This window comes from Kangiella sediminilitoris (genome assembly GCF_001708405.1).
Taxonomy (GTDB): Bacteria; Pseudomonadota; Gammaproteobacteria; order Enterobacterales; family Kangiellaceae; genus Kangiella; species Kangiella sediminilitoris.
In genome coordinates this window covers 2026549-2084028 of the sequence record NZ_CP012418.1, presented here as the reverse complement: position 1 = coordinate 2084028, position 57480 = coordinate 2026549, and the positions used below count along the sequence as shown (strand labels likewise).

Here is a 57480-nt window from a genome sequence, read left to right as displayed (position 1 = left end):
CTAGTGCCTACTGTTGTAGCTAATTTCTTTTTAGGGTTTATCCCCCCATAAGCTTAATTTCATTATTCTTATTGGCAAATAAAAAAGAGTTAGAGAGTTAAGTCAGGCAGCGTGGTTGTAACACCTTTGTTAACTAAACTGCTGATCATAATGCTGGATCAGGTGATGATAATTTTTCATGCGTGACTCAGCAATTTCCCCTTTTTCAGCGGCAGCAAGAACGGCACAGCCGGGTTCTTTTATATGTTTACAGTTGCGGAACTTGCAGTTTTCGGCGAGTTTATAAATCTCAACGAAGCCCTGCTGGATATCACTGTCTTCAAGGTGCCACAGACCGAACTCTCTCACTCCCGGTGAGTCGACCAGGAAGGTTTCTTCGTCAAGTTTATACAAACGGGAAGCTGTGGTGGTATGGGTACCAAGCCCTGAGGTTTCTGAGATATCTGCCGTGGAAACTTCTAAGCCAGGGAACAGGTATTTGATGAGCGTTGACTTTCCGACACCGGATTGACCTGCTAATAATAACTGTTTGCCACGCAGGTCTTCGACCAGCTGATCGACTTGGTCACCATGTTTGGCGCTGATGAAATAGATCGGGTAACCAATCTCTTTGTATGTCTGCAGTCTATTTTCAATTTCAGACTTTTCCTGTTCATCCAGTAAATCCCACTTATTAAATATAAGCCAGACCGGAATACCGCTTGATTCGGCTGCAACTAGATAGCGGTCCAGTAGCATTTCGGAAAAGCCAAGCTCGGGTGCCAGCAACAGTGCAATCAGATCGATATTGGCAGCAACCGGTTTTATACCATGGTGTGGCGTGGGACGTTTTAGTAGTGACTTACGTTCTTCCAGTTCGACTAAAACGCCTGTTTTCAATTTATCCTGACGTTTGAATTTGGCTCTATCACCGACTACCGGAACTTCGTTCGAGCGCCGCAAAAAGCAGCGAATGGTTTCGAAATTCTGGTCAGCAATATCGACTTGCTGACCAAATCGGCTTATGACAATACCTTCTTCCGCAGGACCCAGGTCCTGCATTTCGGGCACTTCAGAATTAAGCTCCTGAGAAGTCTGCTGGTTATCACCAGAAAGGTTACTTTGACGTTTCTTTCTAGTCGGAGCTTTTCTTTTATGTTTTTTGCCCAAGGTCTGGCCCTTTGTTAAGTCTTAATCAGTCTTGAAAGTTTGGTCCGAAATTACCGTTATCTTCCAGTGTATCAATGTGTGCTGCACAAATCAGGTCATTCAGGCATAAACTGTTACCCGCATCGTGCGTGGTATAGCGAACAAGACAATGTCCGTAGCTGACTTCCAGATCAGGGTGGTGAGCCTGCTTATTTGCTATCCAGGCCACGGCATTAACAAATGCCATCGTATGGTAATAGTTTTTGAATTTGAATTTACGAGATACTTCGCCCTTATCAGCATCGTAGTTCCACTCAGGCAGCTGCTCTTTAAGCAACGAGTCGCGGGTTTCATCCTCGAGTGGCTTTTTTGAGTCGTCGTTATGTACACATTGCTGTGATGCTAACTGTTCCATAAATACTCCAAAATTTTTTGCTTTGATCTGCATGTGTTTAAAATTGTGTCTATAATAACCGAAACGAATTGTTTTTTTTAGCAAAACTCAACAAAGAGGAGTGCTTTGTGACGCAACAAGCGGACAATTTAATTTGGGTTGATCTTGAAATGACGGGGTTGGATCCAGAAATAGATAAGGTCATTGAGATAGCCACCATCGTCACCGATAAGGATCTCAATATTTTAGCAGAAGGCCCCGTGTTAGCTATTCATCAGGATGATGACACACTAAACAATATGAATGAGTGGTGTGTAGAGCAACATGGTAAGTCAGGCCTTACACAGCGTGTGAAAGACAGCGACATTGACGAGCAGGAAGCGAGTAGACTCACCATCGAGTTTTTAAAGCAGTGGGTTCCTGAAGGGAAATCTCCCATGTGTGGTAATACTATCTGTCAGGACCGACGGTTTATGGTCAAGCACATGCCACAGCTGGAAGCCTACTTTCATTATCGACATATCGACGTCAGCACCATAAAAGAATTAGCTCGTCGCTGGAAGCCAAAAATACTTCCTGGTTTCACCAAGAGTGCCACTCACCTTGCCCTTGACGATATTCGTGAGTCGATAGCTGAATGTGCCTATTACCGAGAACATTTTATTGATTTAAATGAAGAGTAAAACATGACTGCACAGCCGCTATTTTTTGTTGACAGTATAAAAGCTATAGAAACTGCTTTTGTTAAGCAAAAGCAGATTGATCTCTATGAGCTTATGCTGCGCGCAGGCTCAGGTGCTTTTGCTCAGATTCAAAAACAGGTGGGAGAAGCACGTCAGTGGTTGATTGCTACCGGTGCGGGAAATAATGCTGGTGACGGTCTGGTGGTAGCTCGGCTGGCTTTAGAAGCAGGCTTTGATGTGACTCTATTGGCATTGAAACCCTATGAGAAGCTCTCCGGCGACCCTGCACAGGCCTGGCAGGCGCTACAGTCTGCGGTAAATACAAAAGCTGAGCACCAGCGGTTTGAAGTATTGGAGTGGGATAGCTTTAATCAACGTAATGATCAATACGAGGTTGTCATCGATGCTTTATTGGGTACGGGTGTCAATGGTGAGCTATATGAGCCCTATCGAAAAGCAATTGAGGCAATAAATGCTATTCGTGCGATTAAGGTTTCTCTGGATATCCCCACGGGGGTTTATGCGGACTCAGGTTGCGTAGCAGAGTATGATGGTAAACCTACCGTGTTTCAGGCTGATATAACGATTAGTTTTGTTGCATTGAAAGCTGGACAGGTAATGAACTCTGCACTGCAGTATCAGGGAAGATTGATATTAGAAAATCTGGGCGTGCAGGAGCCACTATCGTATGCCGAAAGACCAGCGGCATGGAGGCCGAAACTGACTGAACTAAAACATTTGCTGCCACAGCGCTCTGCGGTTGGTTCAAAGTTTGATGCCGGACATGTACTGGTTATTGGTGGTGGCAAAAATCTCGGTGGTGCTGCTATCTTGAGCGCCAACAGTGCAATCAGTACTGGGGCCGGGCTTGTTTCCTGTTGGCTGGATAGCGACAATCAGTCAGCTGCTTTAGCTTACTGCCCAGAGGTGATGTGGTATGGCTTGAGTGAATCGGAAAATATTGAGTCTAGGTTTGAGCAGCAGCTTGGGCGCTTTCAGGCTGTAGCAATAGGTCCTGGACTCGGACGTGATGCAATAGCACGAAGCCGATTCGAACAGGCTATGATAGCGCTTAAAGACTCTGAGACTCCAGTGGTGATTGATGCAGACGGGCTTTATTGGTTGTCCAAGGGTTCTTATACCTTACCTAAAAACTGTATTATCACACCCCACGCAGGAGAAGCAGTTAGATTATTAAATGCAAAGGAGCAGGATGTGTTAGCTTCTGGCCGCATTGAGCCACAGTTAAGCGTCGATACAGCTTACGTAGAGCAAAATAGAATCAAAGTGGCGGAAAACCTTGCTCGAAAGTACGGAGCAACTTGTGTGCTTAAGGGCGCGGCAACTATTGTCAGTAATGGAACCGAGTCATATGTCACTGCGGGTGCCGATGCTGCCTTTTTGACTGCAGGCCTGGGCGATGTGTTAACTGGTTTGATTTGTAGCCTATTGGCTCAGGGTGTTAACCCCCTGGAGACAGCGATGTTGGCATCTGAGCTTCACTTTGCAGCAGGAAAAAGCGCTGCAGCTGGACGTCATCGTGGAATGCTGGCATCAGAGGTTATTAGTGCATTGAATCGTTTAATTAACCAGTTGGAACAAGAGTAAATGATAAAACTGTTTGATGAGCAAAATAATGAGGGGGGGCGATTGACCTTTGCTCTCGCTGGAGAAAAAGACACGGTGGCTCTAGGGCGGGAGTTAGCAAAGGACTTTTCAGCGCCACTGGTCGTATATTTATATGGTGAGCTGGGAGCTGGTAAAACGACCTTGGTTCGGGGCATATTGCAGGGTTTTGGCCATGAGGGTGCTGTTAAAAGCCCGACCTATACCTTGGTTGAGCCTTATGACTTGGATCGGATGAAAGTATTTCATTTTGACTTATATCGTTTAGCTGATCCCGAAGAGTTGGAATATATCGGCATTCGGGAGTATCAGGACCAAGACTCTATACTGATTTTTGAGTGGCCTGATAAAGGTGCTGGGATGATCCCAGAAGCGGATCTGGTTATAAAAATGAATTATGACGGTGAGTCGAGAGTTGCTGAATTAACTCTGAAGCAAGAAGGTAATGGTTTTTTTAATATTCAAAAAATCCGTCAAAGACTAGCCAACAGGCTTTAATTTATGCAAAAATCGTTAGGGAGCCTAGCAGTAGCGTAACAATGATAACAAAACAACTGACTAAATTATTACTGGCTTCAACCTTGTTGCTTGGTTTTGCCGCTCAGGCAGCGGTAATTAAGAGCATGAGGTTTTGGCAATCTCCAGAGTCAACGCGAGTGGTTTTCGACCTGACCTCGCCTGTTGAGCATGAACTGTCTGTCCTTAAAAATCCTGATCGAATTGTTGTCGATATCCCTGATTCCAGAGTTACGGTTGATCTAAGCCAGCTCGAAATAAAAAGTGATCTTGTGAAGCGTGTTCGGCAAAGTAAGCCGCCTAAAGAAGGCGTGTTGAGGCTTGTCCTGGATTTAACCAAAAGCGCTGAACCTAATAGTTTTTCTCTGAAGCCATATCAGGAATATAGTGATCGCCTGGTGATCGATCTGGTTGATAAAAAGCGCAAAGTGATAAAACCACCTGTTGTGGATGGGAGTAGCAATCGGGATATTATAGTTGCAATTGATGCCGGACACGGTGGAGAGGATCCCGGAGCTCGTGGACCTACCGGTCAGAAAGAAAAGCATATTACCTTAGAGTTAGCTAAAGAGCTGGCACGCCAAATTAACTCGGTCAATGGCTTGAAAGCCGTATTAACCCGAGAAACTGATTTCTATTTATCTTTGAGAAAAAGGACAGCTATTGCGCGACAGCATCGAGCTGATCTTTTTGTATCCATCCATGCAGATAGTTTCAAAAACAGCCGTGCCCGAGGTGCTTCAGTTTGGATTCTATCCACCCGGGGCGCTCGTTCTGAACTGGCTCGCTGGTTAAGAAAGCAGGAAACCGAGTCAGAGCTACTGGGCGGGGTGGACACTAATTTAGATCTTTCTGTGTATGAAAAACCTGTTGCTCAGGTCATTTTGGATTTGCAGATGGAGCACTCAATTCAAGCAAGTTTAACCTTGGGTGAAAAAGTGCACAATGAAATGGCCCGAGTAGCACCCAAAATGCATAAAAAGCATGTTGAAGAAGCAGGTTTTGTGGTTTTGAAAAATCCGGATATTCCATCTATTCTGGTTGAGTCCGGGTTCATTTCTAACCCACAGGAAGAGCGTCTATTAAAAACATCTGATTACCGCCGCAAGCTGGCATCTGCCGTGAAGGAAGGCGTGATTGATTACTTTAAGAGTCATGCACCAGATGGAACAAAGTTTGCGAATTTATATCGTAAGAACGTCTATCATGTTAAACGTGGCGACAGCCTGATAAAGGTCGCTCGTAGATTTAACACCAGCGTCAGTAAATTAAAACAAGCCAATAAATTGACTTCCAATATGGTACGAATTGGCCAAAAACTGGTTATTCCAAGCAGCTAAATTTCATGCAAATTAAAAAGCTTTCTCCCTTATTAGCGAACCAGATCGCTGCTGGGGAAGTCGTTGAAAGACCGTCTTCTGTTGTGAAAGAACTCTTGGAGAACTCAATTGATGCCGGAGCAAAGCGTATCCAAATTGATGTGGATCGTGGTGGTGCCAGGCTTATTCGGGTCACCGATGACGGCAACGGTATCGAGCGCTCTCAACTGGAATTGGCTCTGGAAAGGCACGCTACCAGTAAAATTGAGGAAACTAAGGATTTAAAAGCTATCTACACCCTGGGTTTCCGTGGCGAGGCACTTGCCAGTATTAGCTCGGTAGCGAAGCTGACCCTAAGCTCTAAATCAACTGCCTCAGATGAGGGTGATAGTGGTTGGTCCGCAATTGCACAGGGACAGGATACGGCTGTTGACATTCAGCCAAGATCCATGCCCAACGGCACCATTGTCGAAGTCAGGGATTTATTCTTTAATACTCCTGCACGACAAAAATTCCTGCGTGCTGAACGCACCGAATATGTGCATATTGAGGAAACCATTAAGCGTGTCGCCCTGGCCTCGCCTGAAGTGGCATTTACCTTAAAACATAATGGAAAAGTGACTAAGCGGATCCCTGCTGCTCACTCCAAAGAACAACAGCAACAGCGTGTTGGAACCATAGTAAGTAATAACTTTCTGTCTGGATCAATATTCCTGGATAGTGATATCGAAGATCTGAGGTTGTGGGGGTGGATCTCTAGTCCTGAGCGCCATCAAAACTCCAACTTAAGTCAGTATGTATTTGTTAACGGGCGTGCCGTTCGTGACCGAACCCTAAACCACGCCATCCGGCAGGCATATGAAGACTTGCTGCCAACTGGGCGTGTCCCTGCGTATGTCCTGTATCTGGAACTCGACCCTGAGCTGGTTGATGTTAATGTTCACCCAACCAAACATGAAGTTCGTTTTTCTGATGCCCGTAGAGTCCATGACTTTATTACAAAAACTGTCAGTGAACATCTGCAATCACAGGAAGAAATTTATGATGCCAGCGAGTTACGCCAGGTAGAGGAGCTGAAAGGGCGCTATCAACCAAAAGAGAATTATTCGCAGGATGAGTATTATCATCCAAGATTGGCCGCTGGGGTTATGCAGGACTCCAGAAATCTATCTACAAAAGCCCTGAATCAAGCCCAAAAGGGCGAACGGCATTACCAATCATTTGCTAAAAAGCCCTCTGCTAAGGCAGGTGACTATCTGGTGGTAGGGCAGCGGTACCTAATCCAGTCGGCTGGTTCAGATATGTTGTTATTGGATATCAAAAATTTCATGCTCGAACACATGAAGCAATTATTGAGCAGTGAGTGGAAGCAGGGCGAAGTTAAACAGCGGCCGTTGCTTATACCCGAACGTCTATCTTTGCCTTCAGAACAGATGTCAGAAAGTATGATCGAAATGCTGGATAATCTAGGCTTCGATGTGAATCAGACAGGACCATACTCTGCTGCGCTGCGAAGAGTCCCTTCTGCAGTTCAGCAGGTAGCAACAGGTGACTGGCTTCAGCAAATCATTTCAGACGCTCATACTAACCAATGCGGGCTTACTGAACTGCAACGCAATTTATTAAGCCAAATAGAAGAGTATTGGCAGCCCGCGGGTTCTGAAAATTGGATTGAGCTTATTGAGCCACATGCTTGGCAGGACTCTGAGTATTGTTTCTTGCTTGATGTTGATGATATTAGTCGCTGGCTGATGTCGCAGGAAGGCAATAAGAAGGTTGGATGGAGTAAGACCTTAGATGAGTAATAAACCCAAAGCCATATTTCTGATGGGGCCAACGGCTTCGGGTAAGACCGATTTAGCCATGCGACTAGTTAAAGAACATCGGTGCGAGATTATCAGCGTCGACTCTGCGATGATTTACAAGGGGATGGATATTGGGTCTGCTAAACCTTCTGCTGACGAGTTGGCTCAGGCACCACACCGTTTGATTGATATATGCGATCCATCTGAATCCTATTCAGCGGCTCAGTTTCGTGAAGATGCGCTAACTGAGATGGCAGATATTACAGCACATGGAAATACACCTCTCCTTGTTGGTGGCACCATGCTTTATTACAAGGCATTGCTTGAGGGAATGAGTAACTTGCCAGACTCTAAACCAGAGGTTAGAAATCAATTACAGAATCGCCTGGAGCAGGGCGGTCTGGCTCATCTGCATGAGGAGTTAAAACAGGTTGACCCCGAGTCGGCACAAAGAATCCATGAAAATGACCCGCAGCGAACGCTACGAGCACTCGAGGTGTATTACATCACTGGCAAACCATTAAGCCAGCTACATCGGGAGCAAGAGCCAGAAGAATTTCCTTATGAGGTGACACAAATAGCATTGGCCCCCGAGGATAGACAGTTTTTGCATCATCGCATTCATAAGCGCTTTGAACTCATGATGGAGCAGGGCTTTTTGCAGGAGGTCGAATCGCTATATCAGAGAGGTGACTTGCATGCAGATTTACCTTCTATCAGATCGGTGGGGTACCGGCAATTATGGCAGTACCTTGAGGGTGAACTGGGTCTAGAGGAAGCTGTTGAAAGAGGTATCATCGCTACCAGGCAATTAGCAAAGCGTCAGTTTACCTGGCTACGAAGCTGGCCTAACCTGCACTGGATTAACTCTCAAAGGACATCATCTGAGATTTATCAGGACGTGATACACTTAATAAAACTGAATTGAGCAGGATCTATCTTATTGATATATCTCGATCTGCTTGATTAAATCATGTACACTTCAAAGTGGAATGAGTTCCGATTAAGATTTGTAGAAGTAGTAAAAGAATATTAGCTTTCGTCGTCAATGTTTTAATAATAAAAACTGATGCGGAAATGATAAATTTTATAAATAACAGGAGAGAACAATGTCAAAAGGGCAATCACTACAAGACCCTTTCTTGAACGCACTTCGTCGTGAGAAAGTTCCCGTTTCAATATATTTAGTAAATGGCATAAAACTTCAGGGGCAAATTGAATCGTTTGATCAGTTTGTAATCCTGCTGAAAAATACCGTAAGCCAGATGGTTTATAAGCATGCGATATCGACCGTTGTGCCGATTCGGAATGTCAGAGGCCATTACCAGAATAACGGTGAGAACGGTGGACAGAATGACAGCCAGGGCGGTCAAGGTGGCATGGGTGGTCCAGGAATGGGCGGTCCTATGTCTAGCGGCAGCGGAGGCGGTTACAGCGGCGGCCCAATGGGTGGTCTGTAACATCCAACGACATCACCAGTAAGAGTTTTTAGCTACTCGCTGGCTAATTCCGGCGGGTAGCATTACACTATTCTATTCTAAGCAGTATCCTATTCTGAGGTTATTGATTGTTTGACCGACACAGTGGTGGCGAGTCCGCCATTCTAGTACACATTGATTTTGATCAAGAGGCTAACCAGGAAGATTTACAGGAGTTTGTAGAGCTCGTGCGCTCCGCTGGCCTGAAGGTGATGGATATCATCACAGCTAAGCGGCATACGCCCGATCCCAAGTTCTTTATTGGTAAAGGCAAAATTGATGAAATCCTTAGCGCTAAACAAGCGACGGATGCCAATGTCGTTATTTTTAACCATAACCTATCTCCTGCTCAGGAACGAAATATTGAGCAGGTAGTTAAATGTCGTGTGATTGACCGGATTGGCTTAATTCTGGATATTTTTGCTCAGCGGGCTTTCACCTTTGAAGGTAAGTTACAGGTTGAGCTGGCGCAGCTTAGACACCTATCAACTCGGCTCGTACGGGGCTGGACTCACCTTGAAAGGCAAAAAGGTGGTATTGGTATGCGTGGTCCGGGTGAGACGCAGCTAGAAACGGATAGACGTTTAGTACGTGACCGCATTAAATACATTGAAAAACGTCTTGATAAAGTGGGCAGACAGCGAGAGCAGGGTCGACGTTCGCGCAAAAGAGCAAATATTAAGACGGTATCAATCGTTGGTTACACGAATGCGGGAAAATCCACACTGTTTAATAGATTGACAGAAGCTGAAGTACTGGCTGAGGATAAGCTTTTTGCAACACTGGATCCAACCTTGAGGCGAGTATCTCTTCCTCAGGGAAGTGATGTTATTTTAGCGGATACCGTTGGTTTTATACGTCATCTGCCCCATGAGCTTGTTGCTGCTTTCAGAGCGACGCTCGAAGAGTCAGTAGAGGCCGACGTTCTTCTTCATGTTATTGATGCTGCCAGTGAACGCAGAGACGAGAATATCGAGCAGGTAATGGAAGTACTTTCAGATATTGGTGCCGATAAAATACGTACGCTGGAAGTATATAACAAAATTGATATGATCGAAGGGGCTAAGCCCCGAATAGATAGGGACAGCGAGGGGTTACCGATAAGAGTATGGACCTCGGCGGTAGAAGATCAAGGTATTGACCTGTTGTTGCAGGCACTTGAAGAACTGGCAGAGGAGAAGCAGTTTCAGGCCAGGTTGCAACTACCACCACAGGAAGGTCGGTTGCGAGGGTTGCTGTACGAGCTGCAGGCTGTTGAAAACGAAGATAGTGGCGACAATGGTGACATGATTCTGGATGTTCGATTAGATGAATCCGACTGGATCCGTCTGGGGCGACAGCTAGGAAAAGATTTAAGCCAGTTTGTGTTGAGTTCATGATACTATAAGTGTCCTGAAACCAAGAGACTGGTTGGATTTGGGCTAAATGCCCATACTTTATTTAAGCTTGTGAATTCATAGATAAACATTGGAGAAGTCTATATGGCCTGGAATGAACCGGGTAATAACAATCAAGACCCATGGGGCAAGAAACGTCCTAATCAAAACAACGATGATCTGGAAGACCTGATCAAAAAAGTCGGTGATAAAATAGGCGGCATTTTTGGTGGTGGCAAAAATTCTGATGGCGGAGGAAAGAACTTCCTTGTTATTGGCATTGTAATATTCGCAATATTCTACATCGTTAAAGGTTTTTATACGGTCAAAGAAGCTGAGCGTGGTGTCATCCTTCATTTCGGTGAATATTCAAGAACGGTTAACCCCGGTCTTGGTTGGCTTCCTTTTGGTATCCAGAAAATCAAGAAAGTTAATATTGATAAAATCCGTGAAGAGAGAATCAGTGCAATCATGCTGACTAAAGATATCAATATTATCGAAGTTGATATTGGTATTCAGTATCAGGTCAATAAGCCAAAAGATTATTTATTCAATCTGGAAAACCCAAAGACTGCCTTGATTCAGGCCTCTGAGAGTGCCTTGAGACAGGTTGTCGGTAATTCTGATGTTGATCCGATTCTTACCGATGGCAAAGCTAAAATTCAGGCGGAGCTTCAGGCGTTGCTTCCAGAAATCTTAACCTCATACAACAGCGGTTTGTTAGTACGTACTATCACTCTTGAGAGTGCTAAGCCGCCGAAAGAAGTGAATGATGCTTTCGAAGAGGTGAATAGAGCGTCTCAGGATGCAAAAAGACTTGAGCAAGAAGCCGATGCTTACAGAAATAGAGAGCTACCTTTAGCCATTTCTAAAGCGGAAGAAATCAAGCAGTTGGCTAACGGTTACTACTCACAGGTTCTTGGTAAAGCTAAAGGTGAAGTTGCACGTTTTGAACAGTTACTACCTCAATACGAAGCAGCACCTGAAATCACGCGAACTCGTTTGTATATCGATATGATGGAGCAAGTGTTAGCCAATACTTCTAAAGTCGTTATAGACGTTGAAGGTGGCAACAACATGATGTACATCCCGCTTGATAAAATCATGAAAAATACTAAGGGAGTTAACAATGCCAAATAAAAACTTCTTTATAGCAATTATTACGGTCATTATTCTATTGATTCTTTCCGGTTCAATTTTCGTGATTGACGAAGGGGAGAGAGCGCTAAAGTTAAGATTTAGCAAAGTCGCTCGTGATGCTGACAATATGCCAACGGTTTATGCTCCAGGTATACACTTCAAGATTCCATATATTGAGAGTGTCATTAAGCTGGATGCTCGAACTCAAACAATGGATGGACAGCCAGATGTTTTCACCACTGAAAACAAAGAGTTCCTTGATGTTGATACCTACGCACAATGGCGAATTAATGACTTTTCGCAGTTTTATTTGAAAACTGGCGGTGACTTTAATGAAGCTGAAGGCCGTCTGGAGCGATTCATCGATAACGGTTTACGTAACCAGTTTGGTCAACGTACTCTGGAAGAGGCTATTTCCGAGCAGCGAGATGATCTGATGGACGATATCAAAGGTTTCGTTAACCCTAAGGTTAGTGAATATGGTATTGAACTTGTTGATCTGCGCGTGAAGAAGGTTAACTATACTTCCCGAGTGTTGGCTGATGTTTATAACCAGATTATTTCTGAGCGTAAAGCAAAAGCCATAGCGATTCGAAGTGAAGGCCAGCAAAAGGCTAATATCATCAGAGCAGAAACGGATGCGGAAGTGAAGCAGACACTAGCTGAAGCAGATGAGTATGCTAGAACACGTCGTGGTGAAGCTGATGCAGAAGTTGCTGAAATGTACGCCAAAACTTATAACAAAAACCGTGATTTCTATGCCTTCTTGAGAAGTCTCGATGCATATAAAGAGTCATTTAAAGGCAAGGATGATATTTTAGTGATTAAACCGGATAGCGAGTTCTTTAAATACTTTAAAGACGCTAAAGGCGTTAATTAACTAATAGTTCTCGAATAGGGCCAGCTTAGCTGGCCTTTTTTAATTGGGAGTTAAAAATGTCAGAAGAGTGGTTAATCGCAATGGGGTTAGTGCTGGTTCTTGAAGGATTGATACCAACGTTGGCGCCTAAAGCCTGGAAGAAAATAGTCATGGAAATGAGCATGAAGACGGATAGCCAGTTGAGGATAACGGGGCTAGTTCTAATGATGGTAGGTTTGGGCTGGATATTTGTCATCAGTTAATTAAAGTTGACTGTAGTTTTTACCGATAAATGATTGATATTCAAACCCTGATAAAGGTGGCTGAAGAGAATCGCTGAAAAAATGGCCTTTTTTATAAAAAAAGGGGGATTTTCGGTGTTTTTCTCGGTAAAATGCGCGGTTTGGTGTCCATACAGGGCAACGAACGATTCATCTACAAAAGTAGGAAAAGAGTTTAGTAATGGCACAAAGTGTTGTTGTTTTAGGCACCCAGTGGGGTGACGAAGGTAAAGGTAAAATTGTTGATTTGTTGACTGAGCATGCGAGCGCGGTAGTTCGTTATCAAGGTGGTCATAATGCGGGTCATACATTAGTCATTAATGGAGAAAAAACCGTCCTCCACTTAATTCCATCAGGCATCTTAAATGATGATGTGATGTGCTATATCGGCAACGGTGTTGTCCTGGCGCCGGATGCCCTGAAGAAAGAAATGGATATGCTGAAAGAGCGTAGCGTGCCAGTTGAGCAGCGTTTACGTATTAGCCCAGCATGCCCATTAATTCTTCCCTACCACGTAGCGTTAGACAATGCTCGTGAAGCAGCTCGTCAGGAAAAAAAGAAAATTGGCACGACTGGCCGAGGTATCGGTCCAGCCTACGAAGACAAAGTCTCTCGTCGTGGTTTGCGTGTTGAAGATTTATTCGATGATGCGCGTCTGGAAGAAAAGTTGCGGGAAGTGATGGAATTACATAACTTCGCTCTGACCCAATACTATAAAGCGGACGCGGTTGACTTCGATCATACGTTGGCGCTGTGTAAAGAATATGCGAAGTGGTTAAAACCAATGATCGCAGATGTACCAGCAATTTTGGCGGACATGCGTCGTGACGGTCAAAAGCTAATGTTTGAAGGTGCACAGGGTACCTTGTTGGACATTGACCACGGTACTTATCCCTTTGTTACCTCATCCAACACTACAGCTGGTGGTGTAGCGACAGGTGCAGGAGTAGGTCCTCGCCACATCGACTATGTTCTGGGTATTACCAAAGCATATACAACTCGTGTTGGTGGCGGTCCTTTCCCAACAGAATTATTTGACGATACGGGCATGGGACTGGCTAAACGTGGTAATGAATTTGGCGCTACTACAGGGCGTCCTCGTCGCTGCGGTTGGCTGGATGCTGTTGCCTTGAAACGTGCGGTAGACATTAATAGTGTTTCAGGTCTTTGTATGACCAAGCTTGACGTTCTTGATGGGCTAGATACTGTTAAGATTGCTGTTAAGTACCAGTGCCCGGTCAATGGTGAATTGAATAATACGCCATGTGGTGCTGAAGACTATGAAAGGCTCCAGCCTGAATACATCGAGTTACCGGGCTGGAAAGAGTCAACGTTCGGGGCTAAAACTATCGATGACTTACCTGAAGCAGCCTTAAACTTTATCGCTCAAGTTGAAGAAATAGTGGGTGTCCCTGTTGATATTATTTCAACTGGACCTGATCGTGTGGAAACGATCATTAAGCGTCATCCATTTGAAGCTTAATAAAGAGCTACTATAAAAAAAGCGACCCTCGGGTCGCTTTTTTTATGTTGGGTGAAAATGTATAGTACCGGCTTCTTATAAAAACAACAGGTAAAAACTGTGGCAACTTTAGAAGCAATGGAGATGAAAAGTCAGCGTCTAGGTAACTTAGATGTTCTGCGAGGGATTGTGATTCTGGCTATCCTGATTATTAACATTAACTATTTCTCGACCCCCAGCCTAATCCGCTATAACCCATTAGCTTATGGAGATTTTTCAGTACTCGACCAATGGGTGTGGCTGTTTGAGTATGGTTTAGTTAAGCAACGTTTTATGACGTTGTTGGCGTTATTGTATGGTGTTGGCATTATGCTGTTCGTCGGAAAATACCAAAAATTAGGAGTAAGCCCGACCAAGCCCTTCGTCTCTCGTTCTCTTTTTCTACTACTATTTGGTTTGGCTCATGCCTATTTGATTTGGGATGGTGACATATTAGTTGCCTATGCTCTTTGTGGCCTTATTGTCTTCTGGTTACGAAATTTGGGAGCTGTGTGGTTAATAGGCTTTGGCTTGACGTTGAGCTTTGGTGTGGTTGCTCCTGATATATGGAATGCAATTCAGGCCATGGTGAGTCCTCCAGCAACCCCCGATTGGTGGATTCCAGATGCCACAGCAGCACAACAGGCTGCATCACAAAAGTATAATGGTAGCTGGTGGGAATTGACGCCGGGTAGAGTCGCTGCGGCCTGGGATAGGCAGTCTTTAGATTTTATTTATTTTACCCTGTGGCGTTGTAGTGGCTTGATGATGCTTGGTATGGGGCTATGGAAAGTAGGTGCGTTAACATCACCGCAAGTTCTTAAGCACTTTTCACTATGGGGTTTGCTATTAGGACTGGTCATATCGCTTGGTGCGACCTGGTACCTAGTAGATTCAGGCTTTAGCTACTCAGTCTTTGTTGGTATTAATAGTGTCGGCTTTTATATCGGTAGCATAGTGTTAGCTCTAGGCTATTTAGGTTTTGTCATGCTGTGGGGTAAAAGCAGCTTCTTAAAGCCGTTGCAGAACCTATTGGCTAAAGCGGGGCGCATGGCGTTTACCCTGTACATTATGCAAAGCGTAATTTGCGGAATAATATTTTACGGTTACGGCTTCGACTTGTTTGGACAAGTCAGTCGCAGTGAACTGTGGATATATACCGTTGGAATCTGGGGCTTCCAGTTACTGTTTGTCATTGTATGGTTTAACTATTTCAAGCGCGGGCCATTAGAAGGCGTCTGGCGTAAAGGGTATGAGTGGGCAGCAAGATAATTGTGATAAGTTGATGGGTTACGCTTTATAAAGCTAACCCATCCTATCCAGCATAATTCATAATAAATTTTACTATTTTTTCTTTTTATTGTTGGAGTTATAAGCACCTTTTTTCACTTTAGACGTTGTGTCAGGGGCGTCACTTTGATTGTTTTGATGCTTCCTTGGTTGCTTGCTCGTCATTGTTAGTTACCTGAAATTAAAATGGTGATAAAAAGTACTATGTAACCCCAGGCAGAAAAAATCAAATCCTTGTAAGCAATCTCTAGAGAATTAGACTTGATTTCAATATCCAAATTCAGAGCTGCAATTGTGTCGTTATAACATTTGAATAGGTGTTGATAAGAAACTTCGTCATCTTGCTCTAAAAGATAGTCTGTAGTTATTTTGTCGAAGGGTAGGACAGTTACATCACCAATTCTAATTGCACTCAGGCAGTGAAACCAAGAGCTGATTAGTGAGGCTGTTGCAACAAAAAATGATAAGACAGAAATGAACTCCCAAATATTCTCTGGAAACTTTATTACGTTCGGGTTAAAGCTTAGAATAATAGGTATTAGAGCCAAAATTAAAGTTATTGACTTAAGAAACCTTGAACATTTATTTTCAAAATGGTCGAAGCGCTGTAACTCATCATTATAGCGTTCTTTCTGATACTTTATGACTTCCTTGATATCCATTTCAATATAGTAAACTAGTCAGCGCGGCTCATAAATTTCTTTTCTTCGACGTTAATCTTAACTTTTTCGCCAGTCGAAATATATTCAGGAACCTGAATGGTTAAGCCAGTAGCAAATTCGGCGGGTTTGGTTCGTGCGGTTGCTGAAGCGCCTTTTATCGACGGATCAGTTTGTTCTATAACCATTTCGACCGATTGCGGAAGCTCCAACCCTACGACTTTGTCGTCAGCGATAACGACTTTTAGATCTTGAATTTCATCGGTGATAAACAGTAATTCGTCTTCGATATCTTCGCGGTTAAAGGTGTACTGACTGTAGTCTTCGCTGTCCATGAAGATGATGTTGTCGCCTTCGTCATAAGAGTAGGTCGCTGCGCGTTTGGTTAGATCGACCAAAGTAAGCTGGTCATCGCCTTTGAATGTCTGTTCAACTTTTGTGCCTGCTTGAACATCAGTGAAACGCATCTTGTATAAAGTCGCTGCGCCACGAGCACTTGGACTGCTGACTTCAATATTCTTAACCACTAATAATTTACCGTTATGTTCAACGGCCATGTTTCTTTTAATGTCACTAGCTTTTGCCATTGGAATGGTCTCAATTGTTTAGATTGAGCTATTGTATAGTTATGGGGAAATATTGGAAAGTCATAGTAGTTTGAACGTTACTTTTCTTGCGTAGCCAAGAAAAGTAACCAAAAGAAGGCTACCCCCGTCGTCAGATCCTTCGGATTACCCTTGCCATTAAAAATCATTACGAGCCGTCAAACGAAACGTCCTGTTTCGTTTTGACTAAATTAGGCTTCCCTGCCTAATTTGCTCTATCATTTTATAACGGCTTCGGCTGACTCCAAGGGGGAGAAAAAGCGCAGCAAGTCTACAGCGATTTCTTAAAGAACTCGGCTAAATCTTTCTTCAATTTAATTAAGTCATGCTCACGAATATACATCATGTGTCCTGACTCGTAGTAAGACATATGAACATTGTCTTTAAGTTCAGCAGGCAGACCCATATGTGAGAACGTATATTCTGTGGCGAAGAAAGGTGTCGCGAAATCATAGTAGCCATTACCGACATAAACTTGCATATCAGGGTTGCGCAACATGGCATCGGTCAGCTTGTCGCTGATGTCGTTACTCTGGCGGTTGAAGTCCTCATAGTTCCAGCTTTTAACGCCGCCACCTAGAATATGATATGGCAAGTCAGACTTATAATTGAGTTCCTTAGACAGGTACGTCATTAAGGTTTCAGTGTAGGTACCGTGAATCGCCATATAGCTCGGATCACGATAGCCGCGCTTATTCATTGCATCTAGCTCTGGTGTCGTGAAACGGCTGTCTAAACGTCCTACAGTTTCGCCTTCATCACGTTTAATATTATGCAGGAAGTCATTTAGAGTGATTCTTAGATCCTTCTCCAAAACCAGATCAACTGACAAGCCGGTGAAGTCTGCAACTCGCTCCGCGATTGCAAGCTTGCGTCTTGGCTCTAGATCATCCCCTTGTAATAATGCCAGCGCATAATCATTCATGGCGAACTCCTTAGCCTGCTGGATCGAGCCTTGGAGATCATTACTTAAAGGAGCATTGAGCTTTTTATGGTACCAGGCAGCCGCCGTGTAACTAGGTAGCATGGTAATAGGAGCAAGTACGCCGTTCTTATCATTAAAATCATCAAGCCTGAAATCGAGGACGCTCGAAATCAGCATGATGCCATTAAAGTAAACACCATGATTTTGTCCCATATGGTAAGCAATACCCGCAGAGCGAGTCGTACCATAGCTTTCGCCAGCCAGGAATTTAGGCGAACTCCAGCGCTCATTACGTGTCATGTAAAGGCGAATAAACTCAGAGACTGTACGAATGTCTTCCCACACGCCATGGAAATCCTTGTCAGTACCTTTGTCGTGCGCACGACTGTAGCCTGTGCCTACCGGATCAATGAACACAATATCTGTTAGGTCGAGAAGAGAGTATTCGTTATCGATAAGATCAAAAGGTGGCTTTAGAGGAAATCCCTCTTTATCCATGACGACTCGCTTCGGGCCTAAAGCTCCCATGTGCAACCAGACTGATGCTGAGCCTGGCCCACCATTATAGGCAAAAGTTATAGGCCTATTTTCAGGATTGGTCCCTTTCTTGGTATAAGCAGTGAAGAAGATAGAGCCTATAACTTCATTGTTATCGTTATAGACAAAGGAGTTTCCCGTTGTGGCTTTATATTTTATGGTTTTGCCACCGATTTCTACTGAGTGATCAGTGACTACTGTTTTTTCTTCGGGATAAGGGTTGGGTGATGACTCTTGTTTTTCATCGGCTAGAGCCAGGTTGCTCAGAGTTAGGCTGACGGCCAGAAAAATAGAGTAGGCAAGCTGTTTCATGGTTTCTCCCCAATAAAAATGGACGGATTTCACAAGTTTACAAAGATTACCAAGTAATTGAAGGGTGGGCAAAGCTGTTAGATGTAAGAAAACATTACTGGCAAAGACTTCCGGGGAACTTCAACCTAAGTCATCAGTTCGGCTGTTACCACAAAAAAAATTTCTATCAGTGCTTTTTGATAAAAACTCTCTAGTAATCAATATCTTTGCTCAATACCTGAGTTGTTTTTGATAGAGCAGAGTCAGTGCTGGTGTGGATAAAGTGATATTTAGTGTTTACAAGCAAATCAAATCGGTGTAAATTTCTTTGCGTTGACGATAGTTTAACCAATAAACGAAGAAACGAAATGATTTTAGAGACACTAACCATAGTTGCCGATTGCAGCTCAGTACAACAACGACGTCGCAGCCGTATTATGCCGGCTGGGAATTGTTAGTGCCTGACGAAAATCACTAAAGAATTTGAAACCCAGCCATCGGCTGGGTTTTTTTATGAGCGTCTAAAAACTCCCTCCCGATGGCATGACCGAAAGGTATTTGCCATGAAGCACTTTTTAACGACAGAGCATTGGTCACACTCCTCGCTACAGGAGCTGATTGACTTTGCGGTAGAGTTAAAACAAAACAAATTTCAGCCATTACTGAAAGAAAAGTCTGTTGCACTGCTATTTTTTAATCCGTCACTTAGAACAAGAACCAGTTTTGAACTTGGTGTTCATCAGCTGGGTGGTCAAGCTGTAGTTTTGCAACCCGGGAAAGATGCCTGGCCTATCGAGTTTGAGCTAGGGTCCGTGATGGACGGTGATGCAGAAGAGCATATTAAGGAAGTTGCTCAAGTCCTATCAGAGTACTGTGACCTTATTGCGGTGAGAGCATTTCCCAAATTTAAAAACTGGCAGGAAGATCGTCAGGACAAGCTCATCAATGCTCTGGCTGAACACTCCATTGTTCCCGTGATCAACATGGAAACCATTACCCACCCATGCCAGGAGTTAGCTCATATCATGACCTTACAAGAGCAGCTGGGCGATCTGAAAGGAAAGAAATATGTATTGACTTGGACCTATCATCCTAAACCGCTGAATACTGCAGTTGCTAATTCTGCTCTGATGATTGCAACCAAGTTTGGTATGGACGTCACCCTGCTTTGTCCGACGGAAGAGTATGTCCTTGATGAACACTATATGAATCTTGGCCACACCTATAGCTCAGAGCATAGTAATCAGCTAACCGTTTCTCATGATATTGACTCAGCTTATGACAATGCTGATATCGTTTATGCCAAAAGCTGGGGTGCGCTACCTTACTTCGGACAATGGCAACAAGAAAAGGTGATTCGGGATCAGTATAAGCACTTCATTGTAGACGAACAGAAAATGGCAAAAACCAATAACGCCTTATTTAGCCACTGCCTTCCATTAAGACGAAATATCAAAGCAACAGATGCTGTTGTGGACTCAAAAAATTGTGTCGCTATTCAAGAAGCAGGAAACAGGCTTCACGTTCAGAAATCAATCATGAATACATTAATGAATCATTCTTAGGGTGAATATTGTGAGTAAAGAAAAAGTCGTTTTAGCATTTTCAGGTGGCCTGGACACCAGCTTTTGTGTTCCTTATTTAATTGATAAAGGATATGAGGTGCATACACTTTTTGTTAATACCGGTGGTGTTTCTGAGCAGGCGGTGAAAGATATTGAGTCGACCGCGATACAACTTGGTGCCAAAAAACACTGGAACATTAATGGACAGGAGCAGTTGTGGAATACGATAGTCAAGCCTTTAATCTGGGGGAGTGCGTTATACCAGGATCAGTATCCGGTACTATGCGCTGACAGGTACCTGATTGCAGAAGAGGCTGTCAAACTATGCCATCAGCTGGGTACATCATATGTCGCTCACGGCTGTACAGGTATGGGCAACGATCAGGTGAGGTTTGATCTTTCGATAAAGGCACTCAGTGATCTTACGATTCTCTCACCTATCAGGGATATTCAAAAAGAGGTGGTTAATGTCAGAGAATATGAAATTGATTATCTGAGTAAGCATGGCCATGAAGTGTCAGTGGTTCATAAAGAATACAGTGTGAATGAAAACCTGCTGGGTGTGACCATTTCAGGGGGAGCAATTGATAAATGGCAGGCACCTGAGGATAACACTTATGTTTTAACTCAGAACCCCGAAAGCAACACACTGAAACCCCAGCTAATTTCTCTAACTTTTGAGCAGGGAGTACTAAGCCAGCTTAATGGGAAAGACATTGATGGCGTTTCCGCCCTGCAGGAAATGAATTCAATACTGGGTGAATATGGAGTTGGGCGTGGTATCTATACCGGCGATACCATAATCGGTCTGAAAGGGCGCATAGTCTTTGAAGCTCCCGCGCTGATGGGTTTATTAAAAGCACACCGCGCTCTAGAAGAGGTTGTTCTTACTCAACAGCAAAACCACTTCAAGCCCTTAGTAGCTAAAAAATGGGTCGATCTGGTTTATCAGGGGTTTTACTTTGACCCTCTAACTAAAAACCTTGAAGCTCTACTAGAGTCTAGTCAGAAGAAGGTTACTGGTACTGTTGAGCTAAAATTAGCACCGAATCATATCGAAGCAGTCGCTGTGTCGAGTCCTTATTTATTGATGAGTAAGAATGTCGAGTATGCGCAAAAAGCGGACTGGGGTATCGAAGAGGCCAGTGGTTTTATTAAGTTATTTGGCCAAAGTACAGCCACGTGGGCGACGGTTAATGCGTCGCAGGATAGTGCGGTATGACAGCGCCTACTTTGAGTCAGGTAAAAAAGCATCTTCAACATCTGGTCGCGTTTGATACCACCAATCCTCCACGCAAGATCCAACAGTCTGGAATTGTTGAATATTTATCGGAAAACCTTCCTGGAGCGACTGTTACTGTGACGGATCATGGTGAGGGGTCGGTTAATATTTTAGCAACCAAAGGAAACCCCAGATACCTATTCAATTACCATATCGATACTGTTCCAGTTACTGAGGGTTGGCAATCGGAACCGTTCTCTATACTAGAACAAAACGACAAGCTTTATGGGTTGGGAGCTTGCGATATTAAGGGGGCTGCCGCCTGTATGCTTGCTTGTATAGAGGCGGGAGCTGATGATTATGCGGTCTTATTTTCCTCCGATGAAGAGCATGGTAGTAGTCTGTGTATTCGTTCTTTTCTTGAAGAAAAGCACGATTACCTGGGCGTTATTGTTGCCGAGCCAACTGAGGCAAAAGCCGTGTTGGCACACCGCGGCATTATTACAGCAAACTTGACTCTTTCTGCCGAAAGCGGGCACAGCTCCGAGCCTAGAGCATTGAAAGATAACAGCAATCACCAGGCGGCTCACTGGATATCAAGGGCCATATGTTGGGCAGAGGACAAGCTTGCAGATACTTATGATGGGTTGTCAGGAACTTGTTTCAATGTTGGTCACATAGAAGGTGGCGTTAAACCCAATGTTATATCACCAAAAACCAACATTCGGTTTGGACTGCGTCCATTACCAGAAGTGGATACTAAAAGCCTGATGTCCGAGCTTCTTTATTACACTGGTATTAAAGATGAACAGGTTTCACTGGGCTTTAATGCGCCATCCTTGCCAAAGGAAGGAGGTGCTGAAGAGAATTCAATACTGGCAGAAACTTTGGGTTTCGAGATTGGCGCCCCCGTCAATTTCTGGACTGAAGCAGCTTTGTTTTCAGCTGCAGGCTTCCCCTCAATTGTGTTTGGCCCCGGCTCCATTGAACAGGCTCATACGGCTAATGAATGGGTCAGTGTTAACCAGCTTGATCAGGTTGTGAGGCAATACTGGAGAATTTTAGGTCATGAGTAATCAGGTAAAAGACACCGTCTATAAATTATTGAGTGTCATTGACAGTGAAACTCAGATACGGAAGTACTTGAAGCGGTTTTCATCGGATGAAGGGTTGAAGTTTGCGGTTATTAAAGTTGGCGGGAAAATCCTTAAAGATGAAATGGCTCATCTGGTGGCTTCTTTATCTTTCTTAAAGCAGGTCGGCCTGACTCCTATTGTCGTTCATGGTGCGGGGCCCCAGCTGAATAAAAAACTTGAACAGCAAAATATTACTACCAAGTTTGTGGATGGTCAGCGTGTTACTACGCCGAAGGTTCTGAAGGCTGCCAGAGAGGTGTTTATTGAAGAGAACCATCATTTGACCTCGACATTAAAAGAAGCCGGAGTGGATGCAACATCGTTTTATTCTGGCATCTTTAACTGTGAATTATTGGGTGAAGAGCAGCTTGGTCTGGTGGGAGATATTGTTTCAGTTGAAGTTGAGCAGTTACTTAAAGCTGTTGCTAAAGGCCGCATTCCTGTCGTTAGTCCCTTAGGAGAAACTGAGCAGGGCCAGATTGTTAATGTGAATGCCGATGCAGCGACCTTCAGTCTGGCTAAAGCCATCGAGCCATACAAAATTATCTTTTTGACTGAAACCGGAGGCGTACTGGATCAGCACAATAAAATCATTCCCAACATCAGTATCGTAAATCACTACGATTATTTGATTCAGCAAAGCTGGGTTCATTCTGGAATGAAGCTGAAGTTGGAAATGATCAAAAGTATATTGCAGGCACTTCCCTCAGCAACCTCGGTGTCAATTACCAAGCCAGAGTTATTGGCCAAAGAATTATTCACCGATAGAGGTTCAGGCACCTTGGTCAATATGGGTGAAAGAGCATTGGTTGCTGATAGCTGGGATGAAATAGATACTAAAAGATTTGCACAGTTAATTGAGTCTTCATTTGGGAAAGAATTGTGCGCGGATTATTTTAATTCACTGCCATTGTATAAAGTATATGTGACCGAATGTTATCGAGCGGCAATTGTCCTCTCAGGCAGCAGTGATAAACCCTATCTCGATAAGTTTGTGGTTAGCCATAAAGCTAAGGGGGAAGGCATCGGTAGAGCTCTTTGGGATAAGGTCACTCGAAAACACAGGCAATTATTCTGGCGTGCCAATGTTAATAACCCTATTAACAAATTTTATGCTGCTGTCGCCGATGGATTTATTAAGTCAGGACAGTGGAGAGTTTACTGGAATGGTATTAATTCCTATCAGGATATTCAGCAATGTGTCGAAGAGGCTTCTATAAAGCCTGAGACTTTACTTCCAGCGGGAGGTCAGGATGTCCATTAAAGCGGTATTAGTTGGAGCAAGAGGGTATGTTGGGAATGAAATCATTTCTATTCTGTCCCGCCATCCTAGTATAGACCTGCTGGCCGCCAGCTCCAGAGAACTGGCTGGCAAAGATATAGCTGGTTACAGCAAAGCGACCTTGGTTTATGAGGAACTTTCTCCTCAAGACCTGGTTAAGTTAAAACCAGAGCTGGTTATTCTGGCGTTACCCAACGGCCTGGCCAGTCGATTCGTTGAAGTTATTGAGAGAGAAATAGCGGAAACGGTTGTTATCGATCTGAGTGCTGACTTCCGATTCGATGACCAGTGGCACTATGGTCTGCCAGAGGTATATCCGACGGAGACATCTAAAAGGATAAGTAACCCAGGGTGTTATGCAACAGCGATGCAGCTGAGTGTTGCTCCAGTGAAAAAGCTGGTTGGGGGGCATGTTAGCTGTTTTGGAGTTTCTGGTTATAGTGGCGCAGGTACAACGCCATCAGATAAGAATAATCCAGACTTATTACGTGACAATATTATGCCTTATAAATTAGCCGAACATATACATGAACAGGAAGTATCCCGTCACCTTGGATTTAGTCTGAAGTTTTCCCCCCATGTTGCGAACTTTTTCCGAGGGATTAGTTTAACTAGCCACATTACTTTACAGGAGAGCTTGAAGCTTAGTGATGTGGAAAGCCTTTATCAGCAGTTCTACAGTGAAGCCCCACTGGTTTCATTACAAAAATCTCCCCCTCAGGTTGCACAGGCCACATACCGTCATGGTGCCATTGTCGGAGGATGGGAGTTATCTCAAGATGGGAAACATCTGGCGGTAAATTGTGCGCTGGATAATTTACTCAAAGGTGCTGCCACACAGGCTATACAAAATATTAATTTAGCTTTCCAGTTACCACAGCTGGCAGGCATTGTTTTAGAGTAGGTGAATGATTATGTCACAACCATTATGGAGTAAAGAATCAACCAAAAGTAAATCCAGGCTAAGCGAAGATATCATGCTTTTTATGTCGGGACGAGACGTCATTCTGGATCAGCAGCTTTTGGCATTTGATATTCAGGCTAGTAAGGCTCATGCAGAGGGATTGGCACGGATCGGCGTTTTATCAGAGCAGGAAAGTATGATCATCAACCAAAGCCTTGATCAGCTATTAAAGGATTTTGAGAAGGGTCAATTTATACTAGATGAACGCTTCGAGGATGGGCACTCTGCTATTGAGTGGTATCTGACGGACAAACTGGGTGAGCTAGGCAAAAAAATTCATACGGGCAGAAGTCGAAACGATCAGGTATCGGTAGCGACTCGATTGTTTTGCTGTGAGTCATTAAAACAATTAAATCAACTGTGCCTGGATGTTTCATTCACTTGCCTCAAGCTGGCTAAGCAGCATGAAAAAGATGTGCTGCCAGGCTATACACACCTGCAGAGGGCTGTAGTGTCCAGCTGGGGGCTATGGTTCGCTTCGTTTGCAGAGGCATTTTGTGATAATGCAAAGGCCGCGCAGCAGGTACTGGAGCTTATAGGAAGTAATCCCCTGGGATCGGCTGCAGGATATGGGGTAAACCTCAAGTTGGACAGGGACTATACCACTAAGACACTTGGCTTTAACCGCCTGCAGATAAACCCTATGTATGTGCAGAACAGTCGTGGCAAGGTTGAGCTGCAGGTGCTTGGATGTTTTAAGAACGCACTACTCGATTTACGTCGAATGGCCTGGGACTTAAGTTTATTTTCTACCGGTGAGTATAACTTCATTGAAATTGGGAATGACTTCAGTACGGGATCCTCGATTATGCCAAACAAGCATAACCCCGATGCAGTAGAGTTGATGCGGGCTGAGTATGCCAAGCTAGTTGGTTGTTATGCCGAGCTAGAGTCACTGCTTTCTCTACCCAGTGGCTATCAGCGAGATCTGCAAAATACTAAGGAACCTTTATTAAAAGGAGTATCTTCATCCTTGCAGTGCTTACAGTTGGTACCTCATCTGTTGGTGGGGATGACAATTAATCATAAGCAATGTGAACAGGCAATCGAGGCATCCATGTTTGCAACGGATAAAGCTGTGGAGTTAGTTATTGAAGATGGCATGGCATTTCGTGATGCATACCGACATATCAAGGACAACTATCAGGAGCTGGAAGAGCGTCAAGCAGAGATCTCTATAGAACAGAGGACTTCGCCAGGAAGTTGCGGAAATCTACTCTTAGATAGGATTGAGAAGCGTTTAAAAGAGTTGTTAGATTAAGATTGGTGAAAAAACGTTCAACGACATGTATGATGGCCTTGAGTGGATTAGTTTTTATAAGTAAAAGCGGACTTTTGATTACTCTGACTTTTCTTATAAGTGGTTGTTTTATAGTGCAATTTTAAGTAGTTAAAAGTTTTCGCTGTTAATAGCCAGTTATTGTTAAAAAGGTTGATCTAGATCAAGTGGTAAGAGCGGAGCTTACTTAAGATGCACTGTATAAAAATACGAGTGTTTTAAGTCTCTTATCTAAGGTGAGGTCAATGAGTGAAGTAAAAGAACACAACTATAACTACAAGGTTATCAGGCAGTTTGCCATTATGTCTGTAGTTTGGGGTATTGTCGGTATGGCGCTTGGGGTATGGATTGCTGCGCAATTAATGTTCCCCGCCCTAAACTTCGATACGTCCTGGTTAAGCTTTGGTAGATTGCGTCCGCTACACACTAATGCGGTTATTTTTGCATTCGGTGGCTGTGTATTGATGGGAACCTCCTTCTACTGTGTGCAGCGAACCAGTTATGCCAGACTGTTCAGCGATAAGTTGGCTTCATTTGTTTTCTGGGGCTGGCAAGCGGTTATTGTTGCCGCAGTTATCACCTTACCCATGGGCTTAACAAGCAGTAAAGAATATGCTGAGCTTGAGTGGCCGATTGATATTTTGATTGCCATTGTCTGGGTGGCCTATGCCATCGTATTCTTTGGCACCATCATTAAGCGTAAAGTGTCTCACATTTATGTTGCAAACTGGTTCTTTGGTGCCTTTATCATCACCGTAGCAATACTCCATATTGTAAACAGTGCAGCACTACCGATTGACTGGACTTCTTTTAAATCTTACTCGGCTTATGCCGGTGCTATCGACGCCATGGTGCAGTGGTGGTACGGGCACAATGCAGTTGGTTTTTACCTGACTGCTGGTTTCCTCGGCATTATGTATTATTTCGTGCCAAAACAGGCTGAGCGCCCAGTTTATTCTTATCGTTTGTCAATTGTTCACTTCTGGGCATTAATAGCGGTATATATGTGGGCTGGACCTCACCATTTACATTACAGTTCATTACCTGACTGGGCGCAGTCAGCGGGTATGATTTTCTCTATTATCCTTTTAGCACCTTCTTGGGGTGGCATGATCAACGGTATCATGACGCTTTCTGGCGCTTGGCATAAATTGAGAACGGATCCTATTATCAAGTTCCTTATCGTATCGCTATCGTTCTACGGTATGTCTACTTTCGAAGGACCCATGATGGCGATTAAAACGGTGAACGCTCTTTCTCATAATACCGATTGGACTATTGGTCACGTTCACTCAGGCGCACTGGGCTGGGTTGCGATGGTTTCTATTGGTGCTTTATATGCAATGATCCCAAGTGTCTTCGGGAAGGCAAAAATGTATAGCACTAGCCTGATCAATTTACACTTCTGGTTATCAACCATTGGTGTTGTTCTTTACATTGCGGCCATGTGGATTGCCGGTGTGACACAGGGTTTAATGTGGCGAGCGACAAATCCCGACGGTACCTTAACTTATAGTTTTGTTCAAAGTTTAGAAGCGACTTATCCGTATTATGGTATTCGCCTGGTGGGTGGCTTAATCTTCCTGGCGGGTATGTTCGTAATGGCTTATAACGTCATTAAAACAGTCAGTAACCCAGGAAAAGCTGACACTAAAATTCCACAGCCAGCACATTAGGAGACGACACCATGAAACACGAAAAAGTAGAGAAAAATATCGGTTTAATGGGCATCTTGATTGTGGTTGCTATTAGTTTTGGTGGCCTGGCAGAAATTGTCCCATTGTTTTTTATGAAAGATACAACAGAGCCTATGGCAACGCTTGAGCCTTATTCACCCGTTGAGCTTGAAGGTCGCGATATTTACATCCGTGAAGGTTGCCACGTCTGCCATACGCAAATGGTTCGTCCTTTCCGAGCTGAGACGGAACGCTATGGTCATTACTCAGTGGCTGGCGAAGATGTATATGAGCGTCCTTTCCTTTGGGGCTCAAAACGAACAGGTCCTGACCTATCCCGCGTGGGTGGCCGTTATTCTGATGACTGGCACTATACTCATTTAATGGATCCTCGAGTTCCTGTACCTGAGTCCAATATGCCTGCTTTCCCATGGTTAGCGGAGAATGAATTGACTGGTGAGGATACAGCGAAAAAGATGAAGGCCATGCAGACTTTGGGAGTGCCATATACAGATGAAGAGATCGCAAATGCTGCGGAACAAGTAAAAGGGGTGACGGAAATTGATGCCCTGATAGCTTATTTACAATCATTGGGGCGGGAGCATACCGCGGCAAATTCGGGTACGGATAAAGAGGCAGCGGAGCAGTAGTCATGGATATTAATTTAATTCGAGGCATATTAACTGTCATTCTGTTGGTTCTATTTATCGGACTCTGCTTTTGGGTCTTCTCTAAGAAGCGTAAAAGTCAATATGAAGAGGCTTCAAAGATGGCCTTGGAAGAGAATGCTTCCATTAAGAATAATGAGGTAAAGCGAGATGAGTGATTTTTGGAGTGGCTACATCATAGTAATAACGGCAATCAATATTATTGGTTGTGCGGCACTACTGTTCTTTACTCGCAGAAAAAAGTCTGAAGCGAATGAAAATGAAACAACGGGTCATGTCTATGATGGGATTGAGGAATACGATAACCCACTGCCTCGTTGGTGGTTATGGATGTTTTATATCACCATCATTTTCTCCGTCATTTATTTAATTTTGTATCCGGGACTGGGTAAGTTTCAGGGGATCCTGGGATGGTCTCAAGTCAAACAGTATGAAGAAGAAGTGGCTGAAGCTGATGCGAAGTATCTACCTTTGTTTGAGCAATATGCATCCATGAGCATAAAGGACCTACAGGATGAACCTGAGGCTCTGGCAATGGGACAGTCTATATTTGCTAATACTTGTTTCGGCTGTCATGGCGCGGATGGACGTGGTGGTATCGGCTTCCCGAATTTAACTGATGATGAATGGATTTATGGGGGGACGCCAGAGGATATTATCTACTCTATTGAAGAGGGACGTCAGGGCATGATGCCACCATGGGGGGAGACCCTCGGAGAGGAAAAGTTATCTGCCGTTTTGCATTATATCTTAAGTGAGAATCAAGTTGAGAGAACTTTCCGTGAAGGGCTGGTAGCAGAAGGAAAAGGCGTTTACCAAACCTATTGTCAGGCCTGTCACAGCCCAGACCTCAGTGGTAACACTGCTCTCGGCGCGCCGAACCTGAAAGATGACGTATGGTTACATGGTGGCTCAATCAGCATGATTAAGAATGTTATACGAAATGGCGTGAGTGCAAACATGCCGCCGCATGATGAAATTTTAGGTGACCATAAAATTCATCTGGTAGCTGCTTACGTTTACAGCCTTTCCCATGAGGGTGAGCAGTCTAAATAGAATCAGGTAACAAAAGAATGTCTGATGAAAATGTTTATGTGGTAGGGGATGAGACAAGCCTCTACCAAAAGCGCCAAAAAATATTTCCTAAAATTGTTTCCGGGAAATTTAATAACTTTCGAGTTCTTTCTGCCTGGCTTCTATTAGGTTTATATTATTTAATGCCCTGGGTGACCTGGAATGGTCAACAGGCCATTTTATTCGACCTGCCAGCCCGAAAATTTCAAATTTTTGGCTTAACCTTCTGGCCTCAGGACTTTATCTTTTTGACCATGCTGCTAATCATAGCCGCTCTGGCTTTATTTTTCTTTACGGCGGTAGCTGGACGTTTATGGTGTGGTTATGCATGCCCTCAAACTGTGTGGACTGAAGCCTTCTTATGGATGGAGCGTTTGGTTGAGGGTGACCGAAATAAACAGATTAAATTGGACAAAGCGCCCTGGAGTTTTCGGAAGGTAAGACTACGATTTACAAAACATGTTCTTTGGATTCTATTTGCACTTTTTACCGGTTACACCTTTGTCGGCTACTTCACCCCTATTCGTGAATTAACAGAATCACTATGGACGTTATCATTCAGTGGCTGGGAGTGGTTCTGGATTCTATTTTACAGTTTTGCCACCTGGGGAAATGCCGGCATGCTGCGAGAGCAGGTCTGTATTTATATGTGTCCTTACGCACGTTTCCAGAGCTCGATGTTTGATAAAGATACCTTGATTATTGCTTACGACGAAAAGCGGGGCGAAAAACGGGGCGCACGTAAAAAATCATTGAGTAAAGAAGAGTACCAGAGTGAAGGGCTCGGTGACTGTATTGATTGCATGCAATGTGTTCATGTCTGTCCCACGGGTATTGATATCAGAGATGGTCTGCAGTATGAGTGCATTGCCTGTGCTGCCTGTATTGATGCTTGTGATGATGTAATGGAAAAAATGGGGTATGAGAAGAACTTAATTCGATATACGTCAGAAAATCATGATGCCGGAGGAGAATTGAATCCTTTCAGGCCAAAAACCATAGGTTATGGTCTTATTCTGATGCTGATGGCGGCTATATTCGTATTATCAGTCTGGATGAGAACGCCGCTTGAACTTGACATTATTAAAGACAGGAACCGACTTTACCTGACTAACTCAGAAGGGTTTATCGTCAATATTTACAAGCTCAGAGTTCTGAATAAAGATCAGAGCGAGCATACCTATAAAATTTCTGTGAGTGGTTACGACGGCATTGAGTATGAAGGTCCACAACAGGTAACATTATCGCCTGAAAGTACGAAAGAGGTTCCTGTACGGGTTGCTATCGACCCTTATCTGCTTAAATCAACCAGCATGGATATTGAATTTCAACTTGAAAGTATAGACGACAAGTCTATTGAAGTGACACAGCCAGCCAGTTTCATTGGCCCTGTGCAACGTAGAGGACGTTAGACAATGCAAGAGCAACAACAAGATATGAAACCTTGGTATAAACAATTTTGGCCATGGTTTTTAATTGCCTTGCCTTTGTCATCGGTAATCGCCGGTATTACAACGTTTATTATTGCCAGTAATACAACCGATAGCATGGTAGTGGATAACTATTATAAAGATGGGTTGGCAATCAACGAGTCATTGGCTAAACAGGAAAAAGCAAAGCAGTTGGGAGTTCAGGCCACCCTGGTTTTTTCCGATGAACTATTGACCGTTGACCTCAAGTCGAATAAGCCTATGAAAGATAGCTTGTTTGTAGATTTTCAGCACTCAACATTATCAAGTAAAGACTTCAAGGTGTCCTTAACCCGAGATGGTAAGGGGCAGTTTTATTCTCAGCTTAATCAGCAAATTGATGGTAGCTGGTATATAAAAGTATACCCCTATCAAGGAGGCTGGGAAATAAAAAAGAAAGTTACCTTACCCAGCAGTACCGATGTCAAATTAGGCTATTAAATGGATCAACAATATAGCGGCAACGATTGTTATCATTGTGGCTTACCCATCCCAGCAAATACCAAAAAGTCGCTCGAGGTTTTAGGCAAGGAGCGTCTTTTTTGCTGTGAAGGGTGTTACGCTGTTGCGGATATGATCGTCACTAGCAAGCTGGATGATTATTATAAGTTCCGGACAGAAACTGCAGATAAGCCGGAGCATGTAACGCATCTTGAATCCGAGCTTGCAGCCTATGATCAACAGCAGGTTCAGGAAGACTATTTGCTGGACTCCTCCTCAGAAACAGAAAAAAGTGTTTTGCTGTATTCAGAGCAGGTCCGTTGCAGTGCTTGTGCCTGGCTGATTGAGAGAAAGATTAATAAGCTTAATGGCGTTAACTCGGTTCAGGTAAACGTTACCTCACAAGTCATACATCTGAAGTGGCGACCTGAGGACGTGGCTCTAAGCACTATACTAAAGCAGCTTCATCATTTGGGGTATACCGCTACTCCCTATAAACCGGAAGACACCCTAAATCAGCAAAAAATTACTCAGAAATCATGGTTGAAACGTTTAGGAATGGCGGGTCTGGGGATGATGCAGGTGATGATGTTTGCCGTAGCGCTATATCTCGGAGCATTCAGCGGTATGGCTGAAGAATATGAATGGCTCATTCGGGCTGTCAGTTTTCTAATTGCTACACCAGTATTGTTTTATGCTGGCTATCCCTTCTATTCAAGTGGAGTTGCTTCCTTGAGGAATAAACAGCTGAATATGGATGTACCAATAACTCTGGCCTTATTTATCGCCTATGGGGCCAGTATCTGGGCGCTATTCACTTCAGGTGGAGAGGTTTATTTTGACTCGGTAACAATGTTCGTTTTTTTCTTGCTCATCGGCCGCTACATTGAGTTCCGAGTGAGGCAGCAAATAAGCGAAAGAATTTATAAAGGGAGTGCACAGAAACTAAATCATGCTGAGAAATATGACGCACTTACAGGTGAGACGGAAGCCATAGCAATAAAGGCCATAGAGGACGGCGACATGTTGCTGGTTCGTGCAGGTAAAAGTGTAGCCGTAGATGGTGAGTTGGTGAGCGAGCAGGCTGAGCTGAATGTATCTATGCTCAATGGTGAATTTTTGCCGGCCAAGGTGGACCATGGTCAAACTGTACTTGCTGGCAGTATAAATACGCATCAACCCTTTGTGATGAGAGCTCGAGTAAACGAGCAGGGGAATTACTGGCAAAAGTTATTAAGGCTGCAAGAGGCGGCATTACTGGATAAGCCAAAAATAGGGTTGCTGGCTGATAAAATTGCTCGGTATTTTGTTGCGGGAATCCTGCTAATTGCAACAGGTGTCGCTTTCTACTGGGTCAATGCGGGCTCAGAAGATGCGCTATGGATCACGCTGTCTGTTCTGGTGGTCAGCTGCCCTTGTGCCTTATCTCTTGCAACACCGATTGCCATGACATGCGGAACGCTTGCTTACAATCAACGAAACATACTAGTGAAAGGACAATCTTTTCTACAGGCTTCTAGCGAAATTACAGATATCGTTTTCGATAAGACGGGCACACTAACTCGTGGTCAACTATCCGTAGACAGCGTTGAAGTTTTTGGTTCGCTAACTGAGCAAAAAGCACTGCAAATTATCGCGGCCCTTGAAGCACAGTCGGAGCACCCGATAGGATTGGCTTTTAAGACTTACGAAACCCCTCAATGTTTAGCTACCAATGTGCACTTTATTCCATTTAAAGGGGTAACCGGTGACGTGGAGCAGACAAGGTATACTTTTGGAAATGCAGATTGTATCAGAGAAGTCGACAGCGATTTTCAACAGCAAGCTTCTGATCTTGATGCCTTATGGTTAATGCAGGAGAAAATTGTGGTGGCTAAGATTCTGCTGAAAGATACCTTACGGGCGGAAGCAAAGGAGATTAGTAGCCGTCTTAAAGAGCAGGGATTTAAGTTGCATTTATTGAGTGGTGACCCATCATCTCAGGTTGAGGTGGTTAGCCAACAGCTTAACCTTGATTGCTGGAAGAATAACGCCCAGCCAGAAGACAAGTTGTCTTACGTTAAATTATTACAGGAAAACGGAAGCAAAGTTTTGATGGTCGGTGACGGTATCAACGATGCCCCGGTGATGAGTATTGCTGATGCATCTATGGCGATGGCCGATGCCGCCGATATGACACGAGTCAGTGCTGACTGTTATTTGTTATCAGATAATTTGTCGGACATAGATTTTGCTTTGAATAAATCGAAACAAACACAAAGTGTGATCAAGCAAAACCTATTATGGGCTTTGGTTTACAATGTTACGATGATACCGGTAGCTGCGATGGGATTCATTCCTCCTTACCTGGCAGCACTGGGGATGTCGTTCAGCTCGGTCGTGGTTGTTATTAATTCTTTGAGATTAAAAAAGTAAACCATTATGGATGCCATATTTTTACTGATACCTATTACGTTTATCCTGTTGATAGTCGCCATCGCGGTATTCTTCTGGGCCGTTAATAACGATCAATACTCGGATCTGGATAAAGAAGCGCACCGTATTATTTTTGATCAAGAGTCGCCTGAAGAAGATGATGCTGAGGAACAGCAGCAATCAGCCAGTAATCAGAACAGCAGTGATAAGGCTAAAGCAGATGACTGAATTAACGGTCGTATGGTTACCCGCATTTATGATGGGTCTTTTGGGAAGTTCTCACTGCCTCGGAATGTGTGGTGGTTTGACCGTTGCATTAAGTTCAGGCTGTGAACCTCAAAAGCAGGCTCTCCTATCTTTGGTCTACCAACTCTTCAGAATAGTCAGTTACGCCATACTAGGTACTATAGTGGGCAGCCTTGGGGCGGTCATAACCCGTTGGACAGACTTTCCTATTCTGCTGTTTCTGGCAGGTTTCTTGCTGATCATGATGGGGCTATATCTGATGGGACAATGGAGCCTGTTAACCTACCTGGAAAAGCAGGGTGGAAGATTATGGAAGATATTGCAACCATTACAGAAGCGCTTTTTGCCTCTCAGAAGAGTTTCTCAGGCCATACCAATAGGTTTACTTTGGGGATTGTTGCCATGTGGTTTAGTTTATAGTGCTCTGGCCATGGCCGCTGCCAGCGGAGGAGCTGCTCAAGGAACAGTTACTATGCTGGCCTTTGGTTTGGGGACACTTCCTGCCCTATATGTCACCGGCTTATTTGCTAAACAGCTGATACATTTTTTTCGACGTCAGGTGGTGAGGAGCTTGATAGGAGTCATCTTTATTTTGTGGGGTAGCTTCCAGCTATACAATGTTTCGAGCATGATCACTAACCCCGCAGGTCAGCACACACACCAACATCATCAAACACAGTGATCTGTATTCTACTAAGTTGATCTAGATCAACTGTCCGAAATCCTACTCAACTATCCTTAGCCTATCAGTTATTAACTCGTTCAGGTTATGAATACCAAGGTTTTGTGGGATAGCTCCTTAATTGAAAAGTACAGTATTTCTGGTCCACGATATACGTCGTACCCAACGGCGCTGCAGTTTGAAGAAGACGGTTTTAGTGAGCAACGACTAGTTGAAGTACTGGAGCAGGGAGACGCGACCAAACCACTGTCGATTTATATTCATATTCCCTTCTGTGAGAACATTTGCTACTACTGTGCATGCAATAAAGTGATCACCAAGGACAGAAGCAAAACAAAACGTTATATAGCCGCTTTATTGGCTGAGGCGAAGCGTATTGCAGCACATGTTAAGGGGCGAGAAGTTCAGCAAATGCATTGGGGTGGTGGTACTCCGACTTTTCTCAACAATGAGGAGATTGCTGAGGTAGTTAATACCCTGAAAGAGTATTTTAACTTCGCAGAAGAAGGTGATTATTCGATCGAAATTGACCCCAGAAGAATGGATCATAAGACCCTGCCAGAATTATCGCGACTGGGTTTTAATCGAATCAGTCTCGGTGTGCAGGATTTTGATGAGAAGGTTCAAAAAGCTGTAAACCGGATTCAGCCAGAAAGTATGACCCGCAATGTACTCATTAATGCCAGAAAGTATGGCTTTGAGTCAATTAACGTGGACTTGATTTATGGTCTTCCATTTCAAAGCGAAAAAAGTTTTTCCGAGACCGTTGATAAAATTATTGAAATGGCACCGGATCGACTGTCGGTATTCAATTACGCACATTTACCACACCGCTTTAAACCGCAACGTCGCATTGATGCAAAAGATTTGCCATCACCCTCAGAAAAGTTAGCCATTTTGGAGATGACCATCCAGAAGCTTACCAAAGCAGGCTACGTTTATATTGGTATGGACCATTTTGCACTACCCCATGATGAACTCACTCATGCTCAACAAAACGGTGATTTGCATCGAAACTTCCAGGGTTATACTACTAACGCTGACTGTGACTTACTGGGTCTTGGGGTGTCATCTATTAGTCAGGTCAGTAATTGCTTCATCCAGAATCAACGTGACTTAACTACTTACTATGAATGTGTTGAGAATGATAGTTATGCACTATGGAGAGGATACGAATCTACGGCAGAAGATAAGCTACGACACGACGTAATCATGCAGCTTATCTGCCTGTTTAACCTAAAATATAAAGAGATAGAAAGGACACACGGCATTGACTTCAGGCAGCATTTTGCGAGTGAAATAGAAGAGCTAAAGACTATGGAGGCCGATGGGCTATTAAGTATGGATGATGAGGGTATTGAGGTTACTGATACCGGTCGTTTACTCATTAGAAATATTTGTATGACCTTTGATGAATACTTTAAAGAATTAAAGGCATTGCAGATTTATTCAAAAGCCATTTAACTTAGTTTAGTTTAGATCTATACTTTACTCATATTGATTCTAGGGACTTATTTATGCTGCCTTCTGTAAAATGTCAGAACTGTAGTATCAACCAGTTATGCCTTCCTGTAATGCTGGTTGAAGCTGAAGTTGAGCACTTGGATAGTATTATCCAAAGGCGACGTCCATTGAAAAAGAGTGAAATGCTTTTTCATGCTGGCGATGAGTTTAAAGCCATTTATGCTGTACGCTCAGGGTGTATAAAGTCTTATACCATTTCAGAAAGTGGTGAAGAGCAAATAACAGGCTTTCACTTGCCAGGTGAAATTATTGGGCTAGACGCAATCAACCGTCAAAAACACCCCAGTATGGCAAAAGCTATAGAAACATCATCGGTCTGCACGATTCCATTTAATAAGTTGGAAATGCTATCTGGTGAGATACCGGGTTTACGCCAGCAACTATTGCGTGTCATGAGTCGAGAAATTCATGACGATCAGGAGTTACTGTTACTGCTCAGTAAGAAAAGTGCAGATGAGCGTTTGGCCGCATTTTTGATGAATATGTCGAGTCGTTTTGCCAGTAGGGGCTTATCAAGAACCTGTTTTAATCTGACGATGACTCGAAGCGATATAGCGAACTACCTTGGATTAGCCGTCGAAACGGTCAGCAGACTTTTCTCAAAGTTACAGCAACAGTCACTGATCTCGGTTAAAGAAAAAGAAATAACAATTTCGGACTTTAAGGCGTTAAGTGAGCTGGCTGGAAGTCGTTGTCACTAATCGATTTGGTATTGAGGGGGCAAATATGAAAAATCGATTTAATATTTTGTACAAACCGGAAGATACCTGGAAGCACATAAAAGAAAAAAACTTTAGTATTCCACAGGTTTATCTTCGAGTATTGATCGTAATGGCTTTATTGCCGCCGTTCTTTGCGTTTATCGGTGCTGTTTACAGTGGGTGGAAAATTGGTAATGAAGACCCCGTGAAACTGACCTGGGAAAGCGCGCTCAGTATTTCTATTGCTGCTTATCTGGCTATTTTGGTGGGTGCCTATATTTTTTCACGTCTAATACACTGGATGGCAAAAACGTATGGTTCTGATGCGAGCCTCTCTGACTGCTTCGCGCTAGTTGTATACTCTTGTATTCCTCTATTTCTAGTCAGTGTCCTCAGTGCCTACCCGGTTCTATGGCTGGATATGCTATTCACCCTTGTTGCTGTTGCCTTTTCAGTCAGGTTACTATTTTTGGGAACGCCTATCATGATGGGGATTGGTGACGAGAAAGCTTTCTTTTTCTCAAACTCGATCATCACAGTTGGCCTAGTGTTGGTAGTAGCTGCATTAGCCATGAGTGTCTTATTCTGGGCAAATGGCGTTGGTCCTGTGTTTACCCGATAATTCAAAGTTTAATTAACAAAGCCTCGTTGTATCGAGGCTTTGTTGTTTTTAGTGGCTTTTAGCTTTGTTAATGATATTGGTGGTGGATACGCCATCAACAAAATCGAGAATTACTACGTTTCCTCCGTTGGCAATGACGCTATCTGCTCCTGCAATTTCCTCAACCTTATAATCGCCACCTTTTACCAGGACGTCAGGAACCAGAGCTTCTATAAGCCGTTTAGGAGTGTCTTCAGTAAACTCAACAACCCAGTCTACGCTAGACAGTTCGGATAGAACCATCATTCTCTGTGGGCAAGGATTTAGAGGACGACTTTCCCCTTTTAAGCGTTTCACAGAGTCGTCGCTGTTAACGGCCACAATTAACCTATCGCCAAGTTCAGCAGCCTGTTTAAGGTAACTGACATGTCCTGAGTGTAAAATATCGAAGCAGCCATTGGTCATAACAATTTTCTCACCGGACGCTTTAGCCTGAGCAATCAGATCCAGTAAGGTAAGTTCCGAAACAACGCCTTTTTGAAGTGGTTGATGGCTCAGCATGGCGTGATGTAGTTCTTGGGTGGAAACCGTTGCTGTACCAAGTTTGCCAACGACAATTCCAGCTGCAAGATTAGCTATTTGCACGGACTCTTTCATGGTAGCCCCGGCAGCCATGGCACTGGCAAGAGTCGCCACAACGGTATCACCGGCGCCAGTCACATCAAACACTTCCTGAGCTTGAGTTGCCTGCATGTAAGGTTCTTTATCAGCCGAGAATAACGCCATACCTTTTTCGCTACGGGTCACCAGCAGGCTATCAATATCAAGTTGGTTTCTAACTTCGCGAGCCTTCTCTAGAAAATCTTCTTCGGATTCTGACTTGCCGGCGATAGTATCAAATTCAGATTGATTCGGGGTGATTAGGGTCGCTTGACGGTATTTTGTAAAGTCACTGCCCTTGGGATCAACAATCACGGGTTTGTTTTGTAATACAGCAGCCTGAATAACAGACTGGGGATCTTTTAAGGTGCCTTTCCCATAATCAGATAAAACGACTATGTCATGCTGCTCGATAAGCTTCTCAAAAGTTTCTAGCGCGATACCGTTATCCAGGGCAAAATCTTTCTCAAAGTCGGCCCTTAATAATTGCTGGTGACGACTCATCAGACGAAGCTTGGTGATGGTTTGTTGATGAGGGCGCTTTTCAAACTCACAGTTCACCTGTTGATGTTCCAAAATCTCCTCTAAACTTTGCGCTGCTTCATCGTTACCTGTTACACCGCAGAGTGTCACCTGACAGCCTAATACGGCAATATTTAATGCAACGTTGCCTGCTCCGCCTGCCCGATCTTCGGTTTGGCTGACATTAACCACGGGTACCGGAGCTTCCGGGGACACGCGTGATGTTTCACCATGCCAGTAGCGATCAAGCATGATATCGCCGATTACTAATACTCTAGCTTTGTTAAATTTTGGAAGATTAAAGTTCAAACCATCTACTCAATGGGTATATTAAGTGTGTGTTAATGATAGCGCGTTACCCTGAGTGATGTAAGAGTTGAGAGGTATTTTGTGTTATATCAAGCAGTTTGCAGGTAAACTGTAAAAAAAATGGCTTCTCGCCGGAGGTAAATGATGAAAGATATAAAAGTAATTTTGATCTTAAGTGCTATTGCCTTGTTATTAGCGTCTTGTGCCGGGGCAAGAAAAGGTTCGAGCGCAGCTCAATGCAGGCAGGCAATAGATACAGCGTATAAAGAGCTGAGTTTTGCTAAAAGCGAAGGTTTCGCTGGGACGGTTAACTATACTAAAGCAGCCAGCTTGTTGACTGCTGCAAAAACCAATCAAACATTCGAAAGTTATGACGCCTGCGTTGAAAATTCAGAAAAAGCACGTTATTACATCAGAGAGTCTAGAAAAGGCTAAAAATCACTGTTTAATAAATAAAAAGCGGCCTTTGAGCCGCTTTTTTGCTCTATGAGGGCATATTCCTCAATTAGGTTTGGTGGGAGAGGGGGATAACCGATACAATGTTAAAAAATTAGGATGAATATATGCCAAAGAAAACCAAGCAAGACCCACAGGCCGAGCTCGAAGCTCAGCGTTACGACAACCCTATAGCCAGTCGCCAATTTATCTTACAGCTATTGGAAGAGGCTGGTGAACCTGTATCGTTTGAGACCATAGCTAAGAAAGCTGATATTAATAAGTCAGAACAGAAGCGAGCGCTAGATAAGCGTCTTAACGCTATGGAGCGTGATGGGCAGTTAATCTGTAACCGAAAAGGTCGATATTGCCTGGTGGATGCTACGGATCTCAAGCGAGGGAAGGTCTTGGCGCATCGTGACGGCTATGGATATCTTGCGCTGGAAGAGGGCGGTGATGACTGGTATCTGTCACCCCGCGAAATGCACAGTGTTTTCCACGGAGATAAGGTACTCGCCAGAGTAAAAAAAGTAGATCGAAGAGGTCGCACAGAAGGTGCGATTGTGGAGATTCTTGACGGCTCTACCAACTACGTTGTAGGACGCCTGTTTGAAGAAAGCGGTCTCCTTTTCGTTTCATCCGAAGACCCCCGAATTTTGCACGACCTGATTATTTCACCGGACGATACTCTTGGAGCCAGTAAAGGTCAGGTTGTAGTTGCTGAAATAACCCAGCGCCCGAAGAAAAATCGACACGCCCACGGCATTATTACCGAGGTTTTAGGTGATCACCTTTCTGCGGGAATGGAAATCGAAATCGCCATCCGGAATCATCAGATTCCGCACGAATGGCCAAGAGATGTGAATTCTGAAGTCACCGATCTTCCAGTTGAAGTCAGAGACCAGGATTGGGAAGGTCGCGTGGACTTAAGGAAGCTACCTTTAGTTACGATTGATGGCGCCGACGCCAGAGATTTCGATGATGCTGTTTATTGTGAAAAACAGGCAAGTGGCGGCTGGAAGCTTTGGGTCGCCATTGCTGATGTAAGCCATTATGTGCGTCCCGAAAGTGCTTTAGACAAAGAAGCGATTGAGCGTGGTAATTCCGTCTACTTTCCTGAGTATGTGGTACCGATGTTACCCGAGCTTTTGTCGAATGGCCTTTGCTCGTTGAATCCAGATGTTGATCGCCTGTGCATGGTTGCAGAAATGGATCTTGACCCAAAAGGTAATGTTGTTGATAGTCAGTTTTATCCTGCAGTGATGCACTCGCATGCGCGTTTTACCTACGACAAGGTATGGTCAATATTAAGTGGAGATGAAGAACTCCGTCAGCAATATTCCGATCGCGTACCTGAACTTGAAGAGCTTTATGAGCTATTTAAAGCTCGACTGGCGATTAAAAACGCTCGGGGAGCCATTGAGTTTGAAACCACAGAGACACAGATCATTTTCGATGAAAATCGCAAGATTGAAAACATCGTAGCGAGCCATCGTAATGATGCTCATAAAATTATCGAAGAGTGCATGATTTGCGCCAACGTGGCGGCAGCTCAATTTATCGAACAAAGTCCTTTGCCCGGCATCTATCGTGTGCATGAAGGGCCATCGGAAGACAGGCTAGAATCTTTTAGAGCTTTCCTTGGCGAATTAGGAATATTTCTTTTTGGTGGTGAAAAGCCAGAGCCGAAGCATTACCGTGAACTGCATGATGCTATCAAGGAACGGCCAGATTATGAGTTAATCCAGACCATGATGCTTCGTTCTATGATGCAGGCTGTTTACAGCCCTCAGAATGAGGGGCATTTTGGATTGGCTTTTGACTCCTATACCCACTTCACATCTCCTATCCGCCGTTACCCGGATCTGCTGGTGCATCGCATTATTAAAGCATTACTCAAGTCAGATAATGTCGTCGGAACGGATGGCGGACGAAAGTACAATGAACAGGAACTGGTGCAGCTGTCTGAACATAGTTCAATGACTGAGCGACGTGCTGACCTGGCTACACGTGATGTTGTCGACTGGTTAAAATGTGAATATATGTTGACCAGGGTGGGTGATGAGTACTGGGGAACGGTCTCTTCAGTCACTAGTTTTGGTGTGTTTATTGCGCTGGACGAATTGTACGTAGAAGGTTTGGTGCATATTAGCGAACTTGGCGATGATTATTACCATTTTGATGCGGCAAAAATGCGATTAATTGGTGAACGTACTCACCAAACTTTCAGGGTCGGTGATCGAGTAAAAATTAAGGTCAGCCATGTCGATCTGGAACAACGAAATATAGACTTTGAACTTATAGAGCGTGACAAGGTAAAACGTGAAAAAGTTCGTGGTTCAGAGCGTAAGAAACTTTTTAACAAAGCCAAACGCTCAGGTTCTGTAGCTAAGAGTGGTGATAAAAGTGGCCATAAAGGGAAGAAAAATGGTGCCAGTAAAGGCGGTAAAAATGCCAAAAAGAAACGTGGTAAAAGCGGTAAAAAGAATCGTCGTTAACATCAATTGTAGGTAAGTATGTCTGAAATTGTTTATGGTCTACATGCAGTAGAAGTTTTATTAAAACGAAATAGTAAAAGTGTCGAGAGGCTTTTTATTCAGAGTAACCGGCACGATCAACGCGCGCACAAGTTAGTGAAGCTTGCTCAAGAAAAAAATATTCCTGTGACTCAAAAGAGTCGCGAAGAGCTTGATGAAATGACCGACCAGCGACATCAGGGTGTGATAGCGATCAGTCTTCAGAAAAAACAAAAAAATTATCATGAGAAACATATTCCCGAACTGCTCAATGAGTTAGAAGAATCACCGTTCATATTGATTTTAGACGGTGTTACTGATCCTCATAATTTAGGCGCCTGTTTGCGTAGTGCTGATGCAGCAGGTGTACATATGGTCATTGCTCCAAAAGACAATGCGGTTGGAATAACTGATGTGGTGAGAAAAGTTGCCTGCGGTGCTGCTGAGTCTGTGCCATTTATTCAGGTAACAAACCTTGTTAGAACCATGAAAGTATTACAGGAACATGGTGTCTGGATAGCAGGAACCGCAGGTGAAGCTGAGCAGGATATCTATCAGGCCAATTTAAAAGGTGGCCTGGCCATTGTGATGGGTGCTGAAGGCGATGGCATGAGACGATTGACTCGTGAAAACTGCGACTTCTTGATTAAGATCCCAATGGCAGGAGAAGTATCCAGCCTAAATGTATCCGTGGCGACGGGAGTAACCTTATTTGAGGCGGTTAGGCAGAGGTCTAGTTAGTATCATTTAATTAAGTTAGAGATAAAATCCTGCTTCTGAAGCAGGATTTTTTTTGCCTGCTGAATATCAATGGGATAGAACGATAGACGATCATGAGGTTTAAGCTGAGCCAATAAGCTGAGGTCGGCTGTGATTACCTGACCGATACGAGGATAACCTCCTGCTGTTTGACCATCAGCAAGAATGATGATGGGCTGGCCATTGGAAGGCAGCTGTACGGTTCCGGGTACAATTGGACTCGTAATCATCGACTGTTCTTCTCTGGTCGATAGTTCGGCTCCGTCAAGCTTAATGGCCATTCGATTGCTGTAGCTGTTAACTTCAAAGTCGCTGCATAGAAATTTTTCTTTACTACCTTTTTCCAGGCAGGAGAACTCTCTACCCGGTATCATACGAACTATAATATGCTTTTGCTTGAGGTTGTGGTGGTGTTCCATTAACAGCTCTTCTGGAACCGTACGCTCTTGCGCAAAAAGCTCTGAAGATATAGACAGGCAATCACCATCTTGAAGTGCTCGACCATTCAATCCACCAAAACTTGCCAGTAGGTTGGTTGACCTGCTTTGCATAATGCTCGGTATCTCAAGATCACCGGAGAAGGCGATATAAGCTCTTGCCCCTGACTTTAGGTGACCAAAGCTCAGTGTGTCTCCAGCCTTAATATGTAATGTCTGGTTAATTGGTACAGCCTGATCATTAATGAATAGCTCAAACTCCGCACCGGCAATCCCAATGGTTGTGGCCGTTGTAAATTCAAGGACTGGACCTATCTGAGTGACCTCCAGAGTCGGGCTATCTTTTTCTTTCCCTACTAACCAGTTTGCCAAACGGTGGCTGTATTCATCCAGAGCTCCGTTATTAGCAACGCCATATTTACGGTATCCGCTACGGCCTGAATCTTGAACCGTCGTCTGTAAGCCAGCCTTGTGGACTTTAATCGCCATAACGCTCAAACTCCTCCAGGCTGATTGGTTCAAAGCTGATAGTATCCAAAGGGCTGGCTATAGCCGGCGGCTCCTTGGCAACATCAAACATCTTTATTGGTGTTTTGCCAATAATATGCCAACCACCAGGGCTATTTATCGGATATACTCCCGTTTGAGTACCACCAATGGCAACAGAGCCTGCTTCTATTCTTGGTCTTGGCTCCGAGCGTCTCGGGCAATGGAGTCGCTCATCAAGCTCACCGAGATAAAGAAATCCTGGCAGAAAACCTAGCATGAATACCGGGTACTCGGAGCTACAATGTAAACGGATCAACTCATCCGTTGTCAGTCCGCAATAATCAGCAACATACTCCAAATCCGGTGCAAATGATTTGTCATAGCATACTGGGATCCGGTGATGTTGATGCTGACCCTCTTTAACGGGTGTTGCTGAGGTTACAATAGACTCTATTTGTTGCAGACAAGCTTCTGGTTTGAATTGTTCTGCCTTAAATATGATCAGTAAACTGTCGTAGGCGGGCACTACCTCGACAAAACCATCAAGTTTGGCAGCCTCAATGCTTTCTTTGGTTCCAAGAATAAGGCGTGTTAGCTCAATGCTAATCTCAGCATTAAATTCAATGATGATAGAGTTGTCGCTATTAATGTGAAGCTCTGGTTTTGCCATCTAGATAGGGGCCCTTACCTTAAAATCATGTTCCTCAAGTCGCTGGTAAAGCTGTTTCGCCATTGATAATGCATTAGGGTTATCTCCATGCAGGCAGATTGAGTCGATAATAATTTGAAGCTCGACGTTATCAGGTGTCTGAATGGGGGAGCCTAGAGCAAAGCTAAGCGCCTGATTTAAACTGTCTTCCAATGACTCATGCAAAGCATTATTCTCTGTTCGGGGAACAAGAGTTTTATCCGCCTGATAGTTTCTATCCATAAAACCTTCATGAATAAATTCCAGCCCTGCTTTTTTAGCTGCTTCATACATTTCAGATTCAGCTAAACCCATCAGTTTTAATTCTGGTGAAATTTTTGCCACTTCCTCTGCTACTAAAAGTGCCAGGCTGAGATCTTTGGCTGCATCGTTATACAAAGCTCCGTGTGGCTTGACGTGAGAAAGTTTGGTCTGTTGCGATTCACACTCTCTCAAAACCAGGGTGATTTGCTCAGAAATGGTTTGTCGTAGAGAGTCATCGTCAATTGGAATCGAGCGACGACCAAAGTTTTCTTTATCGGGATAAGAAGGATGTGCGCCAATTGACAAATTATGCGAGTAAGCATTTCTGACAGATGCTCTTACGCTGGCTTCATTACCGGCATGCCCCCCACAGGCGATATTACAGGAGGAGATATAAGGCATAAGCAATGCATCACTCTCCCAGTGCTCCGGGTTAGTGCTTTCGCCTAAATCGCAATTTATATCAATTGTCATACGCATGATTTGATTATAACAACTCAAAGGCGGCTAGTAGACTCTTACCGCCAAGAATGATAGAAACGACAACCACGATCAGCCCCAGTAAATTTTTCCACCAGTTGTTTCGGTAATCACCAAGGAAGCTCTGGTTCATAGCCCACAGCAAGAAGATAACAATAATCGGCAATAGTAGACCATTAGCAACCTGAGCGAACCAAATAACAGAAATTGGTTTTAAGCCGAGGGAGGCTGCGACAACACCAAATACTAGAATAGCAATCCATACCGCTCGGAATTTAAATGACTTTAAATCCTCGGGTATATTCAGCAGGCCAGTGAGAGCATAGGCTGAGGCGAGTGGTGCAGTGATTGCTGAAGAAATACCGGCAGCAAAAAAGCCTACTGCGATCATGTACTTGGCCAGGTTGCCGAAAGCAGGCTCAATACTTTTTGCCATATCCGCAGCATTATTAATCTCCAATTGACTACCGAAAAATGCACTGGCTGCCGTCGAGACGATAGCAATTGAAATCAAGCCGCCAAAAGGAATGGCTATATAAATATCTCTTTTGGCTTCTGGCAATTCTTCTGGAGTATGCCACTTCTTTTTTGCGCTGGATGAGTGAAGGAATAAGTTATAAGGGACAACGGTAGTACCAATTAAAGCAATGACCGTCAGTGTAGAACCGTCAGGTAATGACGGCACGAACAAACCGGTAAACAGATCTCCCCAATCAGGCTTTGTCATGAAGAAAGTTACCAGAAAAGCGATGCTCATCAGAATAACAACACCGATTAAGGCTTTTTCAATAAATCGATAGCTGCCTGTCCACAGAATGACAAAAGCTACAAGTCCGATAATTATTGCAGTGAAGTCAAAGCCAACAAGTTCTGAGTAGTCCCAGACTGCCTGAATACCCAGTGTCGCACCAGCAATATTTCCGCCTTCATAAGCCGCATTACCTATAATGATGGCGCTAACAACAAGCAAAATTGAGAAGGCCTTTATGACAGGGTTTTTAATAAGTTCGCGTATGGCTTCGCCCAGACCTTTTTGACCGACGACCCCGAGTCGTGCCGTCATTTCCTTTAAGATCATGGTCGCGATAATGGAAAATAATAATGCCCAGAGTAAACTGAATCCAAAGCTGGCACCTGCTTTGGTTGCCATGGTTACGGTTCCCGGACCTATAAATGCAGCAGCGACTAATGCTGCCGGGCCAATGGATATTTTAAATTTTGGCATAATGTGGCTCATGGTTCTGTTTTGTCATGAGGTTACAGATAATTAAGAAATCCCGCAACGATTTGACTGAATCGTAAGTAAAGTTGCACCTGTTAGGAGCCTGAATGGTTAAACCCCTAAAATTGCAATAATATCCAGAGCACTTAAATTGGTTGATCTTTAGCCCAGAAGCCCTTAAAATACGCGCCCTTGGTCATTGTGGCCAAGTTTTATACAATCAGGTTTACTCCTTGTTGCTTATGGTTATTAAGAGCCATAGGTGGCTGGAAACCGAAAGGAGACTTTAAATGAGACACTACGAAATCGTATTCTTGGTGCACCCAGATCAGTCTGACCAAGTTCCAGGCATGATCGAGCGTTACAGCAAGATGATCACTGATGCTGCTGGTACTGTTCACCGTCTTGAAGACTGGGGCCGCCGTCAGCTTGCATACCCAATCAATAAGCTTCACAAAGCGCACTATGTTCTTATGAACGTTGAAGCCGCTGGTGAAACTATCGAAGAATTAGAAGATAGCTTCCGCTACAACGATGCTGTTCTACGTAACATGATCATGCGTCGTAAAGAAGCTATTACCGAAGCTTCTCCAATGGCTAAGAAAGACGAGAAACCTGCTCGTGACGAAAAGCCTGCTAAAGAAGCTAAGAAAGAAGAATCAACTGAAGCTGCGGCTGAGTAATAAGGAGACATATCATGGCACGTTTTAACCGTCGTCGTAAGTTCTGCCGTTTCTCGGCTGAAGGCATAACTGAGATCGATTATAAAGATACAGCTATGTTGAAAAACTACATCACTGAAACTGGTAAAATTGTTCCTAGCCGTATTACCGGTACTAGCGCAAAATACCAACGTCAATTAGCTAGCGCTGTTAAGCGTGCGCGCTTCTTGGCTCTTTTGCCATACACTGATAGCCACGAATAAGCGGCATTTTGAGAGGGTATAACGATGAACGTCATTTTACTTGAAAAACGTCGCAACCTTGGTGATTTAGGTGATACTGTAACTGTAGCTGCTGGCTATGGTCGTAACTTCCTTATCCCTAACGGTAAAGCAGTCCCTGCGACAAAAGAAAACATCAAGCACTTCGAAGAGCGTCGTGCTGAGCTAGAAGCGAAAGCTGCAGAAGTACTTAAAGCAGCTCAAGAGCGCGCTGATAAACTAGCTGGTCTAGAAGTTACTATCGCTGCTAACGCTGGCGAAGAAGGTAAACTTTTCGGCTCAGTTGGTACTGCTGACATCGCTGAAGCTGTTACTGAGCAAGGTGTTGAATTAGAAAAGAAAGAAGTTCGTATGCCAGAAGGCGCTATCCGTCAGACGGGCGAATTCACTTTCGAAGTACATTTACACCCGGAAGTTGAAGCTAACATCAAAGTTGTTGTTGTTGGTGAATTCGACGAAGCTCAAGCTTAATTCATTAAGCTAAAGCCGAGTTACAAAAAGGCACCTTCGGGTGCTTTTTTTGTTTCTATCGTTTATTCATCGCCCAGACTTCGCTTATAAAAACAGATTAATATTGGGATGTTAAGTTTACGGGTAGTCGCTTTTTTGATTAGCCACTTTCTAGCATTGTTCGGACTTTATAAATCTCCTTAGCAGTTTCACTTTCCTGGTCCTCCTTTTCAATAAATTTAAGCACCATTAATTGATGGACTCCGGAAGGTGAAAAGCCTCTCTGTGAAGCTGCAGTAAACCAGGCAAAGGATTTTGGGTAGTCCAACAGATGGAAGTATGCTTTACCTAAGTAATGCATTGCAAGAACTCTACCTTGCTGAGCCTCTTTCAATAAAATCTCAATGATCATTTCAAGATTTTCTCTAGCTTTTTGATTAGAGGTATCAGAGGTTTGTGGCGTTATAGCGAATGTATAGCTTGTTAGTTCGTAATACATGTAAGTTGCCACTGCATCCCCTGCCTTTACTCTTGGTAATAGAGTTTCAATTGACAGCTTTTTATTTTTTTCAGGCATTGGATTTCGATCTTTTACTATATGTTCTGTAAGCATGTAGGCAGCATAAGGGTGTCCATTACTAATAGCTTTTTTATACCAGAGTTTTGCTTTGGATTTTGAGAAATCAAAATCGTCTTCCGGCTTAAAGTTATTAGGGTAACAGTTGCGATATGCTCTACAGCTAATCCAATGTCTACCACGATCATACATTTTTGCTAATGTATATTGGGCAACAGCATCACCATTTTTAGCCAAGCGTTTAATTTGAGGCAAGGCTTTTTGATACTTGCCCTCATAAAAGAGCTTTATATATGTTGAGTCTTGTTTATCGATATCTTGCCATGTTTCAAAACTCTTAAAACCCAAAGTGTAAAAAACTAATAGTAAAATAGTGGAAAGTCTATAAGGCATCGTACTTAGTCTAATTTTTATTTTCATTAATAGTGATTTAATAGGTTCCCTGTGTCAAATCACTAAATTACCCGTTGGTTTTTATGGTGAAAACATTAATCCCAGACTAGGGTTAGCTATGGCATTCTTATTCACTGACTCAAGGTGACTATAGACCTTAAGTATCTTGAAGAAGTGTAATTTCACCCTCTACAATCTTCCAGATTCCTTTTTCGGTTTTAATATAAAAGATAAACCCGGTCTGTAGGTTATGAAAGACATGAGTTGGTGCTGGAAAATCATCAACAATATGAGTGAGTCCCATTGCTATGGTAGGGTCTTTGGGTTCTTGGAGTTTAATACAGCTTTTGGAATATGCTTCTTCGGATAAAATAGTCTTTCCATCGGGGCTTGTAATGTATTGTTTATGACCTCCAATAGGGATTACACCAGGCTCTTTTGTTGCGGTCAGAATGTATACCTGCCAGCCATTTTCCATTGGTAAAACAACAGAGTTTACTGTTGGTGAGCATGCTGTTTTGAGACTGGATCTAACAGTATTCAAGGCGGTTACCATATTATACTCACGTTTTGTGACAGTTCTTTCTGGAGCTAATATTAAATTTGGGTTTTGAAAGTTTTTATCAAAGACGACGTCGGCAATTACATCTAACTTTTGATTCAGTTCTTGGTAGAAAGTAACTGTGGGGCTTTCAGGTTTATTTAAATGTACCACCCAGCCTTTACTGTTTTTAAGCTGAGCAGGGTCAATAGCTTCTAACAATATGTCTGTAGCCTGCCACGCAAGTGAATCTTTAATCCAAATTAGCCTGCCTGTACTTTCTATAAATTCTATTTTTGTAAGCTCCTGAGGTGTATAAAACATTGTTAGATCAACACCTGCCTCAGGTTTGGGTTCTGAGTTATTTTGAACGTTTGTTGTTTTACAAGAAATTATAAAAATACATAAAACCAATACTACGTGTTTCATTATTATCCCTTTGTTTTATTATTCATTGTTGTGATAACAGTTACTTAATTATAGTCGAGAAACTAAAATGGAAGTTTGTATTCTAATTTAGTTACTTTGGTATTGTTTTGAACCTTTCAGTGTCGTTGAGCGAGTCTTCCCAGTTCGCTCGGTCGTCCATAAATATATGCGCTGTGGGCTTAATTGATACATCATCATCCAGGCCACCTGCTGGAACCATGATTAACTTACCACCAGCAATTTCTATGGGTAGCACTGAACCACAGTTGGTACAGAAGCTTCTGGCGTGTTGCGTTTCGGGCAGGTGATAAGTTTTTATCCGTTCTTTGCCAGACAACCAATTGATAGTAGCTGTGCTGGAGAATAAATTGGCGGCATGAGCCGTTCCGGTACCTTTACGGCAGCGCGAACAGTGACACAAAAAGAATTTGTTAAAGTCACCCTCGATCTCAAACTGGACCTCACCGCATAGACATGAGCCTTTGTTTGACATAGCCACCACTCCTCTCTATTTGTATTAAGGAAATACCTTACCACTATTGTGCAGAAAATTTCGACTTTTGGAAGATAAGTGGCGTTATTAATAAAAGCGCTATTGCTCCATTGATATAGAGATGTGAAATGACGTTAAAAAACAGTGAATAAACGGTGTCCAGCAACACCCAGGCCAAAATAGCAAAGACGAGGAACCACCAGTCTTTGGGAGTTTTGCTTTGAAAAGCTTTACCGACACCGTAATAAAATAACAGCCCCCAGCTGGCCACAGTGGGTCCAAAAACACCAATCAGAAATTTCATTGACGTTAGGTCGCCTTGCGGGAATGCTTCCAGCAGTTGATTAAAGTAGGGAGCGGCGATTGGCGTGAAAACCATGATAGGTAACAGCATGCCGCCAATAATATGGGTTATTGCGATTCCTTTGAGCCACTTTTCGGTAAATGTCATTATTTATAGTGTCCTATAACAGGGCCAGATCGACTGCCGCCGAGGCATGGATGGCTGCGGTGTCGTAAAGCGGTACTGAAGTATCTTCGGGTTTAACCAGCATGGCAATTTCGGTACACCCAAGAATAATCGCCTCTGCTCCTGCTTGTTTTAAATTATTGATGACATCGAGATAGGTCTCTTTTGAGCTCTGATTGATCTCACCTCGACACAGCTCGTTATAGATTATCTCATGCACCTGCTTACGTTCTTTGTCTTGTGGAACTAATACATCGATGCCAAACTTATCGGTTAAGCGCTTTTTATAAAAGTCCTGCTCCATGGTGAACTGAGTACCCAGCAGACCTACTGACTTGATGCCGTTCTGAACGAGTTGTTGTCCAGTGGTATCAGCGATATGAAGCAGCGGTATATTGATCGCTGATTCAACTTCTGGAGCGACCTTGTGCATGGTGTTAGTGCAAATCAGCAGAAAGTCAGCACCTGCTTTTTCGACCAACTGGGCTGCTTCGGACAATATATCCGCGGTCTTTTGCCACTCCTCCTGATGTTGTAGCTGCTCAATCTCGGCAAAGTTCACGCTGTATAAACATATCTTGGCTGAGCTAAGACCGCCCAGGCGCTGCTTAACCTCCTGGTTAATTGCTTTGTAGTAATTTGCTGTGGATTCCCAGCTCATACCGCCGAGTAGGCCGATAGTTTTCATAGGCATTTTACTCGCCTTCCTTGATTACGTATTGGAGGAGGTCAGTATATTTGTACTCATCCAGACATAGCCTCATGCCCCCATCTGCGCCAACCGGTTCTCGATAATATAAAGTTAGCTCTGATTTGCTTAGAAGCGTTTGGTTGACACAAATAATGCTGTAGGCGAGGTTTAAATCTTTATCCGGAGCTGCTTCAAGTCTGAATTGCATGGAGGGATTTTCACTAGAAAAAAGCACACTCTCAATCTCAGTACCATTAAAAGTATTAGGCGTTATCACATAGAAAGAAGTACACCCCGAGTCATGCTCTGATATTGTTTCCAGTATCAGTTTAGGTTGATCCGTTTCATTACAGGCTATTGCACAAAGCGGGAATAGTAGCAGTGTTAGAGAAGCGAGAACTTTTGTCATGAGAACTTTTGTCATGATAATCCTTATTATAAAAATCGGTCCGTAAGTTCTTTTGAAGGAAGCATACAGTAATCATGCTTCCCAAACAGCTTATAGCGGTTGAGTGCTATGCGGTCATAGACCCAGTCTCTTAACCTGAGGGGAAAGATTCGAAATAATCGTAGCCAAGGCCAGGGCTTTTTAAGATCCTTGATAACTTCGAAAAAAGCTTCTGAGCGGTAGTAGGGTGTTTCACCTTTTAGTAAGACCATGGTCTGGTATTCTTTTGTTGGCAGTCCGAGGAACTGTAGTAGCTCTTGTCCTTTTGGGGACTGCACTGAGCAGAATTTGAAATGCGCCCCAGGATCACGTTTTATGACAAAGGGCACCCATCTAGAGCATAAGGCGCACTCACCATCGAAAAGAATTATTGCAGCCATTTAAGAATTTTGTTTGTTTTTTTATCTAGTCTTGCTTCTTTTGCTTTTTTTATGGCCTCTCTGTAACGTTTAATATTGGTATTAACATCATCTGTTTTTTCGAAATTGACTTTTGTAGGCAAGACAAAAGCGATGTCTTCATTTTCAATTTGCTTTAACGGTAAGTACTTGGTAATTAGGGCGACAACTATCATAGTGCCTATTAACATGAAAATGATTGGAAATAAGCTAGGTCCAAAAATAGGCATTATTATGAAATAGCTAATGTAAGTAATGAAAAATGCAAAGTTCATGGTTATTGAGTAGGTATACAAAGCTTCACAGGTTTGACACTTCATATACTTGTGTAAAGCTATAAACTTATAATATACGCTTTGATTTTTACAGTTTGGGCATTGCCTTTTCACGGTGCTCCCTTATTTGTTATTTCTAATAAATTTTCCATTTACTAGTGTATTAATTATGTTACGAATAATACTATAAGATGTTAAATATTACATAATAATATAGCACACAAACTTATTCAGAACTTATCCACAGACTTATTGTATTGCCTAAAAACTGTTAGTATATAGAATAGTTTCAAGTAGGCTCTTTGGGTTTACCTGTATTACATAGCCATCCAATTTGATAATTAGAAGCAAGCCATGCTATCAGCACAACAATCTGACAACAAAATCAAAGATTTAAAAGTTCCTCCGCATTCAATCGAAGCTGAGCAGTCAGTGCTTGGCGGTGTCATGATTGATAACGACCAGTGGGAGAAAGTAGAAGAAATCCTGCTGTCGACGGACTTTTACGTTAAAAACCACCGTGAGATCTTCAAGGCGATGGCTGAGCTGGCCAATATGGCCAAGCCGATGGACGTTATTACGTTGTCCGAGCATTTGGAGCAGACAGGCGAGACCGATATTGGTTTATCGTATCTTGGTGAATTAGCACAGAACACGCCTACGGTCGCTAACATTCGTGCCTATGCTGAGATCGTTCGAGAAAAAGCCATTGTTCGTCAGCTGATTTCAGCGTCGAATGAAATCGCGGATGCCAGCTTTAACCCTCAGGGCAGAGGTCTGGCGGAGTTATTGGATCTGGCAGAGCGAAAAGTTTTTGCGATTGCTGAATCGCGAGAGACCAGTGGCGAAGGCCCGAGTAAAGTTGAAGATATCCTCAAGTCGACTATTGAGCGAATTGAGCAAATTCAGAAGACTAAAGGTGGCGTTACCGGTCTATCAACAGGCTTTACCGACTTAGACAACATGACCTCAGGGCTTCAGAAGGCCGATCTGGTCATTATCGCGGCGCGTCCTTCGATGGGTAAAACGACTTTTGCCATGAATATCGTGGAAAATGCTGCGCTAGCCAGTGACTTACCTGTACTGGTATTCAGTCTTGAGATGCCGAGCGAATCAATTATTATGCGTTCGATTTCTTCCTTAGGCCGTCTTGAGCAAAATAAAATTCGTAGCGGACAAATTCAGTCTAAAGAAGACTGGGACAAATTTAATAGCGGTGTTCTGCAGTTAAAAAATCACACAAAATTACTTATTGATGATACCGCGGGTCTATCTCCGGCAGAGATGCGTTCACGTGCGAGACGTGTCGCGCGAGAACATGGTGGCGTGGCTCTGATTATGGTGGATTACTTGCAGTTGATGCAGGTACCTGGCATGAGCGATAACCGTACGCTGGAAGTCAGTGAAATATCGCGATCATTAAAAGCCTTGGCCAAAGAGCTGGAAGTTCCAGTTATCGCATTGTCTCAGCTGAACCGTTCTTTGGAGCAGCGAAGTGACCGCCGCCCAGTAATGTCGGATTTGCGTGAATCGGGTGCTATTGAGCAGGATGCGGACTTGATTCTGTTTATTTACCGAGACGAAGTCTATCATCCTGAAACTGAGCGTAAGGGCATTGCTGAAATCAAAATTGGTAAACAGCGTAACGGTCCAATTGGCTCGGTAGAGTTAAGTTTCCAGGGACAATATTCCCGTTTTGACAATTTAGCGCATAACGATTACGAAGCAATGGGGGAAGGATACTAGCCGTATGCGACCTACTAAGGCCGTTATCGATCTCGATGCGCTACGCCATAACTTTCAGACTGTCCAGAAAATAGCACCCAACAGTCGTGTTATTGCTGTGGTCAAGGCCAATGCCTATGGTCATGGCTTATCTAAAGTTGCCAAAGCGCTACCCGAAGCCGAAATGTTCGCCGTAGCGACACCTGCAGAAGCGTATACATTAAGAAAAGCTGGAATTCAGCAGCCCATTCTTTTGCTGGAAGGGTTCTTTGAGGCTCGCGAGTTACCTAAAATTGTGAACAATGATCTTCAGATTGTTGTTCACCACAGTCCACAGATCGAAGCGCTAGCCAATCTAAACACAACGAAAAAAATTAAGGTCTGGCTGAAAGTCGACTCTGGAATGAACCGTCTTGGATTTAAGATTGACGAATTACCCGAAATAGAAAAACAGCTTGCCACGATTGAATGTATCGAAAAGCCGATACGGCTGATGTCTCATTTTGCCAGTGCTGACGATGTTAACGACAGCTTTACCGAGCAGCAGCTGGAGACCTTTGTCAGTACCACAAAGCACCTGACCTGGGAGCGGTCTATGGCCAATTCCGCCGGTATCCTTGAAGCTAAAGATGCCCATTTTGACTGGATAAGACCGGGCCTGATTTTGTATGGTTGCTCTCCAATGATAGGCTCTGTGGGTGCTGATTATGGACTACAGCCTGTGATGAATCTGGAGTCACAGATCATGTCGATAAAGAACCTGAAAAAAGGTGAGTCGACAGGTTATGGGCGTCATTGGTTTGCTGAGAAGGATACAGTGATAGGCCTGGTAGCTATTGGCTACGGTGATGGTTATCCTCGCCACGCAAAAAATGGCACGCCAGTCTGGGTAAATGGTCGAACGGTTCCTCTGGTCGGTCGCGTATCGATGGATATGCTGGCGGTGGAGCTGGGGCCTGACCATAATGAAAACATTGGTGATCGTGTGGTGCTGTGGGGAAAAGAGTTACCGGCTGAAATAGTCGCTGAGCATGCGGACACGATTCCTTATACCTTAAGCTGCGGTGTTACCGGGCGAGTGCATATGATTTATAAAGGTAAGCGCTGGTGAGTCATCAAGACATACTAAGAGTATCGACACACGGTCAGGGGCTGTATGAATTTACCCGAGATGTAGAGTCGTGGGTTAAAGAGCAGCAGGTTACAGCTGGGGTTTGCCATGTGTTTATTCAGCACACCTCCTGTAGCCTAACGATTCAGGAGAATGCCGACCCTAGCGCCAGAACAGATCTGGAAAACTGGCTGAACCGTTTGGTTCCAGAGAACGATCCTCTATATACCCACACCATGGAAGGGCCGGATGATATGCCGGCACATATTAAAGCAATATTAACGAACGTGTCTTTAAGCATACCCATCATTGATGGACGACTGGCACTTGGCACCTGGCAAGGGATTTATCTCTGGGAGCATCGACACCAAGGACAGCAAAGAAGAATAATTCTACATATAAGTGAGTAGTATGAAACCTGTTGTTTTTTTCCGTAAATTCCACAAGTGGCTTGGCTTAATCATTGGAATCCAGTTGTTGCTCTGGGTTGTGGGCGGTTTCGTTATGAGCTTTTTCGATATTGAAGAAGTCCGCGGGGAAGATCGCATTGCTGAGCAAGCTGTCGCCGACCTATCTCAGCCTTTAGCAGTGTCTGCCGCAGAGGCGATTAGACTGTCCGGGATAGATGCCGAGCAGGTGGTATTAAAGTCGTGGCTAAATAAGCCAGTGTGGCTAGTAAATGGTGAAGAATCACAAGCACTGATTGATGCCACTCAGGGTGAGCTGATTACCCCCCTGCCTGAGATAACTGCACGCCAGGTCGCCGAGGCTGACTTCTTGGGTGAGGAGCCGGTAGAGCAGATTAAGCTTATTACAGAGCCCGTGGGCGAAGCTAGAGGAAAAAATTACCCTTTGTGGCAGGTAATCTTTAGCGACGATGATGAGACTCGAATCTATGTGTCGCAGCAAAGTGGTGAAGTTGTAGCTCGAAGAAATAATACCTGGCGACTGTTTGATTTTTTCTGGATGCTGCACATAATGGATTATGATGAGCGTACCGACTTTAATAATCCGCTTCTTATTTTTGCTGCACTTCTGGCTATATTGATGAGTATCAGTGGTCTTTATCTGGTCATTAAGCTGATCTTTTTTAAGCCTAAAAGACGGACATAAAATGTCGAAGAAAAAGCTTCAATGGAAAGCAGTAATAGCGTCAATCATCATCATTTTTGGCGCATACTGGCTTATTAAGTTATTGATTTTTGATTATCTGCTGTAAAGCCGACACGAATATTTACAAATTTGCTTTAGGTGACATTGAAATTCACTTGTTTCCTACCGACTAACCCCCATAATTAATACAGTTAATTGATCTTTATTGGAGATATCAATGTTAAGAATTGGTTTGTTTCTATTAACCAACTTTGCAATTTTAATACTGGCTGGTGCGGTACTGAGCTTTTTTGGCTTCGACAGCATCATGGCGCAAAACGGTGTCGATCTTAACCTGACAGCACTGTTAGTCTGGTGTGCCGTGATCGGCTTCGCTGGTTCCTTCATTTCGTTGTTTGCGTCGAAATGGATGGCGAAGCGATTCATGCACGTTAAAATGATTGATAAGCCTCGTAGCGAGACGGAGCAGTGGCTGGTCAATACAGTTGAAACTCTGGCAAAGGATGCGGGTGTTGGTATGCCGGAAGTGGGCATTTTCCCTTCACCGCAATCCAACGCTTTCGCTACTGGTTGGAATAAGAACAACTCGCTGGTAGCGGTCAGTGAGGGGTTGCTACAAAGGATGAACCGAGACGAAGTGAGAGCAGTTCTCGCTCATGAAATCGGCCACGTTGCCAATGGTGATATGGTTACCCTCACTCTAATCCAGGGAGTGGTTAATACCTTTGTACTGTTCTTCTCACGAGTCATTGGTCATTTTGTTGATCGCGTTATCCTTAAAAATGAACAGGGTCACGGTATCGGCTACTTTATTTCAGTGATGGTAGCGCAAATCATACTGACTATCTTGGCCAGCATGGTTGTTATGTGGTTCTCACGTCGTCGTGAATTTAGAGCGGACGAAGCCGGTGCTCAACTGGCAGGCACAGGGGCCATGATTGGAGCTCTGGAGAAATTAAAGGTTGAGTATGACATGCCGTCTGATATGGGCGAGACCTTTACCGCTTTTGGTCTGAAAAACGGCCGTACGGGTTCATTCCAGGAGAAATTTGGTCATTTATTCATGTCACATCCACCTCTGGACGCGCGTATTGAAGCTTTACGTAACCGCTAATACAGCGAATAGTAAAACTAAAAACGGGGCAGCATGCCCCGTTTTTTATTGGGGTCTATAGCGACGTATCAGACTATTAATCTTGTCAATTTGGTTGGTGATTGAGTTTATTTCAGCATCTAAATCTTCAAGTTCATGGTTAATCCTGGCGACTTCCTCTTCATCCTTAAC

At 43.7% G+C, this 57480-nt stretch carries 60 protein-coding genes and 1 pseudogene (1 of these 61 only partly in view); 42 read left to right on the top strand and 19 right to left on the bottom strand.

The window, feature by feature from the left end; translation table 11 throughout:
- Positions 1 to 129: 129 nt before the first annotated feature.
- Both rsgA and KS2013_RS09690 read right to left on the bottom strand, forming a co-directional pair.
- Positions 130 to 1149 (bottom strand): small ribosomal subunit biogenesis GTPase RsgA, encoded by a 1020-nt coding sequence (gene rsgA / locus KS2013_RS09695; protein ID WP_068993159.1) that lies wholly within the window; start codon positions 1147 to 1149, stop codon positions 130 to 132.
- Between the two features lie 25 nt (positions 1150 to 1174).
- A complete protein-coding gene (locus KS2013_RS09690) occupies positions 1175 to 1543 on the bottom strand; it encodes a 4a-hydroxytetrahydrobiopterin dehydratase (protein ID WP_068993156.1) in 369 nt (122 codons plus the stop codon).
- Positions 1544 to 1650: 107 nt separating this feature from the next.
- Between KS2013_RS09690 and orn the strand changes: the two genes are divergently transcribed.
- From orn to KS2013_RS09625, 13 genes and pseudogenes are all read left to right on the top strand, one after another.
- On the top strand, positions 1651 to 2205 hold the full coding sequence (gene orn / locus KS2013_RS09685) for an oligoribonuclease (protein ID WP_071890174.1): 555 nt from the start codon (positions 1651 to 1653) through the stop codon (positions 2203 to 2205).
- Between the two features lie 3 nt (positions 2206 to 2208).
- The gene (locus KS2013_RS09680; protein WP_068993153.1) at positions 2209 to 3813 is read left to right on the top strand and encodes a bifunctional ADP-dependent NAD(P)H-hydrate dehydratase/NAD(P)H-hydrate epimerase; all 1605 of its coding nucleotides are present in this window, start codon (positions 2209 to 2211) and stop codon (positions 3811 to 3813) included.
- Complete coding sequence (gene tsaE, locus KS2013_RS09675; RefSeq protein ID WP_068993150.1) at positions 3814 to 4329, top strand: tRNA (adenosine(37)-N6)-threonylcarbamoyltransferase complex ATPase subunit type 1 TsaE; 516 nt, start codon at positions 3814 to 3816, stop codon at positions 4327 to 4329.
- A gap of 41 nt (positions 4330 to 4370) precedes the next feature.
- Complete coding sequence (locus KS2013_RS09670; RefSeq protein WP_068993147.1) at positions 4371 to 5687, top strand: N-acetylmuramoyl-L-alanine amidase; 1317 nt, start codon at positions 4371 to 4373, stop codon at positions 5685 to 5687.
- Between the two features lie 5 nt (positions 5688 to 5692).
- The gene (gene mutL / locus KS2013_RS09665) at positions 5693 to 7471 is read left to right on the top strand and encodes a DNA mismatch repair endonuclease MutL (protein ID WP_068993139.1); all 1779 of its coding nucleotides are present in this window, start codon (positions 5693 to 5695) and stop codon (positions 7469 to 7471) included.
- The gene (miaA, locus tag KS2013_RS09660) at positions 7464 to 8399 is read left to right on the top strand and encodes a tRNA (adenosine(37)-N6)-dimethylallyltransferase MiaA (RefSeq protein WP_068993136.1); all 936 of its coding nucleotides are present in this window, start codon (positions 7464 to 7466) and stop codon (positions 8397 to 8399) included. The genes mutL and miaA overlap by 8 nt, the downstream gene beginning before the upstream one ends.
- A gap of 181 nt (positions 8400 to 8580) precedes the next feature.
- Positions 8581 to 8925, top strand: a pseudogene (hfq, locus tag KS2013_RS11855) (RNA chaperone Hfq); the annotation flags it as partial.
- Between the two features lie 113 nt (positions 8926 to 9038).
- Positions 9039 to 10328 (top strand): ribosome rescue GTPase HflX, encoded by a 1290-nt coding sequence (hflX, locus tag KS2013_RS09650; protein ID WP_068993134.1) that lies wholly within the window; start codon positions 9039 to 9041, stop codon positions 10326 to 10328.
- A gap of 102 nt (positions 10329 to 10430) precedes the next feature.
- Positions 10431 to 11465 carry an FtsH protease activity modulator HflK gene (hflK, locus tag KS2013_RS09645; protein ID WP_068993131.1) on the top strand — a complete coding sequence of 345 codons (1035 nt, stop codon included), beginning with the start codon at positions 10431 to 10433 and terminating at the stop codon, positions 11463 to 11465.
- A complete protein-coding gene (gene hflC / locus KS2013_RS09640; protein WP_068993128.1) occupies positions 11455 to 12345 on the top strand; it encodes a protease modulator HflC in 891 nt (296 codons plus the stop codon). Before hflK ends, hflC begins: the two co-directional genes overlap by 11 nt.
- 56 nt (positions 12346 to 12401) lie before the next feature.
- Entirely contained in the window at positions 12402 to 12587 is a 186-nt protein-coding gene (locus tag KS2013_RS09635; protein ID WP_068993125.1) for a DUF2065 domain-containing protein, read from the top strand.
- A 199-nt stretch (positions 12588 to 12786) separates the two neighbouring features.
- A complete protein-coding gene (locus KS2013_RS09630; RefSeq protein ID WP_068993121.1) occupies positions 12787 to 14088 on the top strand; it encodes an adenylosuccinate synthase in 1302 nt (433 codons plus the stop codon).
- Positions 14089 to 14187: 99 nt separating this feature from the next.
- On the top strand, positions 14188 to 15378 hold the full coding sequence (locus KS2013_RS09625; protein ID WP_068993118.1) for a DUF418 domain-containing protein: 1191 nt from the start codon (positions 14188 to 14190) through the stop codon (positions 15376 to 15378).
- Between the two features lie 185 nt (positions 15379 to 15563).
- Here KS2013_RS09625 and KS2013_RS09620 read toward each other — a convergent pair whose 3' ends face one another.
- From KS2013_RS09620 to KS2013_RS09610, 3 genes are all read right to left on the bottom strand, one after another.
- Positions 15564 to 16058: a hypothetical protein gene (locus tag KS2013_RS09620; protein WP_068993115.1), complete on the bottom strand. Its 495-nt coding sequence runs from the start codon at positions 16056 to 16058 to the stop codon at positions 15564 to 15566.
- Positions 16059 to 16072: 14 nt separating this feature from the next.
- Positions 16073 to 16642, bottom strand: coding sequence for an elongation factor P-like protein EfpL (gene efpL, locus KS2013_RS09615; RefSeq protein ID WP_068993104.1), 570 nt, complete (start codon positions 16640 to 16642; stop codon positions 16073 to 16075).
- A gap of 289 nt (positions 16643 to 16931) precedes the next feature.
- Positions 16932 to 18434, bottom strand: coding sequence for a S10 family peptidase (locus tag KS2013_RS09610; protein ID WP_068993101.1), 1503 nt, complete (start codon positions 18432 to 18434; stop codon positions 16932 to 16934).
- Between the two features lie 542 nt (positions 18435 to 18976).
- On the opposite strand from KS2013_RS09610, the gene KS2013_RS09605 reads away from it, so the two are divergent.
- The 18 genes from KS2013_RS09605 to KS2013_RS09520 all read left to right on the top strand — a co-directional run bounded on the left by KS2013_RS09605 (position 18977) and on the right by KS2013_RS09520 (position 37379).
- A complete protein-coding gene (locus KS2013_RS09605) occupies positions 18977 to 19978 on the top strand; it encodes an N-acetylornithine carbamoyltransferase (protein ID WP_068993098.1) in 1002 nt (333 codons plus the stop codon).
- Positions 19979 to 19988: 10 nt separating this feature from the next.
- Positions 19989 to 21200, top strand: a complete 1212-nt coding sequence (locus KS2013_RS09600; RefSeq protein WP_068993095.1) for an argininosuccinate synthase — start codon at positions 19989 to 19991, stop codon at positions 21198 to 21200.
- Positions 21197 to 22276: an acetylornithine deacetylase gene (locus tag KS2013_RS09595; protein WP_068993091.1), complete on the top strand. Its 1080-nt coding sequence runs from the start codon at positions 21197 to 21199 to the stop codon at positions 22274 to 22276. The genes KS2013_RS09600 and KS2013_RS09595 overlap by 4 nt, the downstream gene beginning before the upstream one ends.
- On the top strand, positions 22269 to 23600 hold the full coding sequence (locus KS2013_RS09590; protein WP_068993088.1) for an acetylglutamate kinase: 1332 nt from the start codon (positions 22269 to 22271) through the stop codon (positions 23598 to 23600). Before KS2013_RS09595 ends, KS2013_RS09590 begins: the two co-directional genes overlap by 8 nt.
- Positions 23590 to 24522, top strand: a complete 933-nt coding sequence (gene argC, locus KS2013_RS09585) for an N-acetyl-gamma-glutamyl-phosphate reductase (protein WP_068993084.1) — start codon at positions 23590 to 23592, stop codon at positions 24520 to 24522. The genes KS2013_RS09590 and argC overlap by 11 nt, the downstream gene beginning before the upstream one ends.
- Before the next feature lie 10 nt (positions 24523 to 24532).
- Entirely contained in the window at positions 24533 to 25843 is a 1311-nt protein-coding gene (gene argH, locus KS2013_RS09580; RefSeq protein WP_068993079.1) for an argininosuccinate lyase, read from the top strand.
- A 263-nt stretch (positions 25844 to 26106) separates the two neighbouring features.
- Entirely contained in the window at positions 26107 to 27537 is a 1431-nt protein-coding gene (ccoN, locus tag KS2013_RS09575; RefSeq protein WP_068993076.1) for a cytochrome-c oxidase, cbb3-type subunit I, read from the top strand.
- An 11-nt stretch (positions 27538 to 27548) separates the two neighbouring features.
- Positions 27549 to 28187 (top strand): cytochrome-c oxidase, cbb3-type subunit II, encoded by a 639-nt coding sequence (gene ccoO / locus KS2013_RS09570; RefSeq protein ID WP_068993070.1) that lies wholly within the window; start codon positions 27549 to 27551, stop codon positions 28185 to 28187.
- A gap of 2 nt (positions 28188 to 28189) precedes the next feature.
- Positions 28190 to 28363 (top strand): cbb3-type cytochrome oxidase subunit 3, encoded by a 174-nt coding sequence (locus tag KS2013_RS09565; RefSeq protein WP_068993067.1) that lies wholly within the window; start codon positions 28190 to 28192, stop codon positions 28361 to 28363.
- Positions 28356 to 29261, top strand: a complete 906-nt coding sequence (gene ccoP, locus KS2013_RS09560; protein WP_068993064.1) for a cytochrome-c oxidase, cbb3-type subunit III — start codon at positions 28356 to 28358, stop codon at positions 29259 to 29261. Before KS2013_RS09565 ends, ccoP begins: the two co-directional genes overlap by 8 nt.
- Before the next feature lie 17 nt (positions 29262 to 29278).
- Entirely contained in the window at positions 29279 to 30691 is a 1413-nt protein-coding gene (gene ccoG, locus KS2013_RS09555; protein WP_068993060.1) for a cytochrome c oxidase accessory protein CcoG, read from the top strand.
- Positions 30692 to 30694: 3 nt separating this feature from the next.
- Positions 30695 to 31189, top strand: coding sequence for a FixH family protein (locus KS2013_RS09550; RefSeq protein ID WP_068993058.1), 495 nt, complete (start codon positions 30695 to 30697; stop codon positions 31187 to 31189).
- A complete protein-coding gene (locus KS2013_RS09545; RefSeq protein WP_068993055.1) occupies positions 31190 to 33604 on the top strand; it encodes a heavy metal translocating P-type ATPase in 2415 nt (804 codons plus the stop codon).
- 6 nt (positions 33605 to 33610) lie between these two features.
- Entirely contained in the window at positions 33611 to 33832 is a 222-nt protein-coding gene (gene ccoS / locus KS2013_RS09540; protein WP_068993053.1) for a cbb3-type cytochrome oxidase assembly protein CcoS, read from the top strand.
- The gene (locus KS2013_RS09535; protein WP_068993050.1) at positions 33825 to 34532 is read left to right on the top strand and encodes a sulfite exporter TauE/SafE family protein; all 708 of its coding nucleotides are present in this window, start codon (positions 33825 to 33827) and stop codon (positions 34530 to 34532) included. Before ccoS ends, KS2013_RS09535 begins: the two co-directional genes overlap by 8 nt.
- 87 nt (positions 34533 to 34619) lie before the next feature.
- The gene (hemN, locus tag KS2013_RS09530; protein ID WP_068993046.1) at positions 34620 to 35996 is read left to right on the top strand and encodes an oxygen-independent coproporphyrinogen III oxidase; all 1377 of its coding nucleotides are present in this window, start codon (positions 34620 to 34622) and stop codon (positions 35994 to 35996) included.
- 53 nt (positions 35997 to 36049) lie between these two features.
- Positions 36050 to 36757: a fumarate/nitrate reduction transcriptional regulator Fnr gene (gene fnr / locus KS2013_RS09525; protein WP_068993042.1), complete on the top strand. Its 708-nt coding sequence runs from the start codon at positions 36050 to 36052 to the stop codon at positions 36755 to 36757.
- Between the two features lie 25 nt (positions 36758 to 36782).
- Complete coding sequence (locus KS2013_RS09520) at positions 36783 to 37379, top strand: Yip1 family protein (protein ID WP_068993039.1); 597 nt, start codon at positions 36783 to 36785, stop codon at positions 37377 to 37379.
- A 48-nt stretch (positions 37380 to 37427) separates the two neighbouring features.
- On the opposite strand, the gene hldE is transcribed toward KS2013_RS09520, so the two are convergent.
- Positions 37428 to 38849 (bottom strand): bifunctional D-glycero-beta-D-manno-heptose-7-phosphate kinase/D-glycero-beta-D-manno-heptose 1-phosphate adenylyltransferase HldE, encoded by a 1422-nt coding sequence (hldE, locus tag KS2013_RS09515; RefSeq protein ID WP_068993036.1) that lies wholly within the window; start codon positions 38847 to 38849, stop codon positions 37428 to 37430.
- A gap of 153 nt (positions 38850 to 39002) precedes the next feature.
- On the opposite strand from hldE, the gene KS2013_RS09510 reads away from it, so the two are divergent.
- From KS2013_RS09510 to rlmB, 3 genes are all read left to right on the top strand, one after another.
- Positions 39003 to 39284 (top strand): hypothetical protein, encoded by a 282-nt coding sequence (locus KS2013_RS09510; protein ID WP_068994527.1) that lies wholly within the window; start codon positions 39003 to 39005, stop codon positions 39282 to 39284.
- Between the two features lie 128 nt (positions 39285 to 39412).
- A complete protein-coding gene (gene rnr / locus KS2013_RS09505; protein WP_068993033.1) occupies positions 39413 to 41782 on the top strand; it encodes a ribonuclease R in 2370 nt (789 codons plus the stop codon).
- Between the two features lie 18 nt (positions 41783 to 41800).
- On the top strand, positions 41801 to 42541 hold the full coding sequence (gene rlmB / locus KS2013_RS09500) for a 23S rRNA (guanosine(2251)-2'-O)-methyltransferase RlmB (protein WP_068993030.1): 741 nt from the start codon (positions 41801 to 41803) through the stop codon (positions 42539 to 42541).
- A 2-nt stretch (positions 42542 to 42543) separates the two neighbouring features.
- Here the strand turns inward: rlmB and KS2013_RS09495 are convergent, their stop codons facing one another.
- Genes KS2013_RS09495 through KS2013_RS09480 form a run of 4 tightly spaced genes read right to left on the bottom strand, consistent with a single transcriptional unit; the run spans position 42544 to position 46142 of the window.
- Entirely contained in the window at positions 42544 to 43485 is a 942-nt protein-coding gene (locus KS2013_RS09495) for a 5-oxoprolinase subunit C family protein (protein ID WP_068993027.1), read from the bottom strand.
- On the bottom strand, positions 43475 to 44155 hold the full coding sequence (pxpB, locus tag KS2013_RS09490) for a 5-oxoprolinase subunit PxpB (RefSeq protein ID WP_068993023.1): 681 nt from the start codon (positions 44153 to 44155) through the stop codon (positions 43475 to 43477). The genes KS2013_RS09495 and pxpB overlap by 11 nt, the downstream gene beginning before the upstream one ends.
- Positions 44156 to 44911 carry a 5-oxoprolinase subunit PxpA gene (gene pxpA / locus KS2013_RS09485; RefSeq protein WP_068994525.1) on the bottom strand — a complete coding sequence of 252 codons (756 nt, stop codon included), beginning with the start codon at positions 44909 to 44911 and terminating at the stop codon, positions 44156 to 44158.
- Positions 44912 to 44924: 13 nt separating this feature from the next.
- Positions 44925 to 46142: an Nramp family divalent metal transporter gene (locus KS2013_RS09480; RefSeq protein ID WP_068994522.1), complete on the bottom strand. Its 1218-nt coding sequence runs from the start codon at positions 46140 to 46142 to the stop codon at positions 44925 to 44927.
- Positions 46143 to 46429: 287 nt separating this feature from the next.
- On the opposite strand from KS2013_RS09480, the gene rpsF reads away from it, so the two are divergent.
- From rpsF to rplI, 3 genes are read left to right on the top strand one after another with little or no spacing between them, the layout of a single operon-like run.
- A complete protein-coding gene (gene rpsF, locus KS2013_RS09475; RefSeq protein WP_068993020.1) occupies positions 46430 to 46822 on the top strand; it encodes a 30S ribosomal protein S6 in 393 nt (130 codons plus the stop codon).
- A gap of 14 nt (positions 46823 to 46836) precedes the next feature.
- Positions 46837 to 47064: a 30S ribosomal protein S18 gene (rpsR, locus tag KS2013_RS09470; RefSeq protein WP_068993015.1), complete on the top strand. Its 228-nt coding sequence runs from the start codon at positions 46837 to 46839 to the stop codon at positions 47062 to 47064.
- Between the two features lie 24 nt (positions 47065 to 47088).
- Positions 47089 to 47553, top strand: coding sequence for a 50S ribosomal protein L9 (gene rplI, locus KS2013_RS09465; RefSeq protein WP_068993013.1), 465 nt, complete (start codon positions 47089 to 47091; stop codon positions 47551 to 47553).
- Between the two features lie 139 nt (positions 47554 to 47692).
- Here the strand turns inward: rplI and KS2013_RS09460 are convergent, their stop codons facing one another.
- From KS2013_RS09460 to KS2013_RS11960, 8 genes are all read right to left on the bottom strand, one after another.
- Entirely contained in the window at positions 47693 to 48529 is an 837-nt protein-coding gene (locus KS2013_RS09460; protein WP_068993009.1) for a tetratricopeptide repeat protein, read from the bottom strand.
- Positions 48530 to 48659: 130 nt separating this feature from the next.
- The gene (locus KS2013_RS09455; RefSeq protein ID WP_068993006.1) at positions 48660 to 49472 is read right to left on the bottom strand and encodes a hypothetical protein; all 813 of its coding nucleotides are present in this window, start codon (positions 49470 to 49472) and stop codon (positions 48660 to 48662) included.
- A 91-nt stretch (positions 49473 to 49563) separates the two neighbouring features.
- On the bottom strand, positions 49564 to 49965 hold the full coding sequence (locus KS2013_RS09450; RefSeq protein ID WP_068993002.1) for a GFA family protein: 402 nt from the start codon (positions 49963 to 49965) through the stop codon (positions 49564 to 49566).
- 43 nt (positions 49966 to 50008) lie between these two features.
- The gene (locus KS2013_RS09445) at positions 50009 to 50416 is read right to left on the bottom strand and encodes a hypothetical protein (RefSeq protein WP_068992999.1); all 408 of its coding nucleotides are present in this window, start codon (positions 50414 to 50416) and stop codon (positions 50009 to 50011) included.
- A gap of 13 nt (positions 50417 to 50429) precedes the next feature.
- Positions 50430 to 51122: an aspartate/glutamate racemase family protein gene (locus KS2013_RS09440; RefSeq protein WP_068994520.1), complete on the bottom strand. Its 693-nt coding sequence runs from the start codon at positions 51120 to 51122 to the stop codon at positions 50430 to 50432.
- 7 nt (positions 51123 to 51129) lie between these two features.
- Positions 51130 to 51549 carry a hypothetical protein gene (locus KS2013_RS09435; protein ID WP_068992996.1) on the bottom strand — a complete coding sequence of 140 codons (420 nt, stop codon included), beginning with the start codon at positions 51547 to 51549 and terminating at the stop codon, positions 51130 to 51132.
- 11 nt (positions 51550 to 51560) lie between these two features.
- A complete protein-coding gene (locus tag KS2013_RS09430; RefSeq protein WP_068992993.1) occupies positions 51561 to 51953 on the bottom strand; it encodes a thiol-disulfide oxidoreductase DCC family protein in 393 nt (130 codons plus the stop codon).
- Positions 51941 to 52246 (bottom strand): hypothetical protein, encoded by a 306-nt coding sequence (locus KS2013_RS11960; RefSeq protein WP_169816867.1) that lies wholly within the window; start codon positions 52244 to 52246, stop codon positions 51941 to 51943. Before KS2013_RS11960 ends, KS2013_RS09430 begins: the two co-directional genes overlap by 13 nt.
- Positions 52247 to 52600: 354 nt before the next feature.
- On the opposite strand from KS2013_RS11960, the gene dnaB reads away from it, so the two are divergent.
- From dnaB to htpX, 5 genes are all read left to right on the top strand, one after another.
- A complete protein-coding gene (gene dnaB, locus KS2013_RS09420) occupies positions 52601 to 53992 on the top strand; it encodes a replicative DNA helicase (protein ID WP_068992986.1) in 1392 nt (463 codons plus the stop codon).
- Positions 53993 to 53996: 4 nt separating this feature from the next.
- A complete protein-coding gene (gene alr, locus KS2013_RS09415) occupies positions 53997 to 55082 on the top strand; it encodes an alanine racemase (RefSeq protein WP_068992983.1) in 1086 nt (361 codons plus the stop codon).
- Positions 55079 to 55492 (top strand): secondary thiamine-phosphate synthase enzyme YjbQ, encoded by a 414-nt coding sequence (locus tag KS2013_RS09410; RefSeq protein ID WP_068992979.1) that lies wholly within the window; start codon positions 55079 to 55081, stop codon positions 55490 to 55492. Before alr ends, KS2013_RS09410 begins: the two co-directional genes overlap by 4 nt.
- Before the next feature lies 1 nt (position 55493).
- On the top strand, positions 55494 to 56195 hold the full coding sequence (locus KS2013_RS09405; protein WP_068992976.1) for a PepSY domain-containing protein: 702 nt from the start codon (positions 55494 to 55496) through the stop codon (positions 56193 to 56195).
- Between the two features lie 217 nt (positions 56196 to 56412).
- On the top strand, positions 56413 to 57309 hold the full coding sequence (gene htpX, locus KS2013_RS09400) for a protease HtpX (protein ID WP_068992973.1): 897 nt from the start codon (positions 56413 to 56415) through the stop codon (positions 57307 to 57309).
- A gap of 45 nt (positions 57310 to 57354) precedes the next feature.
- Here the strand turns inward: htpX and KS2013_RS09395 are convergent, their stop codons facing one another.
- On the bottom strand, positions 57355 to 57480 hold the final stretch of the coding sequence (locus KS2013_RS09395; RefSeq protein WP_068992970.1) for a DUF2799 domain-containing protein. It continues 423 nt past the right edge of the window; only the last 126 of its 549 coding nucleotides appear in the window; its start codon lies off the right edge, out of view; the stop codon is at positions 57355 to 57357.

Coding starts and splice junctions, on each gene's coding strand:
- KS2013_RS09535 (WP_068993050.1), top strand. CDS start 33,825: ATGACTGAATTAACGGTCGTATGGTTACCCGCATTTATGATGGGTCTT.
- hemN (WP_068993046.1), top strand. CDS start 34,620: ATGAATACCAAGGTTTTGTGGGATAGCTCCTTAATTGAAAAGTACAGT.
- KS2013_RS09635 (WP_068993125.1), top strand. CDS start 12,402: ATGTCAGAAGAGTGGTTAATCGCAATGGGGTTAGTGCTGGTTCTTGAA.
- alr (WP_068992983.1), top strand. CDS start 53,997: ATGCGACCTACTAAGGCCGTTATCGATCTCGATGCGCTACGCCATAAC.
- KS2013_RS09520 (WP_068993039.1), top strand. CDS start 36,783: ATGAAAAATCGATTTAATATTTTGTACAAACCGGAAGATACCTGGAAG.
- mutL (WP_068993139.1), top strand. CDS start 5,693: ATGCAAATTAAAAAGCTTTCTCCCTTATTAGCGAACCAGATCGCTGCT.
- KS2013_RS09460 (WP_068993009.1), bottom strand. CDS start 48,529: ATGAAAATAAAAATTAGACTAAGTACGATGCCTTATAGACTTTCCACT.
- KS2013_RS09545 (WP_068993055.1), top strand. CDS start 31,190: ATGGATCAACAATATAGCGGCAACGATTGTTATCATTGTGGCTTACCC.
- ccoS (WP_068993053.1), top strand. CDS start 33,611: ATGGATGCCATATTTTTACTGATACCTATTACGTTTATCCTGTTGATA.
- ccoO (WP_068993070.1), top strand. CDS start 27,549: ATGAAACACGAAAAAGTAGAGAAAAATATCGGTTTAATGGGCATCTTG.
- KS2013_RS09405 (WP_068992976.1), top strand. CDS start 55,494: ATGAAACCTGTTGTTTTTTTCCGTAAATTCCACAAGTGGCTTGGCTTA.
- KS2013_RS09595 (WP_068993091.1), top strand. CDS start 21,197: ATGACAGCGCCTACTTTGAGTCAGGTAAAAAAGCATCTTCAACATCTG.
- hflK (WP_068993131.1), top strand. CDS start 10,431: ATGGCCTGGAATGAACCGGGTAATAACAATCAAGACCCATGGGGCAAG.
- dnaB (WP_068992986.1), top strand. CDS start 52,601: ATGCTATCAGCACAACAATCTGACAACAAAATCAAAGATTTAAAAGTT.
- ccoG (WP_068993060.1), top strand. CDS start 29,279: ATGTCTGATGAAAATGTTTATGTGGTAGGGGATGAGACAAGCCTCTAC.
- tsaE (WP_068993150.1), top strand. CDS start 3,814: ATGATAAAACTGTTTGATGAGCAAAATAATGAGGGGGGGCGATTGACC.
- KS2013_RS09630 (WP_068993121.1), top strand. CDS start 12,787: ATGGCACAAAGTGTTGTTGTTTTAGGCACCCAGTGGGGTGACGAAGGT.
- KS2013_RS09450 (WP_068993002.1), bottom strand. CDS start 49,965: ATGTCAAACAAAGGCTCATGTCTATGCGGTGAGGTCCAGTTTGAGATC.
- rlmB (WP_068993030.1), top strand. CDS start 41,801: ATGTCTGAAATTGTTTATGGTCTACATGCAGTAGAAGTTTTATTAAAA.
- KS2013_RS09620 (WP_068993115.1), bottom strand. CDS start 16,058: ATGGATATCAAGGAAGTCATAAAGTATCAGAAAGAACGCTATAATGAT.
- rnr (WP_068993033.1), top strand. CDS start 39,413: ATGCCAAAGAAAACCAAGCAAGACCCACAGGCCGAGCTCGAAGCTCAG.
- ccoP (WP_068993064.1), top strand. CDS start 28,356: ATGAGTGATTTTTGGAGTGGCTACATCATAGTAATAACGGCAATCAAT.
- rplI (WP_068993013.1), top strand. CDS start 47,089: ATGAACGTCATTTTACTTGAAAAACGTCGCAACCTTGGTGATTTAGGT.
- KS2013_RS09455 (WP_068993006.1), bottom strand. CDS start 49,472: ATGAAACACGTAGTATTGGTTTTATGTATTTTTATAATTTCTTGTAAA.
- miaA (WP_068993136.1), top strand. CDS start 7,464: ATGAGTAATAAACCCAAAGCCATATTTCTGATGGGGCCAACGGCTTCG.
- KS2013_RS09610 (WP_068993101.1), bottom strand. CDS start 18,434: ATGAAACAGCTTGCCTACTCTATTTTTCTGGCCGTCAGCCTAACTCTG.
- KS2013_RS09670 (WP_068993147.1), top strand. CDS start 4,371: ATGATAACAAAACAACTGACTAAATTATTACTGGCTTCAACCTTGTTG.
- argC (WP_068993084.1), top strand. CDS start 23,590: ATGTCCATTAAAGCGGTATTAGTTGGAGCAAGAGGGTATGTTGGGAAT.
- fnr (WP_068993042.1), top strand. CDS start 36,050: ATGCTGCCTTCTGTAAAATGTCAGAACTGTAGTATCAACCAGTTATGC.
- efpL (WP_068993104.1), bottom strand. CDS start 16,642: ATGGCAAAAGCTAGTGACATTAAAAGAAACATGGCCGTTGAACATAAC.
- argH (WP_068993079.1), top strand. CDS start 24,533: ATGTCACAACCATTATGGAGTAAAGAATCAACCAAAAGTAAATCCAGG.
- KS2013_RS11960 (WP_169816867.1), bottom strand. CDS start 52,246: ATGAACTTTGCATTTTTCATTACTTACATTAGCTATTTCATAATAATG.
- htpX (WP_068992973.1), top strand. CDS start 56,413: ATGTTAAGAATTGGTTTGTTTCTATTAACCAACTTTGCAATTTTAATA.
- KS2013_RS09495 (WP_068993027.1), bottom strand. CDS start 43,485: ATGGCGATTAAAGTCCACAAGGCTGGCTTACAGACGACGGTTCAAGAT.
- KS2013_RS09480 (WP_068994522.1), bottom strand. CDS start 46,142: ATGCCAAAATTTAAAATATCCATTGGCCCGGCAGCATTAGTCGCTGCT.
- KS2013_RS09435 (WP_068992996.1), bottom strand. CDS start 51,549: ATGACAAAAGTTCTCATGACAAAAGTTCTCGCTTCTCTAACACTGCTA.
- KS2013_RS09565 (WP_068993067.1), top strand. CDS start 28,190: ATGGATATTAATTTAATTCGAGGCATATTAACTGTCATTCTGTTGGTT.
- pxpB (WP_068993023.1), bottom strand. CDS start 44,155: ATGGCAAAACCAGAGCTTCACATTAATAGCGACAACTCTATCATCATT.
- hflC (WP_068993128.1), top strand. CDS start 11,455: ATGCCAAATAAAAACTTCTTTATAGCAATTATTACGGTCATTATTCTA.
- pxpA (WP_068994525.1), bottom strand. CDS start 44,911: ATGACAATTGATATAAATTGCGATTTAGGCGAAAGCACTAACCCGGAG.
- KS2013_RS09680 (WP_068993153.1), top strand. CDS start 2,209: ATGACTGCACAGCCGCTATTTTTTGTTGACAGTATAAAAGCTATAGAA.
- KS2013_RS09440 (WP_068994520.1), bottom strand. CDS start 51,122: ATGAAAACTATCGGCCTACTCGGCGGTATGAGCTGGGAATCCACAGCA.
- rpsR (WP_068993015.1), top strand. CDS start 46,837: ATGGCACGTTTTAACCGTCGTCGTAAGTTCTGCCGTTTCTCGGCTGAA.
- KS2013_RS09605 (WP_068993098.1), top strand. CDS start 18,977: ATGAAGCACTTTTTAACGACAGAGCATTGGTCACACTCCTCGCTACAG.
- KS2013_RS09690 (WP_068993156.1), bottom strand. CDS start 1,543: ATGGAACAGTTAGCATCACAGCAATGTGTACATAACGACGACTCAAAA.
- rpsF (WP_068993020.1), top strand. CDS start 46,430: ATGAGACACTACGAAATCGTATTCTTGGTGCACCCAGATCAGTCTGAC.
- KS2013_RS09430 (WP_068992993.1), bottom strand. CDS start 51,953: ATGGCTGCAATAATTCTTTTCGATGGTGAGTGCGCCTTATGCTCTAGA.
- KS2013_RS09445 (WP_068992999.1), bottom strand. CDS start 50,416: ATGACATTTACCGAAAAGTGGCTCAAAGGAATCGCAATAACCCATATT.
- KS2013_RS09590 (WP_068993088.1), top strand. CDS start 22,269: ATGAGTAATCAGGTAAAAGACACCGTCTATAAATTATTGAGTGTCATT.
- KS2013_RS09550 (WP_068993058.1), top strand. CDS start 30,695: ATGCAAGAGCAACAACAAGATATGAAACCTTGGTATAAACAATTTTGG.
- ccoN (WP_068993076.1), top strand. CDS start 26,107: ATGAGTGAAGTAAAAGAACACAACTATAACTACAAGGTTATCAGGCAG.